This is a genomic window from Aliarcobacter skirrowii CCUG 10374, assembly GCF_003544835.1.
Lineage (GTDB): Bacteria > Campylobacterota > Campylobacteria > Campylobacterales > Arcobacteraceae > Aliarcobacter > Aliarcobacter skirrowii.
In genome coordinates this window covers 806,752-863,937 of record NZ_CP032099.1, presented here as the reverse complement: position 1 = coordinate 863,937, position 57,186 = coordinate 806,752, and the positions used below count along the sequence as shown (strand labels likewise).

Genomic DNA, 57,186 nt, shown 5'->3' with positions numbered 1-57,186 from the left:
AATATATTTTAATCTACAAAATCCTTTGGCTAAACTTCTTGCTACTATTATGTTGTATAAAAATATAAATAGCATTGATTTATGTCCAGAAAAATATACAAGCAAGATAGAACTTTGTCATCTTGAAGATAGTATTTATGTAGATGTAGAAAAGTATGATTATGTTTTTGAAGATTCATCATACAAAGAAAAACCTAGCAAATTTTTATTAGCTTTTTCTTTAAACTCATTTAAAAATGGTCCTATAATCATTGAAAAAATTGACGAAGATGAACCAATATTTAATATTTTTTCAAATGGAACTATATTTTATGATAGAGATGGAATAAAATATTTAAAAATTGGTGATGAGAATGCAAAAGATAAAAAATTTGCAAATTTAAGTGTAGAGGAGTAGTAGATTGAAAAAATATATTTTTACAATATTTTTATTGTGTTTAAACCTTTTTGCACTTGATAATAGAACTGTTTTAGCTCTTTCAAATGTTATTGAAAGAGAAGAGCAAATAGCATATAATTTTGAGAAATATATTTTAAATGAGTTTAAAATTCCCACAATGAACGATTTACTAAAAGATAATCAAAATCCAGAAGATAGCTACTATTTGGGCTCAAATTTCTCTTTAAAAAATATGTTTGGTAAAGATTTGGCATTTTTTAGTGGTTCAAATGATAAATTAGCAATAGCTATTGATAGCAAAAAATACTCTGATGAGTTTATAAAGCTATATTACAAAAGAGATCTGTATAGAGATAGAACATCTGTTTATGAAAAAGATGAAAAACTTCAATATGTAAAAATAGTTTTAAAATCAAAAGAGGCACAAAATCTATTTAAAATTTTAAATAATGGAGATACTATTTTAAAAGTAGATGACTATAGTAAATGTGAGGCAAATAAATATTGCATAAATCCAAAAGATAATCAAAAAACAATTAGAAAATATACACTAAATGATTCACATATTATATACAATATAAAAGATATGGAAAAAGGCGCTATTTTTATAAGTAAAAGAATAAATAATCCACCACTAAAAGAAGACGACCCAATTTACATAGAGATGGGGTTTGAAGATTTAAATATAGGAACTATTATCTACTCAGATGGTAAAAAATATATAAAAATCATTGCTAGTGAAGATGGAAAACCTAGAATTTATGGAGTTGAGTAATGTTTAAATATTTTGTAATAATATCTTTACTTTTAAGTAATTTACTAGCCTCTACTACAAGTGAATCTAAAATAAATAATGTAAAGATATTAATTGCAAAAGAGGAGTATTTGGCTCTTGCAATAAATAGATATATTCTTGAAGAGTTAAAACTTCCAGTAAAAGATGGTGAATTTGATATTGAAGATGAGAAACTTATATATCTACTTGGAGATAAATTTAAAGATTTCAAAAATCCATTTAATGATAGAAATCTTCAAATTGAGATTTTACCAAATCAAAGAGTTGTTGTAAAATCTATGGTTCTAGATGATGTTCCATATAAACAAAGTGAAAATTTTGTATACAACTTTTATATTGATCAAAATTTCAGAATAAATACTCAAGCCCCAATTAGCAATAAAAAAGAGGATTTACAAAAGGGTACTTTTATAAAATATCACTCTTTACAAAAAAAGATATTAGAAAAAATAGCAAAAGGTGAGAGAGTTCAAAAAGTATCTTCAAAATGTGGTTCAACTGGAAACTTTTGGCAAATAGAAAAAAATGATTTAGTCTACAAATATTGTGATTCAAATCAAAATACAATTAATGTTTACTCTAGCTATCCAAAATATATTGAAGATAATAAGCAAAGAGATTTTATAAAAGGTGAAATTGGAGATAAAATTTATACTAAAGATAATTATATGGGAGAGTTTTTATTTGGTATAGATGGAGATGGTTGGAGTATTGTAAATAGAAGAAATGATAGAAAAAATAGTGATTTGTGCTTAGAAGAGAGAATTTTAAACTATATTCCACAAGCAAAAGATTTAGTTATTAGATCAAATGGTGGATGTATGCTTGCAAATGGAGATATATTTTGTTGGGGAGACAATAGCTTTAAGAAAGCAGGAATTGAAAACTATGGACAACTTGATAAAAATATATCAGCTGATTTTATAAATACTCCTGTGATGCTAAAATCAGACTTAGAAAATGAAGCCAATTTAGATATTGTTAGTAAAAGATGGTTTAATTCACCATTTAGAGTAAAATTTGAAAAAATGGCAATGAATAGTAAAATGGTTTGTGGAATATCTCCTATTTTTGAATCAAAAGCAACACAAAAAGATGATGGCAGCTTGGAAGAAGATAGTTGTGAAAATATTCAAAATAGTTCAAATCAAAATAGTGATGATAAAATTATTTTAAATCATGCTGGAAATTTATATTGCAATGGAGATTTACCAATTGGTGAATATAAAATTACTAGCGAAAATGGTGCAAAATCAATTCTTAGACAAAATATTGAGTTTGCAAAATATAAAAATGATAATTCACAAAATAATAATGCAATATTTTTAAAAGATATTGCTATGGTTGAAGATGCTATTTTAGTTTTAAGTGATGATGGAAAATTATATACTATTGGAAAAAATACAAATGGTATTTTAGGTGTTGCAAGTGATGATTTTAATCTCTATTCAAACAAATCTCAAATTATGCCTGATAAATTTTTTGTAAGTATATCTGCGACTAGAGATAGAAGAGTTTTCACTGCTTTAGATGATAATGACAACTTATATATTTGGGGAGAGACTCTAAAAGAGATTTTAAAAAAGCCAACTTTAGTTTCAAGCTCTATAAGATTTTCTGAAGATTATATCCTACCACAAGCAGATACTTTTGTACTAAGAGATAATAGAGGAAGATTTTATTATTTAAATGAAAATAACAACATAAATGAAATATCTCTAAATTCAGGTGATGAGAGAATGACATCTGCAACAGCATATTTAAATAAAAATGGCTCTTGGCAAATTGCTTATATCAATCAAAATGGTGAATTAAAAACTAAAGATGCAAACTCATTTGCAACAAATTGTAAAAATACAGATGGAACATCTTGTACAGGTGATGATAAAACTATTTTTGATGATGCCTTAGATACTTTAAACAAACCATCTATTGATGTTGGAAGTAAAAAATATGCTTGGTTTAAAAATATAAGTTATTTTAAACCAAATATTTTTTCAAGTCAAAAAGAGAATTTTCAAAATAGTGTTTTAAATGGATGGAGTGGCGCTTTTCATGATGGAAAAATAAGAGTCCAAGATGGTCTCTTTTGGTGGAATACAAGAAAAGATTATGTTGTTGAACCATTTCTTGGAGTTTTTGGAAAGAATCACTCTACTAATAATTTAAGAATAAATACAAATGGTTCACAAGCGATATCAAAAGAGTACTTAATAAATGATGCAAAAGATAAAGAGATTACAATTTTAATAAAAATATATGAACTTGGTTCTTGGGATAATGAAAAATTTAGAATATTTATAAATAATAATATTGCCCAAGAAGCGACTTTTAATAACCATTCAAATAGTGGTAAATTTATTACTGTTGAAGAAAAAAGCAATGTTAATAATGATATAAAAATGAGATTAAAAGAGCATGTTTTTAAAATAAATTCAAAAACAGATTCAAATGGAAGAATTAAAATAGGATTTGGTGCTATTGTAGATGAAAATTGGGATAACGAAGGATTTGGAATTGCTGATATTCAAATTATATATGATAAAGAGCCATCAAATCCATTTATATGTACAATTACAGGTGCTAGAGGATTAGATCAAATGTATTGTTGGGGAGATGTTGCAAGATCTTTACCTATTATTAACACAGGAGCTTTTGATATAGATAAAATTCCAAGTGTTAATAAACTCTTTATAAATCCTAGAGAAAACTTATATGATCAAATGTCCTTTGAGAAATTTGATAACTCTGGGAATTTATTTTTGAAATACCCAACATATATAAATAGTTTTGACTATTCATTTAAATTTAAATAAGGAAAGAGATGAAAAAAATATTACTATCTTCTGGTTTATCAGTTTTGTTACTTGTTACTGTGGGGTGTACTCCTAAAAGTTTTCATAATGAAATGCTTGAAAAACAAAAAGAGGCACTAAATAAGGATGATTTAAATAACTTAAGAAGTTCTTACTCTGAAAGTTTGATTGAGAATAATGAGGTAAAACAAAAATATATCTCCATTTTAGAAGATAAAACTTTAAGTGAAGTACTAAATGAACTTGAAAACATGGAAAATAAAATATATTTTCTAAAATCAAATGATATTTTAATTCCTAGAAGTAGAATAAAAATTCATACTGTTCAAGAGCTAAGTAACTATTTAAATGCTGTTATTGATAAATCTATTGTTGTAGAAAAGAATGGTAATTTGAATTTAGTTACTTTATTAAACACAAGTGAGAGAAAAAAACTATCAATAAATAGTAAAAGATTTATTTTAAATGGTCAATTAAGTGTTGAAGAGCTTTTAAAACTTATTACAAATGAGAGTGGTTATAATATAAACCTTGCTAATACTATTGAAAATAGAAATGATTTCCAAAATAGTATAATTAATTTAAACTCAAAAACTTTAGGAGAGGCTTTAAACTCTTTAGCTAGTTCAAAAGATGTTTATGTAGATATTGATTATGAGAAAGAGAGCATTAATATTTCAAGATATAAAGATATTGTAATTGAGCTAAATATACCACTTTTAGATATGAGTTCATCATCTCAAACATCAAATCAAGAGAGCAGTAGTGGAAGTAAAATTGAAAATAAATCTTCTATAGTTTTATATGAAGAGTTAGACAAAATGATAAAAAGTATAATTTCAAATGATAGATTATCAACTTATCACATAGATAAAGCTAGTGGTCTAATATTTTTAAAATCTACAAAAAATATAGAAAATGCTGTAAGAACTTTGGCAAAGGCTTATGAATCATCTTTTTCTAAAGAGGCAATAGTTGAGTTTGAAAGAGTTGAGCTAATTTTAAATAAAGATAGAACATTTGGTATTTTAGGAGCTAATATTATAAATAGTAGTGGTTCTAGCTTAAATATTGGAGAGATAGAACCAGCATCTTCATCTTCAATTGTTTTTGATCAAAATACAGTATCTAGAAACCTAAAACTTTTGGCTCAATCTGAAAATAATATTGGAAGAATATTGAATTATAGTAGAAATATGTTAGTTCTTAAAAACAATATTCCAACGGTTCAAGCAATTACAGAAAACACTGATTATATAGAAAAAATTGAGACAACAAGAAATAGTGATACAAATGAGATAGACTCTGATGTTACAGTTAATACTTTAAAAGAAGGTACTAGCATAACAGCATCTGCAAAAATATCAAGAGATAAAATATTTTTAAATCTAACTCCAAGTATTAAAAAACTTATATCTTGGAATAATACAACACTAGCTGGCGGAAATATGGTTAGTCTTCCAAAATACAATGATCAAGAGTACAATATATCAAGAGAGGTAAAACTAGGTGAAACTTCAATAGTTGGTTCAATTATTGTTCATGATGATGCAAAAGAGTATGATGGAATTATTCCAATTGATGGATTTGCAGTTGGTGGTAAAGATTCTAAATCTTATGTACGAAGAGAGATTGTCTATGTGATAACACTAAGAGAAATTAAAGGATTTTAAAAATGTCACTATTTAAAGATCCATATGAGATGTTTTTATTAGATTATCTAGTAACAAAGCTTGAAACTGGTTCAAATACAAGAAGAGCTTTAGTTTTATATAGTGATCAAATTACAAAAAAAACTGCATTTAAAAAGAGACTTTTAGGTGCGATAAGAGAGCTTGAAACTGGTAAACAAAAGTTAGAAGAGGTTTTGTATAAATATAAGTTTTTAAATACTTTTCAATATAGTATTGTATCAAATAGTACAAGTACAGTTGAGGGTTTGAAGCTTGTTTTATCATTTACAAAAGGAAATCCAAACTTAATAGCGAAAATGCTTGGACCTATTTTCCTACCCTTATCAATTATAATAGGCTCATTTTATAGTCTTATTTTATATCTTGGATTTTTAAAAGCTGATGTTGAATATTTAACAAAATTAAATCCAGATGTTGAGCAGTTTTTAGGAATTCCAAAATATTTCACATATACATTTGCATATTGGGGATTAGCAATCTCTATTTTAATAACTCTTTTTATATTTTTTTATTATATGTACACAGAAAAATATAGACCTGCTTGGCTTTATAAAATATTTAAGACTCAAGCATATAGTGATGGAAGATACCTATTTAGAATTCTAAATGGTATGTTAAGTGCAGGAATATCTTTTCATAAGACATCTGCTATTTTGGCAAATGAGTATTTCAAACCAGGTCTTAGACCATTTTTTAAAGATTTAGCAATAATGATTGAAAAAAATAAAAAACTATTTATGGCATTTGATAAATATAATTTTCCAACACTTCTAACAGCTGAAATAAGATTAGCAGAACTTAGTAAATCAAACTACTCAGAACTTGCTAAAACTTTGTATAAAACATGTGATACTATGTATGAAAAAAATATAAACTACCTAGTTTTACAATGGAAATTTTTCTTTTGGCTAGTAGCTATGCTTGTGACTGTTGTAATTGGTTCTGATATTATTAACTTAGTTATTGCTACATTTACTTTTAAAACACTGTATCAATAAGAAAGAAGGTAAAGATGTTTAAAAAATTTTTAGTAGGAACACGAAAAATAAAAAAGCCAAATATTGATTTTAGATTTTTTGAAAAGATAAAAACATTTAATCTTCAAGATTTTATTGAAATAAATAGACAAAAATTTGAAGATTTAGTTAAAAAAGATGATAGTAATGAAACAAATCTTCAAACTATAATTGAAGATATGATTAAAGATAAGTATAACCTAAAAGGTGGTTTTTCTGATTTAATTGTAAATGAGAAAAAATATGAACAATTTGTAAAAAGTATGGGATATGAATATTTTGATAGCTACAAAGAACTTCAAAAATATTATGTAGATACTACTTCATTTTTAGATGATAAAAAACAAGAGCTTTGTTCATCTATGTATATGATTACTCTTGAAGATATAAAGAATAAAAATAAAGTATTAGGAATTAGAGATGTTGTAAATCTTGATTTTGATATCTTAAGTAAATTCTACTTTACAAAAATTATAGTTCTTGGAGAGGGTGTTTTATCTACAATATTTGGAGAAGATAGAGAGATTATATTCCATCAAACTTCTGATACAGAAAGCGATGAAGAGATTGATAAATATTTTGAAAAACTAATGGGTCAAGCAGTTTTACTTGGAGCTAGTGATATACATATTCAAAAAACTTCAAGAAATGCTTTTTTGTGGTTTAGAATAGATGGTATAAAAGTTGATATGGGTTCAATGCCAATTCCAATTGCAAAAACCTTAAAAAGAAGACTTGTAACTATGGCTGATCAAGAAGATTCAGATTTTGAGTCAATTAATGGAATTATTAGTTATGAATATGCAAAAAAACCAATTAAATTTAGACTTGGTTTAATAAACTCAAAACAAAACTTCTCACTAGTTATGAGGATGATTGGTGGTAAAGGAGTTGTTTCTCATGATTTAGGTGGATTAAATTATCCTAGTGAGACAATTGAAATTTTAAATAACCTAACAAAATATGCAAATGGTATGATATTAATAACTGGTCAAGTTGGAAGTGGTAAAACTCACCTTATGTATGCCCTACTTCAAAAACTTGCAAGACAACAACAATATGTTATTACAATTGAAGATCCTGTTGAATATGTTGATGAATCTTTCTTCCAAATTGATTTATCTGAATTTGCAAGTGCAAGTGAGGAGTTTAAATATGGATATCCTGAAGCTGTTGTTGATATTTTAAGACAAGATTCAAATATTATACTTATTGGAGAGACAAGAGAGCCACAAACTGCATTTCAACTCGTAAATGCATCTAACTTAGGACAGTTAGTATTTTCTACAATGCATACAAACTCAGCTCCAGCAACTGTTTCAAGGATGACTAGCTCTTTGGGAATTAATGAGGGAGATGTTATTGATAACTTAAGAGGAATAGTATCTCAAAGACTGGTGCGAAAACTATGTACAAGTTGTTGTGAACCTGATGGAAAAGGTGGAAATAAAAAAGTTGGTTGTGAACATTGTGGAAATACAGGTTTTAAAGGCCGAGTTCCTATTGCAGAAGTTGTTAGATTTAAAATTGGAGCAGGTGGTGATTTTGAAAATCCTGCTGAGTATATGACTGTTGAAAAAGCAACTTTAGCACAATATGATGCTGGTTTTATAACTTATGAGGATGCTCAAGCAATTATAAGGGGAGAAGAAGTATGGTACGATTAGCAATAACTGATTTTAACTCACAAGAAGAGAGTGAACATTTTTATTTAAATGATAGATTTGAATTATCAAAAAGATTATTTACTTATAATAAATTTAAAAAAAGAGAAGTTTATGTACCTAAAAATAGTATTTATGAATATTATTCATTAAATCTTCTATCTAAAAAATATTTGGCAAATAATGAGTTTTTAATCTATATTGCAGATGAAGAGTATGTACTTTTATTTAATCATAAAACAATATATAGTGCAAAAATAAATCCTAGTTTTATAACTGATGATATGATTAAATCAATACTTATGACAAAGCACATTACAATGTTAAGTAGTGGTGGAGAGATAAAAAAAATAAATTATATAGTTGAATCAAAATTTAGGGCAGGAATAGAAGTTCTTTTACAAGAAAATATAAAAAATGATAAAAAAGAGGTTGTATGCTTTAAGTTAGGAGAAGTAGCCGAACTTTGTGAAAATTTAAATGAGTTAGATAGTTCAAAGACATTTTACACAAAACTATCCATTTTAGTATTTTTATTTTTTATTATATTCTATGGTCTATTTTTTGGACTTATTGACTTAAAAAAAGATTATTTAACGCATCCTACTTTAGACCCTTTAAAACAAGAGTTAAGGTTTGAAAATGATTTCATAAAAAGACAAGATAAAGCTTTTAGCACTGCACAAAAAGAGTATGATAATTTAATATCTTGTATAACTTATAAAGAAGAGTTAAAATGATTAGTTTAAGTAAAAAACGGATTATAAAAATATCAAAGTTATCTATTATTTTGTTTTTAGTATATATACTATTTTTCTTTTTAATTTCAGGATTTGAGTACTATAAAATGTACAATGAAAAAGTATCTTTAACAAAAGAGCTTGATGAAAAAAGAGAAGTTACAAATAGAATAAAAGATAATATACAAAATATTAAAGATAAAACAAATCTAGTAAAATCTAGCTATGCATCTAAAGAAGAGATTGATAATAAATTAAAATCAATATTCAATAACTTCTCTTTGGTTGATTATAATTTATCTCTTATAGATACAAAACAGATGTGTATAGATAGGTATATATTAATAGTAGATTTAGAATCAACTACAGAACTTGGTAAAATAGCTGGTAAAAAAATACTAGAGTATTTAGGAGAAGTTAAACAAAGAGATGAATTTGAAAATATTTACTTTGTTGACTATATACAAAAACCAAGGGAAAATAGATGAAAAAGATATCTTTTATAATCTTATTTGTATGTATAAACTTATTTGCTTCATCTGAATTTGATATTTTGAATAAAAAGAAGATAGATAAGTTAATACAAAAAGAGGAGCAAATAGCAGTTGCTTATAAAAAATATTTAATAGTAGAAGCAAAGAAACCAGAAAAAATAGAAGATTTGTCACCTTATTTGGTTGATGGTTTTGATTTTATAAACCCTTTTGGAATTAAAATGAGTATAGAAGATGGTGAGATAAAACCTTTTATACCAAAAAATGAGACTCTGTTAAATGATATGATTTTATATTATTATACAAATTCGAATAGAGTTTATACATTGGCTCCATTAAACAAAAATAGTAATACAAAAATAAATTTATCTATTATAGAAAAATTTATTCAAAATAATCAGGATAAAGTTTTAAAACCAAATCAAACACCTACAGCAGGTAGATTTATAATAAAATCTACAATTGATGCAAATGATAATTTGAGCAACAACGATAATATTTTAAATAATGTATCACTTGATTATTATGGAAATGATGGAAAATACAAATACTCTTATAGTACAAACATAGGTATGACATTTGCAGCTGGAATTCAATTTCAAGATGAAAATTTAAAAGTAACTAAAGATGTAAAAGATTTAAAAATACCAAGTGAGTTTATAACTCTTGGACTATCTGTATTTGATTGTATCTATGGAGGTGTTAATCAAACAGAGTGTAGAACAATAAAAGAGTCAATTGCAATTGGTCCAAATAATTTTATAAGAGTAAATCCTGATTCCATATCTGTAGGAGAGACTGTAATATATTTTTATAGACGAGCTGGAGGAATGATTGTAAATGGTGATATCTATGCTTGGGGAAATAATGGTAAAGCAATAACAGGAATAAAAGGAAGTAAATATTTTACAGGTAACACAAATTCAAATTCAGAAGTTGTAGTAAATATAGCTATGCCTTTAAGAGCAAAACTTTATAATAATGTTCAAAATACATACAACAAAGATAAAACAAATGTTTATAATGATAAATATTATGAGCAAAACTACTTTAACTCTCCAAATAGACCAAAATTTATTGATTTTTTTATATCAGTTTATCATGGTGCTTGTGGGATTTCTACAAATAAAGAGGTATATTGTGGAGGTACAACTGGTGGAAATAGTAGCTCTTGGTATGATGATTTAGACGGAACTAATAGAAAGGGTGAACTTTTGTATAGAAGTAAACACTTTGATGGTTCAACAAATTCAAAAAGAGTAAATAGACTCTTTGCAAACAATCAAATATGGCACTTTTTAGGTGAAGATGGAAATGTTTATATTTGGGGTGATCCCTCTAGTGGTTTTGCTGGAAATGGGAGTGTTTCATCAAAATTTACAAATTATAGTTCTATTAATGGATTATCAAATATAGAAGATATTACATATATTACAACCATAGGATTTAGAAGAATTGGTGCAATAGATAAAATTGGGGGAGTTTATATTTGGGGAGTTGAGGGAGTTAGTGGTAGTAAAGCTTGTGAAAGAAAATTTGGAAGTAAAACATATAATTTTTGCTCTCCAGTTAAAATAGAGCCAAATAACTCAAATTTGTCTATTATTCCAAACTTTGTATCTTTAAAAGGTGGAATTGATGGTTTTGTAGCACAAGATGAAAATGGTGATTTTTATAAAATTTCTCAATCAAATGATACTAAAGATAAGATTCAAATAGAGTCTATAAAAGAGAAGATAAAAACATATAATAGTTCAAATGGTAATGGACTTTTAAAATATGATGCAACAAAAGATGCTAAGATAATCTCTGCTGATATATCTAAAACAATAAATGATTTAAATAATCCATCAAATTTTAGTAGTGGAGTTGTTTGGGTAAATGAGTACAATGAACTCAAAGGCGATATGTTTTTTAGCTCATCTCATAGTGATGATAAATATTTTACAGATGCTATTAAAAAAATAAAATGGATACAGGTTAAAGTTATTCAAGAAGAGAATGGTATTTGTGGAATTGATATAAATAATCAAATGTATTGTTGGGGTATGCAATCTTATTATAGAAATGCATCAGGAAGCACAAGCTGGGGTAATACTTTTATGATTCCAGTTTTTAATACAAACTTATATGATTTAGATAAAGATTTCTTAATGGTTGAGGGTGCAAGTGATTATTTAACAAATATCTCATCAGGAGAATGGACAGGAGAGGTTTATGGTGCAGATGGTGGAAAATTGCACAAAGATGCATTTTTTATAAAATATCCAACATATATTGGTGGATTTAACTATGAATATAAATTTAAATAAGAGAGGGAAAATTATGAATTTAAAGGTAGCAACATTAATTTTGTTTTTGAGTTTTAGTTTGATAAATGCTGAAAACACAAAAGAGACAGAAAATAGTACAAACCAAGAGGAGAAATTAAATAAGCTTGATATGATGGATAAACAATCACAAGATTTTTATATGGCAGTTACAGGCTTAGAAAAAGAGTATCTTGATGAACAGATAAAAAGAACAAAAGAGCAAAGAGAGCGTGAAATGCTAACTAAACAAAAAGCTACTAATGCTCAAGGTGGTGTTATTACTGAAGAGCAAAGAGAGAAAGATGTATTTAATCATCAAAATGAGTTAGCAAGAATTGCTTCTGATTTTACAAGAACAAAAAGATTAAAAGATTTGAAAATTAAAAGTATGTATAGATTTAATGGGATAAATTATGTGATTTTACTTCTTGATGATGAAACAGCTAATAGATCAAAACAGACTACAGAAATTAGTGGAAATATTGAAGGACGATATATGTTAGGGGATACTGTTTTTGGTCATAAAATTGTTGATATTAATACTAGAACAAAAAGTATAGAACTATTTAAAGATTTAGATAAAATTTCAGGATATACAATATATCTTAGCAACTATGGAATAAACTTAAGTAATCTTCAAACAATTGATAGAAATCATCCAAGATATGAACAAATAACTGGAAATATAGACAAACCAATCTCTACAAAAAATTCTATTAAAAATATAGTTCAAGAATCAAATTTAAATATAAGTTCTAAGAATAAGGAATAAACTTTGGAAAATCTAAATATTAAAAATAGTGTAAATATAAAAGTAGAAGAGATTTTAGAGCCATTAATTGAACTAAAAAAAGATTATATTTTTCTTTTTAATATTGACAATATTTTTTCAAATGAAACTGGTGGTAAAACTAGATTAAATAGAGATTTATTTAATCTAACACATAAAAAAATTGAGAAAAATATATTGATAATAAAAAATATCTTAAATCAATCTATTAATATATGTTTTGATGAATTTAAAGAAATTTTAGAAAAGCTAGAACTTTTTGATAGTTTAAACTTAAAAACATTTTTTATAGATGATAAAATATTATTAAATGATTTAACTTCACACTTAGTAAATAATGGAGTGAAACAAAAAGAGATTGAAAATATTATAAACTCTTTACAAAATAGTATAGATTTAAAAAATAGATTAAATAATTTTCTTTTTTATATAACGCTCTTTGATACTTCAAATTTTAATAAACATATAGATAAATATTCATCAGAAGAGCTTATAAACAGCTCTTTAATCTTTGATACAATAAATTCTTATGCACTACTTTATGAACAGCTTATTAGATTTGAAACTGCTATTATAAACTTTTTGGAAAATACATTTAATAACAACAAAAACTTAAAACATATTGAAAATCTTTTTGAAACACTAAGTAAAAGAGCTGATTTTTACTACTATATGGATAATAGATATAAGATATCTTTAGATTATGATTTAAAAATAGATTATAAAAAAGAGATAAATATTCCTATATCTTGGATAGAAAATCTAATATTTAACCTTATAGAACAATCTATTTTAGATACTATTAAAAAAGATATTAAAAAAGGTAAAACTCAAAAACAAATTAGTGCGACAGTAGTATTAAAAAAAGATACTCTAAATATATTAGTATCAAATAATGGTTTTGAGATTGGACATATTGATGATGCATTTACTCTAAATAGTGAGAATGTATTAATTATAGAATCAAATAATATTTTAAATCAATTTAAGAATGAACTTAAAATTGAATCAATAGAGTCTGAAGGGATGAGATATAGCTTTAGTTTGCCTATAAACTAAAGCTTTATCTTTTAGCTAAGTTCTGCCATTTTTTCGTCAAACTCTCTGTTTATATTCTCAATTTTTTGCATAATTTCTAAAATACTATTTTCAACTTTTATTTTATCTGCACCAAATAGTGTTGAGACTTTAGATTCTAGCTCTTCAAGCTCTGCTTTTAGAGGTTTTAAATCTTGACTCTTTTTAGCAACCAATTGTGCTCTTAACTGTTTACTCTCTTTTTTATTTAGCTTTGGCTTATCTTTTTTTTCCTCTTTTTTGTTTGATTTCTTATCATCAATATCATCACCCCAACCAATTTTCTCTAAAAACTCATCATAAGTTCCATTAAAATAATCTGCACCATCATTTGTAAAAACTATTAATCTATCGCAAACAGCTCTTAGTAGCTCTTCACTGTGAGTTACTATAATACTTGAACCCTCGAACTCTTTTATAGCAGTTGTAAGTGCTTCAATTGATTCAATATCAAGGTGGTTTGTAGGCTCATCTAGAAAAAGTAGATTTACATCTTGTGCAATAATTTTTCCAAGCATTACCCTACTTTTCTCTCCTCCAGATAATAAAGAGATTTTTTTCTTTGCATTATCTCCACTAAACATCATAATTCCACAAATATTTCTAATAACAGGTTCTGGAATTTTGTTATTTACACTTTGTATCTCTTCTAAAATTGTATTATTTAGATTTAGATGATTTATATTTGTCTGTCCAAAATGCCCAAAAACTGTACTTGGATGAAAATCTACACTCCCACTAAGAGCTTTTAGTTCACCTGCTAAAACATTTAAAAGTGTAGATTTTCCTTTTCCATTTTTACCTATAATTCCCAAAGTCTCGCCTTTGCTTAATGCAAAAGTTATATCTTTGAAAAGAATATTATTTTTATCATATCCAAAGCTTACATCTTTTACTTCAAGTAAAAATTTAGCACTTGTATCTTTATAGTTAAAATCAAATTTTAGATCTTTTGCATACTCTAAATCTTCCATAACTTCCATTTTCTCTAAAATTTTTACCTTTGATTGAGCTAGTGTTGCTGTTGCTGCCCTTGCTTTATTTTTAGCAATAAACTCTTCAAGATCTTTAATCTTTTTCTCTTGAGCAATTTTTTGTTTCTCATAATGCTCTTCATTACTAGCAAGTTGTTCAAAAAACTTTTGAGTACTTCCAGGAATTATAAAGGCATTTTTTCGCACAATTCCCATAGTATGTGTACAAACACTATTCATAAAATCTCTATCGTGAGTTATAAGTATAAGCTCTCCATCAAAAGATTTTAAAAACTCTCTTAACCAACGAATAGATAAAATATCCAAATAGTTTGTAGGCTCATCTAGAAGTAGCATATTTGGCTCTGTTAAAAGAAGTTTTGCTAGATTTATTCTTATTTGGTAACCACCTGAAAAACTCTTTGGCTCTTTTTGTAAATCCTCTTCACTAAATCCTAAACCAAATAAAATTTTTTCAGCCTTATAGATATTATACTTATCATCTTCACCCAAAGCCAAAGCTGTTTCATCTATTAAAGTTTTTTCAGTAAAATCAAAATATTGTTTCAAAGCACCAATTTTATAGTTCTTTGGAGTTGCAATCTCTCCACTATCTGGTTGCTCTTCTTTCAGTATAAGTTTAAAAAGCGTTGATTTTCCAGTTCCATTTCGTCCAACAAGACCTACCTTATCACCTTTATTTAATCTTAAATTTAAATCTTGATATAAATCTTGAGTTGGATATGATTTTTTTATATTTATTAGCTCTATCATTATTTAAAAAGTACACCTTTACACGAAGTTTCATTCTCATTTGGAATTATATGGTTTAAGTATCTTGAAAATTTTCCAACATAATCAACTTTTGGATATTTATCTGCTATTTTTAAAGTTATCTCATTTTGTCTTAACCAATCTAACTCTATTGGTTTTCCATCTATCCAAGCACAGTTTGTAAGCAAATCTTCAACACCATCAAGATTTACATCTTCAACTTTTTTGCTATGTTTTGCATATAGTTTTAAATAAACACTCTCAACACTTTGTGGTTTTTTATCTTCAAAAATAAATACAACTCTAAAATCATCTGCACCTAGTCCACTATTTATTGGTAAACTTGCTAGTGTTGAGATTACTTGAAGATTTTTATGTCTCTCTTTCTCTTCATAAAATGGTTTATAAGCCTCTATACAATAACCTAAAAAACCATCACTAATAGAGTAAACACCCTCACTTTTAAAACAATCTACATCTTGACCACTTTGTTTTAATGCTGCTAAGAAAATTGCTGCACTCTTTTCATTTTCATTCCAATTAAAAACTGGAAAAACTGCTTCTAAAACTCTATTTGGATTTAAAGTTCCATAATTAACTCTTGCAATTCCAAATGCTAGTGGTTTTTTGTACCAACTCTCTTTAGCAATAGTTTCAAACAGTGCATTAAAATCATCTTTTGAATTTATCATATCTTTGGCTCCTTTTTAAATTTTTTCAGATTTTACTAAAAGTTTAATAAATAGTGTCCATATCAATAGTTGCATTAGCACTATTTATTGAATGCAAAGCATTTAAAAGTGCTTTTGTATTTTGTGATCTTAAAACTATCTCAAATCTATATTTGTTTGCAATTTTAAATATAGCACACTCTCCAAATCCAACTATTTCAATATCTTTTATATTTTGAAGCTCATTTACTGTTTTTTTAAGCTCCTCTTTTACTTTTAAACCATTCGTTGAGCTTAAAATAACACGAGATAGTTTTACAAATGGAGGGTATAAATCTTTTCTAAACTCCAACTCACTTTGCAAAAACTCTTTATAGTTTGATTCAAGCAAATAGTGCTTAAAAAAATCCTCATTTTTACTCTCAATAATAACTTCACCAAAACCATTTCTGCCACTTCTTCCAGATATTTGAAAAAGAAGACTTAAAGCATTTTCTCTAGCTTTATATGAACTCATATTAAGTAAACTATCCATTCCTAAAACAACTGCTAATTTAACATTGTGATAATCATGCCCTTTAGAAAGCATTTGAGTTCCAACCAAAATATCAATTCTGTTTTGATTAAACTCTTCAAGAATATTTTTCAACTCTTTTTCTGTTTTTACACTATCTTTATCAAATCTTTTTATAACGCTATTTGGAAACTCCTCTTTTAAAATCTCCTCAATTTGTGCAGTTCCTACTCTATGATTTCTTACAATTCCAGTTTTACAAGATGGACAAACATCTGGAATTTTTGAAGTATATCCACAATAGTGGCACTTCAAAGCTCTATCATTTTTATGCAAACTCATAGAGACACTACAAAATGGACACTCAACACTTTTGCCACAATCAAAACAGATTTGGTGTTTGTAGTTTGCCCTTGTTGGTAAAAAAACAATTGTTTGATGCGAGTTGTTTAGATTCTCTTTTATTTTTTCTAAACTTTTTTGGGAAATATTTAAGCTACTAGATTCAAAAATATAACTCTTTTTTGTCTCATAAAATGTTTTGTTTAATTCAAAATATGGGATTTTGTAAAAACTGTTTATTGATGGTGTTGCACTTCCTAAAATAAGTCTTAGATCAAACTTTTTAGATATATATATTGCTAAATCTTTTGCATTGTATCTTGGTGTTTGATCGCTTTTATATGAGTCATCATGCTCTTCATCCACAACAATTAAACCCAAATCTCTAAAAGGCAAAAATAGTGCTGATCTTGCACCCGCTATTAGTTTTATTTCAGAAGTTTGAAGTTTCTCTAAAATCTCTGCTCTTTTTTTAGAGCTAACTTTTGAGTGCCAAATTGCTACACTATCTCCAAAAACCTCTTCAAGTCTCTTTTGCATTTGAGGTGTTAAAGAGATTTCAGGCATCAATAAAACAGCTTGTTTTCCACTTTGTAAAACCTCTTTTATTGTTTTTATATATATTTCAGTTTTTCCAGCACCTGTAGATGCAAAGAGCAAAGCTTGTTTTTTAATATCTAAAAACTCTTTTGCCTCTTTTTGAAAAGATGAAAGGTGTATATCTTTTTTAAACTCTATTTTTATCTCTTTTTCTTCTATATTTTTGTTAAATAATTGAAAAATAGATAAACTATGTCCTAGTGAACATACATAATATTTACTAATAAAATCAGCAATTTCAAGCATAAATTTACTATAAAAAAACTCTGTAACTTTTAAAATATTGCTACATTTAAACTCTGGTTTTTCAACTTTTTTTATAATAACTGCTAAATATGGTTTTTTTCTATTTGCTAAAATTACTTCAACTACAAAGCCAATTTCTATTGACTCTTCACTTTGATATGTAAGATTTTGTAAAGGTGATTTTAAAATTGCTACTTCATAATAGTTCATTCTAGCTCTTTGCAGATCTCTTCAGGGCTTATACATTCAAAACTACTATTTTTTAAAGAGAATTTAACAATTGAATTTTTTGTAAAAAAGATATAATCACTACTTGCCATTTTTGCCCATTTTCCAACTTCTTTATCTTTTGTTGTAGTTGATTTAAAAGGATTTTCTAAAATATATTTAAAAAGCTCTTCATCTTTTGTATCTATTTTTGCACTATCTAATTTTGTTAAATGAAAACTATTTTGTAGCAAGTTAGCTTGAAACTCTTGATTCTTAATTGCAGAGTTTATAAGAGCATACTCTACTTTTAGTTGATTTTTTACTCCAAAATCAAAAAAAGTTGATACTTTTGGAGTAAAAATTGCAAATATAATTGATAATATTAAAACAACTAAAATTGTTTCAAGAAGAGAAAAGGCTTTGATTTTAAAATCCTACAAGCTTATTTGAGATATTTGTAATCTCTTTTTCAAACTTTGATTTAAGCTCTCTTTTCTCTTTTAAAGTTGTTAAATATGCTTTTAAAAGGGTAAATGTTTCATTATTTTTATTTAAATCAAAATGTCTTGTAATCTCTTTTTGCATATCATCATCTAAAACTAATTCATATGCCATATTATTTATATGAAGAGTTATTTTCTTATTTTCCATCTAATTTAGCCTTTTTTAAAAGGGTGTCAATTTTTAAAATCATATCTTGATTGTATCTTTCTAATTTATCATTCTCATTTGTAAGTTCAGAGATTTTAGCCTCTAAGGCTTTTTTCTCCAACAAAACTTGAGTATATTTTTGAATTAAATTATCAACTCTTTTATTTAAAATCTCAATCTCTTGCATTTAATCTATCCATTAAGAAATCATCGCTTCATCGTAGCTATCATCCATATAAACTTTTGCAACTTCATATAACTTTGCTACACTTTTTCCCCATGCAGAAAAATTCTCTATATCTTTTTGTGAAATATCAAAATATTTTGATATTTTCTCTATTACAATCTGTTCATTTATATTAAATACTGTATCAATATGAACTAAAATCATAAGCTCCATTAATACAATTTTTCTACTTCTTTGACTCTTAAAGTTTCTTAGAATCTCTTCTAAATCAAATTTTGAATTATCGAATGAATCAATATTATCAATCCCCATCTCATCGCAATAATCTAAAATTATATCCTCTTCCTCTTTTCCAAAATTATTATCAACTCTTGCTAAATAGTGAGCAAGTTGTAAAAAAGCAAATTTCTCTCTTGATTGAAGTTTCATCAATAGCATTTTTTATCCTAAGTTTTTATATATTAAAGTATATATTATAGTATATTTTTTTTAATTTCTAGTAAACTATTAATTTGCTATCAAGCTTAATTAAAAATATTTTGAATATTGATTTTTATTTTGTATAATCCGCTTTATGAAAACTTTTATATTTAATAATTTTGGCAAAATATCTATTTTGATCTTATCTATTTTTATTATTTTTGCTTCAAGTAGTGTTGTTGTAAATGAGAGTGCAAAAGATGTTATAGACAAATCTTTTAATCAAGCTTTAATTGTATTTGGAAGTGCAAAAGCACTAAATGCAGTTATATCTTTGGCTCAAGGAACAGAGATTAATCTTCCATTTGTAGTTGTTGCTGTTGGAGAGGTACTTGATCCTATAAATGATTTAGTAGAGCAATTTTCACTTATAATGTTAGCTAGTTTAGTATCTCTTGGAATTCAAAAAATATTATTAAATTTTGTATCAAATGATTTTTTCAATCTTACTTTTATAATATCCATTTTAGTTTTTAATATATTTCTATTTTTAAAATTTAAAAACATAGAAAGTATTAAAAATATGGCTCTTAAATTAACACTTATTTTACTATTTTTAAGATTTTCAATTCCATTTGTTGCATACTTAAATGAGTATAGTTATGACTACTTTATAAAACCTCAATACAATATTGAACAGCTAAATGAGACCATTTTAAATACAAAAGATGAGATAAGTAAAATAAATCTTGAATCAGTAGAAGAGAAAGAGAGTGGTTTTTTTGAAAAGTTTAGACAAAAATTTGATATGACTTTTTATGAAAAAAAGGTAGATGAGTATAAAGATGCTGTTGATAGTTCAAGCGATAATATAGTTGATTTGATTATTGTATTTATATTTCAAACTATACTTTTGCCTCTTTTTTATCTATTTGTTTTTTATATTTTATTAAAAAAGCTTTTTAATTTTCCAGCCAAATAACCACTTGAAAAAGCCCATTGAAGATTGTATCCACCACAAGGTCCATCAATATCTACAAGCTCTCCACAAAAATATAGACCTTGTATAATTTTACTCTCTAAAGTTTTTGAATCAATCTCTTTTATGCTAACTCCACCTCTTGTAATCATGGCTTGTCTAAATCCATCGTGACCAATAACTGTAAAAGGTGTCCAAGCTAGAGTTTTTATTAGTTTTTCTCTTTTAAACCCTTCTATTTGTTTAAATCTTAAATCTCTTTTTATATCGCAAATATTTAAAATCTCATTTGCAACACTTTTGGCAACTAAAGTCTCTAAGTTTTGTAAAATATTATCTTGAGGATTTTTTGATATCTCATCTTTTAGATGTTTATAAATCTCCTCTTCATTTTTTCCTTTTAGAAAATTTATAAGCAAAGGAACTTCATTGTAAGTGGCTAAAATAGGTGTTATCTCTCTTGCAAAATCTAAAATAACTGGACCTCTAAGCCCCTCTTTTGTAAAAATTAAATCTCCACTTATTTTTAGGTTTTTATACTTTTTTATATCTACTTTTAAAATAGCTTTTGCGATTGTATCAGCCTTGCAAGAGCCAAAGTTTTTCTCTTTTGTAAATAGTGGCATCATAGCTGGAGAGGTTTGTGTAATTTTGTGTCCAAAAGATGAAGCAAAGCTATATCCATCTCCAGTTGCTCCTAAAGTTGGATAACCTAAACCTCCAGTTGCTAAAACTAAATTTCTAGCTTTGTAGATACTATCTTTGCTTTTTAGTTCAAAAATATCATCTAATTTTTCTATTTTTTCAATATTTATTGATGTTTTAAACTCTACACTTAATCTTTGAAGCTCTTTTTGTAAAGCTTCTAAAATAAGTGTTGAGCTGTGATTTATAGGAAAAATTCTAAATCCATCTTTAGCAATTGTTTCTACTCCAATTGAAGCAAAAAAAGAGAGCAAATCATCTCTTGAAAACTCATCAAGAGCATCTTTTATAAATCTGCCATTTTTTCCAAATTTTTCAATAAACTCCAAAGGTGATAAAGTATTTGTAAGATTACATTTGCCACCACCTGTTGCTTTTAGTTTTAGTGCAATTTGTGGCATCTTTTCTAGCAACAACACTTTTTTGCCCTCTTTTGCTGCACTAATAGTTGCAAATATTCCAGCTGGACCTGCTCCTAAAACTATTAAATCGTATATCATTTTAATCTCTTTATATCCTCTTCAAGCTCTTTTAAACTTTGGATTTTTTCTATTTTCTTTTGTTCATCTTTAAACTTTTTATACTCTAATCCACTTTTTGCAATTGCCATTTCATGGCTTATTTTTCCTGCATGAGTTAGTAACTCTCTACCATTTAAAGATATAACAGCATCTAATCTTGCAATCCAATCTTTCATATACATAGGTGTTCTTTGGATTGCCATAGTCTCTGCAAATGCTAAATATTGCTCAACAAGTAATCCCAAAATTGTTTTTTCATCTTTTGGGTCATAATCAATACTTGTCATATAGATGTCTTTGATTTTTTGATAAAAAAACTTTTCAGATATTCTAATATCTCTAAGTCTTTTTTGAAGTTCATCAAAATAGCCCATAGAGTTGCCATTTTTAAATCGCTCATCATTTAGTACAAAACCTTTTGTGATGTACTCTTTTAGTTTATCATTTGCCCAAATTCTAAATTTGGTACCTGTACTTGAACGAACTCTAAAACCAATGGCAATTATCATATCAAGATTATAATATTCTATATCTCTTTCTACTTCTCTATTTCCCTCTTTTTGAACTGTTCGGTAATTCCGAACAGTTGAAATTGGATTTAATTCCTCTTCTTCAAAAATAGCTTTTATATGTTCACTTATTGTTGATTTTGCTTTACCAAAGAGTTCACAAATTTGAGCTTGAGATAGCCATATTGAGCCATCTTCAAACATCACATCTACTTTGATGTTTCCATTTTCATTTTGGTAGATTAATATTTCACTCATTTGTAAACCTTTTTTTTCCCATTTTATCATTTTATAATTTGGAAACAAACTATTGAAATTATTTTATAAAATATGTATGAAAAATATCTGCTAAGATATATAACACTAAAAGTGAAAGAATAATAACTCTATAGTTCATTTAAACTCTTAAAAATCATATATCAAAGATGTTAAAAACTTTTTATCAGTTTTCTCTTTTTGTGTTTGATTTATATAATCAACTTTATAACTAACTCCTAAAGATAAGTTTCCAACCATCTTTACATTTACACTACTCTCACTTGTCACAAAGTATTTTTCACTATCCTCCATAGATACAAGATAGTTTACCATCTGTTTAAATTCAATATCCTCTTTTATTTTATATTTATAATTTAACTCAGATTTTGAAGCAGCATACTCATTTTTTTTGCCATTTTCATACTTATCCAAAGAGTAATCAACTCCAGATTTTATATCCAAAAGATGGTCATCTGTATTTATAAACTTATAACCAAGTCCAGGTCCAATATTTAATCTTGAATCATAATCAGAAAACTCATCTTTTACATAATTTACACCCAAATATGTATAAAAATTATCTGTAAACATATAACTAGATTGTAGCTCTAACTCATACTTATTTGCCGACTCTTCATTGTTGTCTTTACTTTTTATTATTGAACCTTTGAATTTAAGCTCTATATCATCAATCTTTGATTTTACTTCAGCATCAGCTGCTAGTGTAGTTGTTTGTGTATTTCCACTTGTATTTACATAAGACAACTCAACTTTTCCTTCATTTTCTACAGCAGTTGCAAAGTTTAATAAAATTGGTAAAATTAGTAGTTTTTTATGGTTTTTAATCATTGTTTTCTATCCTTAAAATCTGTCTCTTATTTGCCCTGCTTTGTTCAATTTGAATAAAATCCTTCTCATATTTTTTATACTTTTTCAAAAATGGTGGTATTTTTCTACCCTCTATCATCATCACATCATCCAAAATTGTTTTTACCAAAATCTCCTCTTCCCAATCACGGCTTAAATACTCAAACAAATACTCAGCAACCCTATCAAGAGAGATTTTAAAAGTACTTTCACTTCTTTTATACAACCATTTACTAAAATCAAAAAAGTTTTTAAACACTTTACCATCTTTGAAAAGTAGTTTTGAAGTCTTTACAAAATTTCCACTATTGTAAACAATATCCCAAAACCTAGCAAATCTTTTCATGTCCTGCATGAGAGTAAAACTTACCAAATTGTTTTTTAAAATATCATAAGGTGGGTTTGGATTATATACCATACCATGTAGTTCATCGTGCCTATTTAAGGTAGTCCCAGATAGTTTTTTTAAAATTCCAATTTGAATTTCACCACTACTTAAAGTATATAGTAAATCAAGATTTGCCTCAAAACTCTCTATAGTCTCTGTTGGTAAACCTACAATTAAATCTATATGCATATGAGCTTTTGTCTCAGAACTCAAAAATGCTAGATTCTCTTTGATTTTATCAATTTTTAGGTTTCTATTTATATTTTTTGCAACATCTAAATTTAGAGTTTGAATACCAACTTCAAGTTGTAAACTTCCTGCTTTGAACTTTTTTAATCTCTGCCTTAACTCAAGTGGAAAATTATCAGGAATTACCTCAAAGTGTAAAAAATAGTCCTCATCTTTTTCTAAAAAATAGTCCAAAATAGCTTTTGCATAAGATATTTTTAGATTAAAAGTTCTATCTATAAACTTGTAGTTTCGTGCCCCCCTATTCCAAAGTTTATCAATCTCATTTAAAAAAACATCAATAGGCAAATATCTCATACTACTATCAATACTAGATAGACAAAATTCACAAGTAAAAGGGCAACCACGACTGCTTTCTATATAAATATGTCTATTTTTTATATCAAAATCTGTGTAATAATCATATGGTAGAGCGATTTTATCAAACTCAACTGGCTTTGCATGAATTATCTTATCTTTTGGTCTAATTCCACCTAAGATATTTTTACATAAGTTATAAACACTTATCTCACCCTCTCCAAACATAAAATAATCTGCCATTTCAAAATCTACTCTATGAGGAAGATGACTAATCTCAGGACCTCCAAGAGCTACTATTGTATTTGGGCTTATTAGTTTTATATATTTTACAATTTCGGCTACATCTTGAGCATTCCAAATATATGTTGAGATTAATACAATTTTTGGTTTGTACTCTAAAATCTCTTCAACTATTGTTTGAGTTTGGCTATTTATCACAAACTCTAAAATCTTTGCTTCATCTTTTAACTCTTTTAGATTTGCAAACAAGTATCTTAAAGATAGACTTGAGTGCGAAAATCTTGAGTTTAGTGTTGTTAATATTATCTCTTTTTGTCTATTCAATTTCTATTCTTTTTCTTATTTTATCTCTTATCTAGTTTTTCAATATATATTAAATTGTTCTCAATTTTTAAAACTTTTACTTTTTCATTTTCACTTAAATTTTTTATATCAAAACTTGGTTCAATTTGCCAAAAAGTTCCTTTATAAAATATTTGCCCTAGCTTAAACTCTCCAATACCTTTCTCATTGAAAAAGTTATCACTTATATCTTTTTCACTTTTTGAAAATCTTTTTAATGCTTTTTTTCTAAAAAGAATTAATAAAAACATTGATAAAACAGATATTAAAATAAGTTGCCAAAGGATATTTTCAAAACCATAAAAAAGTGATATAAAACCAACTAAAATAAATCCTAAAGCAAACCAAACAATCACAAAAGATGTTACAAATACTTCAAAAGCCAAAAGTAAAATTCCTAAAGCTATTAGAGTATAAAATTCCATTGCACTAGGCATTGTTTGCCTTTGTGTTTGATGCACCTTTGAAAAAAGCATCTCCTAAAACTGATGTACTTCCAATCATCTGTGTTACTTCATAAGGAAGTATCATTTTATCAGTACTAGAGCTTTCTGCTAAGGCTTTAAAAGCAGCAACTCTATCTTTTGCAAGTAAAAACTCAGCTGCTTTTTCATTTTGATTCATTGCTTCGTTTATTAAATTCATAGCCTCTTTTTGACCAGCTGCAACTTTTTCTTGCTCATATTTTTTTGCATCTGCCATTCTCTCTATTGCTTCAGCTTTTAAAATTTCACTTTGTTTAAAAGCTTCTGCTTCTCTAATTTGTGCCTCTTTTTGAGCCTCTGCTCTTGTTTGAATAGCTCTTTTTTCTCTCTCAGCTTCCATTTGCATATTCATAGCTTTTTCTATTGATGCAGGAACAGAGATATCTGCTATTTCAACTCTTGTTACTTTAATTCCCCAGTTTGCAGCGGCACTTCCTAGCTCTGTTTGAAGTTTTGCATTCAAAGTCTCTCTATTTGATAAAGTATCATCTAAAACCATAGCTCCAATTTCAGCTCTTAAAGTTGTCATTGCTAAGTTTGCAATTGCATCTTTGAAATTCATAACATTGTATGTTGCCATAGTAGCATCATCGACTTTACAAAAAACAATACCATCTATTGAGATATTTACATTATCTTTTGTAATAACAGCTTGTCTATTTATATCAACCAACTGCTCTCTTGATGTTAAAATTGATCTTACATTGTCTATAATTGGAATAATTATATGAAATCCACCATGTAAAACTTTGTGAAATTTACCTAATCTTTCAACCACATATAAATCTGATTGAGATACTATTTTTACACCTCTTGTTATTATTACGATTGCAAAAAATATTATTGCAATTGCAAATGTTATTGTTGCTTCCATTTTGTCTCCTATTTTTTTAGTTTAATATTGTATCTTCTTATAACAAAATATTATTTCAAATACTCTCTTAACTCTTCTTCAAACTGCTCTTTTATCTCTTTTGGAGAGACTATTTTTATATTTGGTAACCACTTTTTAACCAAAGGTAAAATCTCCATACTATTTGTAACTTTGAAACTTACTATTAAATCATCTTTGTTTTCTAAAATTGTTTGTGAAGATAGAAACTTCTTATTTATAAAAAATCTTTTTACACTCTCATCTATTTTTAAAACTACTTCAAATGGCTCTTTTTTGTAGTTTGAAAAAAGAGTTTGAAATTTTTTTAAAAAATCCTCTGCTTCATACTCTTTTTTAAAAGTAGTTGCATACAAATCTATCTTATCTACAAAACTCAATCTTAAAAACTTGAAACCACTATTTATCTCATCAGGTGTTAAAGCTGCGATATAAAAATTTCCTTCAGCAAATACTATTTTTAAAATCTTTGCTTGATCAAAAATATATTTTTTGTCACTTGTATACTCTATTTTTGCATATCTTCTATTTTTGATTGCATCTTTTATTTGAAACAATAACTCTTTTTTTTGTAAAAAATTTTCAAATGGGTTTTGTTTTATTAAATATGTAGAAGAGTACTTTTTTTCCATTTTTTGAAGTATTGTTCTGTTTTTATCATCTAGTTTTGTTGAAAAATCAAAATCGAGCAAAGAGTACAAATCTACAAAGTTTTCTAGCTCTTTTTTATTGAAATTCAAAATATTTTTATCCAAAATAGAGTGTGAAACAAAACTATAAAGCTCACTATCTTTTAGTATATTATCACCAAAAACTTCTATTAAATCTTGCATATATCTTTGAGCACTTCTAAGACTTATATCAAATTTTGATGAGAAAGTTTTTAAACAAACTTTTTTTCCTTCTAATAGCTCTTTTAGTAGTTGTAGTTGGAGTATTGATTTTTTTGTTTGCAAGTTTTTACCTCTTTTTTAAAAGTTTTTATTATACCTATTTGAGGCTAAATTATGTAAATAACCATTTAAAAAGTAGTTCAAGAAGTAGTGTAATCACAAAAGAGAAATGAGCTTCAAAACTCTCTGATCTAAATGAAGAGATAAGAAATGCAAGAGGAATTGTCTGAATATAGACAATTTTTACATAGTGTTTTCTTACAAAATTGTTAAAAAAGATAGATAAAAGCTTCATCTCTAAACGAATTACTACATAAATATAAAACCAAATAAAAAAAGCATAAGCTGCAATTTTAACTATCAAAGGAAAATCTTTTAGCTCTGTTTTTACAAAAAAAGTAGGTATATCCAAAATAGGTAAGATTGGGAATGCCATAATTAGTAGTGTTCCTAAAAATATAAGTCCCACTTCACTGCTATTTACTGCCCAAACTGGTTCGAAGTTTCTATTCATTTTGTCTCCTTTTTGTTTTTATTATTTTATACAAAAAGTTTGACAGAAATTGTCGTTTTTTATTTTTATTTTAGCAACTAACTAGATATGAAATAGATAGTTAGTTGCCAATGAGAGATTTGATTATTTATCAATACCTTCTCTTTTATTTATAAATCTACAAATTACACCTGAATTGTTCATTATAATTTGATGATTCGTGTCACAATATGTAGCTATTGCGATTAATGGCAATCTTTCACTTCCCCAAGAGTTTGGTGCAAAAAATGAAAGCTCTCCAGCTTTGCACTTACTTGCTTCCTCTTCATTTGCATAGATACAAATTTTTGATTGATTTGTATCTTCATTGCATCCTGTAAAAGCCAAAATAGTAAACAATAAACCTAAGCTTAGAAATAATTTTTTTTTCATATTTTTTCCTTGTTTAAATAGTTTTAAAATAGATACTTAACTGTAACCCCAACTCTGTTTAAATCATAATCAACTAAACCCTCAAAATCCATATCATATTTTTTGTAATCAGCTGCTACTGCCCAGTGTTGTGCAAAGTTGTATTGAACTCCAGCACCATATCCAAAACCTATTGAATCTGACTCACCATTGTCAAATCCTTGTCCAGCAAAACCTATAGTTGCATACAAATCAACTTTTCTATCAAAAAATGAGTAACCAGCTTTTACATCACCTGCTACACCTGTCATCAAAATAGATTCTGTTTGACCGTTTGAAGAGAAATCCATATTACCAAAAGTAATTGAAGCATCAACTCCAAGTAAAATATTTGAATCAAAATATTTTGTAAGACCAAAATTTACCCCATACTCTGTAAATTTATCTGCATTTTCAAGCTTTACATCTGAGTTTATTGCTGTAACTCCAAAATGTTTTACTACATCTGCATTTAATGCACTCGTTAGAATTGTTGCTGCTAAAGCAATTTTTGTGATTTTTTTCATATTTTTTCCTTTTTGTTTAATTTAGAAAGGAATTATATTTTATTGTTTTGACAAAGATTGTCGTTTTTTATTTTTTATATTTAAACTCGAATACAAGCTCTTGAATATTTTAATCATCATCACTACTAAAAAAACTATTATCATTATCTAAATAATCAAAAAACGAAGATGTATCTTTGTTTTTCTCTTCTTCTCTATCAAGAGCATCATAAAATAAAACTCTTTCATAGTCGTTTTCTTGACTACCAACATCTATTGGCTCATCATTTCTTGTATAGACTTTAAATAAAGCGAAAATCACAAAACCTACTCCAAGAATAAATAGCATTCCCATATATACTCCTTTATAGTTTATTATAATATTTTAGTATCTTTTTTTGACACAATTTGTCGTTTTAGATTATTAATACTTTATACTTTTTAAAATTGTAAATCAAAATCCCCTTTTTCTGAGTCCTAAAAATAGAAATGAGCCTTGGCGATTTCGTAATTTTTAGTGATGACTGAATTTGCCAAAGGCAAAAATAATCGGGTCAATGTTGTAATTAAAAGAAATGATTAAAGTTATGCAACACTATGTTTCAATCCCCTCTTCTGAATCCTAAAAATAGAAATGAGCCTTGGCGATTTCGTGATTTTTAGTGATGACTGAATTTGCCAAAGGCAAAAATAATCGGGTCAATGTTGTAATTACTCTTACGCATGGTGGAAATTATACGACTTTTTGTTTCAATCCCCTCTTCTGAATCCTAAAAATAGAAATGAGCCTTGACGATTTCGTAATTTTTAGTGATGACTGAATTTGCCAAAGGCAAAAATAATCGGGTCAATGTTGTAATATAGAATAGAAAAAACCAAAAAAAAGGATACAAGAGTTTCAATCCCCTTATAATCGGGTCAATGTTGTAATCCTAGACTTTCAAAGAGCTTTAGAGACTGGTTCAGATGTTTCAATCCCCTTATAATCGGGTCAATGTTGTAATCTTATAATAACAAACAAAGACATCTTTGAAAAGATGGTTTCAATCCCCTTATAATCGGGTCAATGTTGTAATAACACTTTTAATATCACTATATTTGCCGATGTTCAGTTTCAATCCCCTTATAATCGGGTCAATGTTGTAATTTAAGGAAATCAACACGATAGAATTTTTCCATCTTGTTTCAATCCCCTAATAATCGGGTCAATGTTGTAATCTATGATAAAGATGATTGTGATGAAGAAGAGTTATTGTTTCAATCCCCTAATAATCGGGTCAATGTTGTAATAAATGAAAAATTATTTCATTCTGATACTTCTTTTACGTTTCAATCCCCTAATAATCGGGTCAATGTTGTAATTTAGATATGACAGTTCCTAGAGCTTGGGTTGTAGTTTCAATCCCCTCTTCTGAGTCCTAAAAATAGAATAAGCTTTAGCTTTTCGTAATTTTTAGTGATGACTGAATTTGCCAAAGGCAAAAATAATCGGGTCAATGTTGTAATATACTGGGCAAGGAAATGCTTTAGCACAATTTGGTTTCAATCCCCTCTTCTGAATCCTAAAAATAGAAATGAGCCTTGGCGATTTCGTGATTTTTAGTGATGACTGAATTTGCCAAAGGCAAAAATAATCGGGTCAATGTTGTAATTTAGAAAAACAAAATATGGATACGCAACTTTAGTTTCAATCCCCTCTTCTGAATCCTAAAAATAGAAATGAGCCTTGGCGATTTCGTAATTTTTAGTGATGACTGAATTTGCCAAAGGCAAAAATAATCGGGTCAATGTTGTAATAAAGTTCTTATCAGTAGAGCCTTTAAAGAATATTGTTTCAATCCCCTAATAATCGGGTCAATGTTGTAATGTGAAAGCCCTGTAGGTGGAGTAGCAGATACTAGTTTCAATCCCCTAATAATCGGGTCAATGTTGTAATAGGCTAACCATACCCAAAAGGGGTTTAGGACAAGTTGTTTCAATCCCCTAATAATCGGGTCAATGTTGTAATTGATTTAGCTAGAAGAAGTGGTCAAGTTGTGAAGTTTCAATCCCCTATAAATCGGGTCAATGTTGTAATTTAAAAATGTGCCCTATTCAAAAAGGGAGGAAAGTTTCAATCCCCTATAAATCGGGTCAATGTTGTAATTATAATCAAGGAGGATTCCAATGTCGAGAATACGTTTCAATCCCCTATAAATCGGGTCAATGTTGTAATTTAAATGATAGTAATAAATAACGAAAAAGCTATGTTTCAATCCCCTATAAATCGGGTCAATGTTGTAATCTTCTACATACCATAAAATCACTACTTCTATATCTTATATTTTGCTTAAATATAAAAAAGATAGTAGTTTTAAAAAACTCTAGCCCAAAAATAGCTAGATAGAAGTTTTTTGTTACTCTTAAAAAAATCTTATATAAAGTTAACAATAGATTTTTAAATAACAAAACAAAACAGTAGCTTAAAAGCATTTAAAATCCCTTTAAATTCTTATCAAATCACAAATGGATTTTGCAAATCTATTCCACTTTTTAGATGGATACTATTTTTAATATCAATTTTATAAATTCTTATATCATCCTCTTCTTGATTTATTAGTTTATTCAATTTTTCTACTAAATCATCTATACACTCTTTTGCTACTTTTGGATAAAAGTATATAGAGTATTGTATTCTAGCTGCTGTTTTTTCAAGTAGTTTTGATATTTTTACCAATCTTTTTTTATCTGAAATATCATAACAAATAATATAATCATGCAACTTCATCTAAAATATCCTTTGAGATTTTTGCTCTTATGTTTGCTACTTCTTTATCTAGCTTTGATTTTAATCTTGCTTCTAGCTCTAAAAATCTTTTCCAAATCTTACTTCTAGCTTCATATTTTAAATAGACTCCACCTTTTTTTGTAAAATCATCTAAGCTTAGAAGATTTTCTTTAAATATTTGTATAACTTCTTCATTTATATCTGCTCTAAAAAGCTCCATTAAATCAGATGCCAAAGCATTGTGTTCACGAAATGGCGTATGCAAGTATCCAATAGATGGTTCAAAACCATGAGTTAAAAGTTTTATTGAAATTATATTGTAGTAGAGTGTATAAAATAGTGACAAAACTGCATTTGCTGGGTCTTGTGGTGGATTTTTACTTCTTTTGTTTTTGTGCATATTTTTTGGCAAAAGTGAGAAAAACTCTTTGAAATATGTTTTAGCAAATGAGCCTTCTATTCCCATGAGTTCATCTATATTTTGTGCTTTTTCTATTTTTTTTAGAATTAATTTTATATTTAAATCTATTTCATACTTTTCTAAATGCAATTTGTGTAGTTTTACTTTGTCAAGTAAAATATCTTTTGCTATCAAGGTATTGCTATTTTCATACTATTACTCCATTTGAAATTATGTTTAGTTGTGAAGCTTTTCCAAGTAGAATTGGGTTTTTGTAAATCTTTACAATATTTATTTTGTCTATATCTTTTGTGTAGCTATTTAATTTAAATATTAGCTTATCTGATAGTTTTTCATCTAGTGGAATTTCTAGGGCTGATTTTTGCCCACCTGTTGTGTGTTTGTAAAGATATTTTCTTATTTTATATGCTCTTTTTGTATTAAAAATGTCATAAAGAACTAGATAATTTTTCATATTTTCCCCTTTATTGTTTAAAACTTGCTATGTTTAGTAAATAATATCTTTTTTTCTACTATAAATTTTTTTGCTAGGTTTTACTCTTGTTGTGGGTTTGAAGTTCCAAACTACTCTTTGTTTTATCTTGTCTGTTTTTATTGTTATTTTTGTTTTCATATATATTTCCTTGTTTGATTTTGTGAAATTATATATGAAAACTTTGACAGATATTGTCGTTTTTGATTTAAAAAAATATTTATTTTGTTTTTAATAAACTTTCCAAAATATTTATATAGTTTGATAAATTTTCAACACTATTTGTAGGGGTAGATTTTGATCTTTTTGAATTTCCTGAAAGTTTATGGGCAATATTATTTCTAATATTATTTATTTTTGAATATGTTTCTCCTATTTTTTGGAGTTCCTTTGGGTAGTCATTACTCCATTTACTATATTCAAATAATATATTTTGTGCTTTTTTTCTATCTTCCATAGATGCTACATCCAAATTATTTGCTTCACAAACAGCAGTAACAGAAGCTTCTGCAAGTGTAATATATGCCATAGCATGATTGTTGTTTTGGCTATACCATTTTGTTAATTCAAACTGAAATTTGGCTAGCTCATCTTTTTTGATTTTTCCAAATCTATTTATAAATTCTAAAAGATCTTTTGATATTAATCTTACAATAGGATTATTGCTTAATACAAATTTATCTATTTTTCCTTTTAAAATTTCAATACTATTTTGTAGCTCTCCCATATCTGATATACTTAAAGAGTATGCAAAACTTTTAAAGCTATTTACTATCTCCTTGCTTTGATTACTAGATTCTAAAAGTTTTAATAGCTCACTTGCATTTCCGTAATCTTTTAAAGATTTTATAGCTCTAGTCCAAGCTAAAAATTCAAAATATAAAGATAAATCAACTACAACTGAAGGTTTGCCTTTTTTTAATAAACCATAAAACATACCTGATATTTTTATATCTCTTGTAATTTGTGCAAATTCTGCAATTATCATCGAAAAAACTGAAACTGACCTAAAAAGATGTGTAATATCAAAATATAACTCATCTTTATCATCTACATCATCTAAAATATGTAACATTTTTTCAAACATTTGCCAAATTTCTTCACTACTTTCACTATTTTCTATAATAAAACATTTTGAGCCACTGTTTTGTAGTTTCTTATCAATTGCACTTGATAAGCCTTCTAATTTATCTTCATCTAAAAGTTCTTTTTCTTTTAAATTCAATACTTCAAAATGATATTCTTCATTTGTATTATAAAATTCGCACAAATTATCCCACATAGATTGTTTTGTACCTATTGTAAATATTTTATCAACCTCATAATGCTCTGCTATTGCACTAGATATAAATGCTCTTTTTTCGTAAATTTTATCATCAATTATATAATCTGCTAATTCATAATTGTTATTTGTGTTATCGCCTTTTGCTTTACTCCCAGTTCCAAGAAGAGTTATTAAAATTTTTGCCATTTTTAACCTTTTATTTTTTATTTACTTTGCTAACAATTCTTATACCGTTCATTTTGTTATCACCTCTATTTGGTTCTTGTTTTGCTTTATTAGCATTATTTGGTATTATTCCTGAATATGGAAGCAAATAATCTTTATCTTTTTTTGCACCTGTAAAATCATTTTTATCTTTATATTTTGGTTTTGGATTTTCAAGTAACTGATAAACTAAGTTTTTATTCTTATCTATATTTATATCTCTGTTTGCCATAGCAAAAAGCTCTTTTAGTTGTTCAGAATTTCTCCAATTTGGTATATGTTTTGATATTTCATTTTCAAACTCTTTTAAATACTCATTTTGTGTATATTTTAGATTTCTTGGCTCTAATTTTATATCTATTTTCCCATATCCTAAAGATTTTGCCATCCCAATATTGTGCATATATTTATCACTTTGTCCATGAAATGTAATAGCACTCAGTAGTGCTCCTATCTCTATTTTTTTTAGATTATGAAATCTAAGCTTACCTTTAAATACAGTATCTTTACTTAGTGGTTTAAAATGTGTTGTAATATCATGATTTATACTACCATCTTTCTTTTTTATTAACGGTGGATTTTTAATACTACTATGTAGTGGGTATCTTTTCCAACCTGAAATTTGTGCATTACTATCCATAAGAGTAATATATTTATTTACTTTATCTCTATTTGTATTTGTTTGTCTAATATAGTTTGGATAGTAAGTAGGATTTGGGGTTCCTAAAACTTGTTCAACTTCTTTTTCATATCTTTGTATTGTACTTTTAAAATGACTAAATTGAACTCTTCCTTTTAAGGCTTTTTCTTTAGATACATATCCAAAAATAGTTTGAGCTAAATCTAGTTTATTTTCTTTTATATTTTGTTTTGAAGCTTCAAAAATAGATTTGTTATAAGCTATTTTGAATAATTGAGTAAGTCCTATATGTTTTATCTTATTGCTATCTTTATCTTTGATATAAAATACTGGTATTTTTAAGGTTTTAGGAAAATTTTGTTTCCAAAACTGTCCATCTACTGAATTTTCATCTTTGAAATATACATTTGAAAAGTTGTTAAATACTTTTTTATCTAATTCTAAAATCTTACCATTTGTTTTAAAGATAAATTCATGCTTTTTATTTCCTATATTTCCAGTAAAAACTAATTTACCAAATAATGAAGAATTATTATCAAATTTAGCCATATTTTTTGGAATTTTTCTTCCTCTTATATCCATAATTTTTTTATATGTGCTAAACTTCAACTCTTTTAAAAGTCCAAATTTATTGTATTTCTCTTTTGCACTCTCTAGTTTTTTTAAATTTTTAAATTTTTCTTCTAGATTTGTATGAGAAATAGTTAAAATTTGTCCACAGTCTTCAATATAAAATTCATCATCTTTTTTTATTAAAAAACCACAACCATTTGCACCACCAACTAACTCTTTTTGATTTGACATATCTCTTACACCAAAAATATCTTTATAGTTTTCATTTATTGTAATTTTTGAAAAACTTAATATCTCCAAAACATTTCTTACCATTCCTTTTATACTTGAAGATGGTATATAGAACTCTTTTGCACCATTTTGGTTTATATGATGACAAAATTCATCTGTTGGTTTTTCTTTATCTTTACTATGATTTCGTATAAATATAGGACTTTTTGCTGTGATAGTTATATCTATCTCTCCACTCTCACCATCTTTAAAAGGCACATCATGACTTACATCATCAGCCCAAGATGGATAAAAAATTTCTTTATTTAGTGGTACAAAGTTATATGGTGCTGTAATCATTTTGTTTCTCCTTTTTTAAATCCTGAAAAAAGCTGAATAGTTGGTTTTAAAACCTTTATGTTTAGACAATTTTCATCCTCTTTTTCTTCCCAAATTTGGCTTATAATTACTTCTTTATAGCCATTTGTGATAAAGCTTTGTTTTGTGATATTTTCTTCTTTAAAATCACTTATATTTTTATCTATTAAAACAAAAGAGTTTCCAATATTTCTTATAGTTATGCTTCTGTTTCCATCAAATAAACAAGCTTCAAGAATAAAATTTTTATCTTCGTGTAAATCTTCCCAAGATGGTAAAGTTTGTTTTTCTTGATAAACTTTGTTTAGTTTTTCATCTGACATTTGAAAATATCCCTCAAATTTACCTTCTAAATTTATATAGAAGTTTTTTATCTCTTCATAAGTTTTCATAATTTTTCTCCATCTTTAAAACAATTCCACCAAAAACTCCATGCCCCTTTGTAGTGGCTCCACCTAAGCTTAACATTCCAGTTGTGATATCTTTTAGAGCATTTTCAAATGCTTCTATAGCTACCTCATCTTTTATTTTTTCTTTATTTAAAAGTATCTCTAAAATAAAGCTCTCACAACTAGCTACTGTTTTTTCTTGAAATAAAGCACCCTCAATAGCTCCACCTGTAAATCTATCTATACTTACATGGTCAAATATTTTTGTATCATTTTTTTCTAAATACAAATCAGAGATTAAGATATTTCCTTTAAAACCATCTATTTTTTTATCTTTTTTTGCACCAAAAATATCTTCAACAATTTGAGCTTTCACACCATTTTCTATAAAGTTTCCTTTCTTAAGATTGTAGTGATAAGTAGTTCTATGTGATATTGCACCTTTTACACTACTAGCTGGAATAACTATTTTTTCTTCACTCAAAGTTTTATTTTCATAATCAATAACTTTTTCAACAACAGGAGTCATATCTACTTGTTCATCTCCATATCCACTTCCAAACATAAAAAAGTCATCTGGAGTTAGTTTTAACTCATATTTTATATATTTATCATCTATGATAGATTTATTTTCATATTTTTCTTTTAGAGTTTTATTTAAAGAGCTTGAAAACTCAATATACTCTTTACTTGTAATATCAAAAGTATCGTAAGTTATTTCCAAAACTTCTATTTGTCCATAACCTTTTGAACTTCCTGCACCAACTCTAAAGCTATTTTTATATAATTCATCTAAAATAGATTTAAACTCTTCTTTGTCATCTTTATTTGAGATTAATTCTATACTAAATTTAAACCTTGTTCCTTTGTATATAATCTCTTCATCAAATTTTCCGTGTTTATTTGTAACACCTTTATCATTCATAGAGTTGTGATCTCTTATTGGTAGAATTTCAAAATTTTTAAGGAAATCACTTTTTTCTAAAAGTAGAGTTTCTGTCACTTTTTTATCTTCATTTAATAGTAGTGCATTTGAAAAAATCACTCTTGAACCTTTTGACTCTTTTTTCTTTGAATCTTCATCTCCAAAAACATCATTTACTTTTGTTTTATCAAACTCTTTTCGTAAAACTCCAGCCAAAGAGGTACCTAAAATCATAGGTAATCCATTCCAATCTTTTTGAATTGGGCTATCTTGAAGTGCATCAATACTATTTGAACCAATTTTTAAAGCTGTTCTTGCTTCTATAATTATATGTGCTATATGTCTATATTTTTCCATTTTATTTCTCCAAATCTTTTTTTGGCATCGTCATAGAAAAAAGTTTGATAAACTCTAAACTCTTTTCATCTAAAAGTTTTTCTAATTTTTCTTTTGCATCTTTCCACTGTTTTTCTGAAATACCATGAGAGATAAAATCTTTTATTTTTTCTCTATAAGATTCTTTATGAAACTGAGTATATGCTCTTATTTGTCCCCATTGTGATTTTGAAACACCTTTGAAGCTATTTTTATTTTCTTCAATATATTTCTCTACTTCTTCTACTAAAGTCAAAGTCTTTTTTGAAATTTCACTTTTATTATTCAAGAATGCCACTAAGTCATCATCTATTTTTGAAGTTTCATTTTCGATTTTTTCATAAACTATATCTTTTTTATTTAGACAAAACTTATCCTCTTTTAGTAGGAAACTAGGATTTATCAAAACTTCTCCATATCCTTCATTTAAATATGCTCCTATGCCTTTTTTTAGTGTTTCTATATCTTTTGGACTTATATTTTTAAGAGCAATTACACTTCCTCTTTGAATAATATTTCTTGAAAAATCAAAACACTCTCTTATTGAGTTGTAAGGAGTAAAAGTTTTTGTTTTTATTTGTGTTTCTTCCCATACTATTTTGGCATTTTCAAGAGCTAAACTCTCTTTTGTAGGAATAAAGGTACTCATACCATTTTCATCAAATAGAGCCAAAGAAGATTTTACATATATGTAGTTTACACCAGTTGTAATTGGATTTTCAATATTTTCTAGCTTGTAATCTTTTAGCTCTTCTATTTTTACTTTTCCATAAGATGAAGATTTTGATTTTCCCAAATATCTTACTCCTACTAAAGAGTCTTCTAAGAGTTTTTTATCATTTTGATTAATAGTATCATCAATTTTTAAAGAAAAAATCCAAGAAGTACCTTTTTGTATAGAGTTGTATCCATACATTTTCCCATCTTCTGATTTTCTATTTTTTTTATCATAAGCTGCTTTTTGAGTATAAGTAAAATCCAGATTTAAATAATCTAAATTTGAGTTTATATAACCTGTTCTTATCTGTTTGTACTGTTTATCTAACTCTTCTTGATTTTTATAATCTATAAAGTGATTGTTTTTTACCTCTTGTTTATCAAAATCTTCTTTAGGAGCAAAAAAACAAAGTGGAGCTTTGTAGCACTCTTTATTTTCACTCAAAAGTGTAGCTTCCCCAAATCTTACTTTTTTGCTATGAAAAATATCTATTGGGTTTTCAAATTTATCATAATTTTTGGCAACAATTCCTAAAATTGAGCTTCCTGTAATATAATCCAATGTTTCAACTTTGCCTAGAGTATTTGAAGAACCTTGAAGCACAATATCACTTAGAAATGTTAATTTATAATATATTTTCTTCATTTTTATTCTCCTACAATCTCTATTTTACATCTTCCTAAACCTCTGTTTCTGTTTAGTCCAGCTCTTTTTATACTTTTTAATGCATTAATCATACTTGTTTGATATTCTTTTGGGATATTCTCTATTGTTCCATAAAGTGTAATAGGAATTACAACCTCTATCTCTCTTAAGCTTCCTGTTTTTGCAATACCATTTTCATCTATTTTTGTAGAAGCAAGTTCAGTATATAAATTTGATTGTAAAGATTTATCTACAATAATCTTTCTTGTGCTATCGTCAAGAATTACATCACTAAAATAACAAGCTCCAGCACTATTTCCTTCATTTCCAAAACAGATATTTATAAACTTCTCGTCCATAGTTAATTCAGCCATCTCTCTTGTTAAACCTTTGATTGTCTTACCACTAAAATATGGTAAACCATCTTTATCTTTTAAAACTGTTGAGTCAGCTTTTGCACCAGAACTAAGCCCACTACTTAAGTGCCAATAATCTAAAAAAGTGATTTTATATCTCATTTTATATCTCCTTCTTTTTCATCTGTTACAGATAGTATTTGTAGTACATCATAAACTGGAGTTTTATCTAAACCATCTTTTTTTACTATTAGATTTTTTAGTGAAGTACCTTCATATAAATTTTTACTATCCCATTTATCTTTACTTATTTGATTGATTCTTTCTAGTTGAAGCTTTGCTAAATTTTTATCATGACTTAGTGTTGTAAGCCAATCTCTTAGCTTAGCTATTGGTGAGTTCTCTTTTTTGAAATCATCTACTAAAGCTTGAAATTTTTTTATAGAGATTTTGTTTTCTATCTCTTTTAAGTAGTATGGTCCAAAATCACATCTAATACCGTTTATTGTAAGTTCATCTTCTATAAACTTTGAAAAACTCTCTACATTTGAACTTTGAATATTGTGAAACATAAGTGAAGATGGTGCAAGATTTAATTTTTTTTCTTTCGCATATTTTTTAGAATCTTTTTTGGTAAAAGAGCATAAATCTTCTGCTAGTTTAACCGCATAGTGAAATGGATATTTTTCATTACAAAATACAACTCCAGCACAAGCTGTTAAATCATAACTTATATTTTTCTCTTTATTTGTATATATATTTTTTGTTTTCTCTTCAAAAAGCTCTAAAAAATATTTTGTGAAATCCAAAGCTTGATTTGCATCACAAATCAAAGTTACATCATCTCCACCTAGAATTACATCTCTTTTTTTAAGCTTACTATCTTCACTTTTAAAAACTTTTTCTACACACTCTTTAAAAGCTTCATTTGTAGCATCATCAAGTTTTTTTGAAAACATTTTAATATCTGCTTCTGTTAAATCTTTTACAATATTTCCCAAACCATTTCCATCTATATGAATAATTGCTATTTTATTTTTTTTATTTGATAAATAAGATATATCAAAAATACTATCTTTGTCATCTTTTTTTATCTCTTTTGCAAATTTTTTGAACTCTACTATTTTTTGAGCTGTTGCTTTATCATTTTCACTATCTATCAAAGGTAGAGCTGTTCGTGGATTTTGTTGTATTATATTAAAGTGAGTATCTAAAGATATATTACTTTTATTTCTTTGAATCTTTAAAAGCTTTTCTAGTTCTTGTGAAGAATCTTTATAGTTTTTATACTCTACAACAGCTTGTGAAATTGTAACTCCATAAGCTTTTAGCATCATATATTGTGGAAGTTTTAGCACAACTTTTTCTAAATCTTCTTTATTTTTAAATATTACTCTTAAATTTCCAGCTGCTTGAAGAATTATAGTTGCATCCTCTTTTAAATCAAACTCTTTTTTTAATTCTAATTTATCAAAATTTTTTATTATTTCACTAGCACCAATTATCTCTTTTAGTTTATTTGTTTTAAATATAAACTCTTGAAGACCTTGTAAACTTGCCCCATACAAATATTCACTCATCTATTTCACTCCTTTTATAGTTATTTTTCCAAGCCCAAAAACTGTCTGTTTTCCAACTCCAATTAGCTCTCCAAGCTTCAAAAGTTGATAACTTTTTTCATCTAAATTACTTATCCAAAATTCTCCCATAAGACCTCCTAAATTCATACTACTATTTTGTAAATTACTAAATCTTTTTAAATCATTAAAATATATATCCTTTGATTTAATTTTATATCTTGGTTTAAATGGTATTTTCTCAAATTCACTATTTTTTATAGCTAAACTTCTTCGATATATTGATTTTAAAATTGACTCAAACTCCAAATTATCATCTATTACAAATTTTCCATCTTTTTTTATACGAAGTGGAGTTACTAAAGTTAGAATTATCTCATCTTTATACTTTTTAGCTTGATTAAAAGTTTTTATATAGTCTGTAATCTCTTTTAAATTTCCATTTTGATAAATAATATTATCATTTAAATATATCTCAAAATCTTTATAGATTTTATTCTCTTTTCCCAAACCAATATTTGTAAGCATCTCATAAAAAGCACTTATTACTATAAAAATTTCATCACAAGAGTCATCAAAAAGATAGAATGAAAATTCATAAAATTGTAAACCCAATCTTATATCAAATCTATATTGATGTATCTCATTTTTCTTTTCAAAAAATTTACTGTACAAAGAGTTTTCAACATTTTTTTCTATATTTTTCAAAGCATAACCAAAAGCTCCACGAAGCTGAGAGCCCATAAAGTATGGTGGTTTGTCAGTGCTGTTTATCTTAATTGTTAGTTTTGTATAGTTCATCTTTAAACTGCTCCAACTCTTTTTCGCTTATGTTTATTACCAATTTATTTGATTTATTATTTTGAACATCTGTAAGTCTATTTAAATACTCTATAGTTCCCATAAATTCAATATTATATCTTTGCATATCTTTTGTAAAAACTCCCAAAACACCTTGAATTTCACCTCTTGTACACTCTTTTCTTAATATTGGAATTGGTAGTTTTATATCATTAAAATAGATATCTATTTTATTCATTCTTTTTATTAATCTATATGTATTAAAAATCATTAATAACATAGTAAAAAAAGTAAACCAAACTGTAGCATCTGTAATTAGTTTAAATATATAATCAAACATCACTATCCTTTTTTTCAAAAATTTTATTTCTCTTGCAAATATAAAAATATATAGAAACTCCAAAAATAAACAAAGCTACACTAAAATAAACAATATTTATATGCACAAAACCTGTTGATGCTGATATTACAAAAAGTCCAAGTCCAAGATAGATAAATAAACCAACAAAAATGTTTATATAAATAGGAGTTTTATACAAGCACTTTGCTAATTTTGGAGTTTTTAATCTACTTGTAGTAATAGTCAAAAAGATATTAACTACAAATAAAGATATAACAAAATATAAATTTCCTATAGACTCTATATTTAATAAAAAATATATAGCAAGTACTATTGTTGTAATAGTTAAAAATTTAAAAACTATATACACAAAATACTCCTTATTTAAAAGCTCTTTTATACAATTTTTATTCATAATCTCTAAACCTTTCATGCTCAAATATTGATTTTTTTATAATCTTTCCATCTTCTTCAAACTCTTGTGTAACTCTTTTTGTAGTTGAATATACTGCTTTTAGTTTCAAACTTTTTGCAAAATTTACTAAAATATAAGTTGCACCAAAATCTCCTTGAATCAAAACAAAATCTCCTTCTTTTGAGTACTGTTTTAAAAAAAGTTTTATTGGAGTTAAATATTCACTCAACTTTTTTAAATCATTAGGTACATTACTAAAAAGCTCTTGTAACTCTTTTGGAAGATATATAAACTCTTCTATGCCAAAACTTTTCATGGCATCATCCTTTTGATTTTTTGTTAAAGTATGAGAAAATAGCAAAAACATTTTATTCATAAATAATCCTTAATAAATTTAATTAATTCTATACTGATTTTTTGACAGAAATTGTCGTTTTTTATTATTTAAAAAATAATTTTCAAATACAAATTTGATTTTTCATAATCATAATCTTCTTTATTAGAAACCATATCATACTTTTTATACTCAAAATTTAATGCAAAATTCTTTGCTATTTTATACTCAGCTCCACCACCATATCCAAAACCAGCACCATCAATATTTCCAATACTTTGGAAAGCAGCAGCTCCTAGAGCATAAATAGAGAAATCTCTATTTAAAAAAGCATAACCTAGTTTTAAATCTGTAGAAAATGTTGATACCTCTTTACTTTTATTTTCAACTCTTATATTTCCATAGTTCAAATTATAATATAAACCAAAAATAATTGAATCAAAATATCCACTTGTACCAAAACCAAGCCCTAGTTCTGTATAAGTTTCATTAAAGATTTTAGCATTTGAAGTTCCAATATAAAAAGAGTTTACTTTGTCAGCTTTTAAAAAAGTAGTTAAAAAGATTGTAATAAGTGATAGTTTAAAAAATAGTTTCATTTTTTCCCTAAGATTTTTTAGTTTGATGTACTATATTTAAAAATAACTAAAAAATCTCTAAGTTCTTATATAGTTTAGTTTTATATAATAAGCCTCAAATTTTTTTTAAGGGTTAAAATGTTTAGAACAAAACTTGCTCAATTTAGAGCTATATCAATAATCGAAGGGATTTCATATCTTATTTTAGTCTTTTTTGCAATGCCTTTAAAATATTTTTTTGCAGAACCTATGGCTGTAAAAGTGTTTGGAATGCTACATGGAATATTTTTTATTCTTTTTTGTTTGGCTTTATATAGAGTTATGATTGAAAAAAGATGGAAGCTATTTTTTAGTATAAAACTTTTTATATATTCACTAATTCCATTTTTATTTATTTTGATAGAAAAAGATATAAAAAACTTAAAAAAGAATTGAGTTTAAACTCAATTCTTTATTCTATTTTGTGATTAAATCATAAATATAAATATCAGCAATTTTTATATAGTAGTTTTGTTGATCTTTTGTAAAACTCTCTGTTTTTGTTGGTACCAACTCACTTTTTAAATCTTTTGAGTTTGAATAAGCTCTTAAATTTATCTCTAAAGTACTGAAAGTTAAACCACTAATATCAAAATCCACACTAAACTCTTTCTCTTCATCTATATTGCTCCATTTATCATCAAAAGCATCTATTTGAAGATATTGTGCTTTTATATCTTTTGTATTTAAAGTAGTTCCTAAAATATCATCACCAGCTTGATATGTTTTTATATCTTTAAATGTTTTTGAGTTAATCGCTTTTACTCTTGAGCTATCTAAAATTTGTGGAAATGATACAGTTATTCCACCATTTTTTAAATCATTTTTTAAAGATGTTTTATATTTGAAATTTACTCTTAACAAATTAGGAGAGATAAGTTCATAAGTGTGATAAAGTTTTGAACTTGTATTATATAAATAGTCCTGATGACCTAAACTATTATATTGATTATTTGAGTTATAGCTATTTTTTACTATTAACTTATCTGCTTTAATTACTAAATTACCATTTATATAAAGTCCATCCTCTTTCAACTCAATAGCCAATTTCTTGATATTATCTTGATTTGTATCTTCAAAAACTATATCTTCTTGTATAAAATCTTTAAAAATAGCTTGAGAAAATTTTTGTGCAGATTTACTATCAATTTCTAAATCAACTTTAAATATAGAGAAAATATCATTTAAAGTTGAAAAATTTGTAAAATTTGTTGGCTTTATTTTCGCATCAAATTTTAATGTTTCATAATATTTATCATTCATAAATGATAAATCATTTGAATTTCCCTCTAAACTTATCATAAAATCAGATTGAGAAAGAAGATCAAAAAACTCATCTTGTTTCTCTAAAGCTTTATTATAATCAATTGTTAAAGTTGAAGCTGAAAAATCAAGATACTCTTTATATGGTAAATTTTCAAATTTTACAACAAAAGATGAATCTTTTAACTCAAAATAGTTGTTTAAAACTTTTGTAAAATCAAAGTTATATCTCTTTTTACTTAAAGTATCAAAAGATAAATCAGATTTTATTTGTAAATCATCATTGAGATATTTTGAATAAGAGTCAAGTTTTAAATTTTTAAACTCTAAAATAGTTTCATATCTTTTGTGAGTAAAATTTTCTATAAATATTTTAGAGTCTATTTTACTACTTTTTTTATTTTCAAAATATGAGAAATTCATATTTTCAATAATTAATCTCTCATCAATATATCCACCATAATATGCTTTTTCAACTTTAAATAGAGGTATATTTAGAGTTTTTTTATCTCCATTTACACCTCTAATATTTAAAAGACCACTATTTTTTAGTGTAAGCGTCAAATCATCAAGTTTGAAATTTCCATCTTGGTCTATATTTATTCTAATCTCTTTATTATTTAGCATCTGCATCATATTTGTTGGAAGAGCATTTACTAATCCAAAATAGTTTTGATGTTGCATATATCTAATTGGAAGTTTAGTTAGATATAGATTTAAATCATATTTTGTACCAAAACCGTTTGAAACAATATCATAATCAAAAGTTAAACCCTCAACAAAAACATCAATCTCATCTTTTGGCAATAGCTCTAAATAGTCTTGAAACTGCTTCTTAAGTTCTCCATCACTCATTTGATTTATAGTATAAACCATAGCTTTATATGGATAAGCTATCTCAATTTTTCCTTTTGCTTCAAAACTTAAAAAACCAATATTTTTGTTTATATTTACAAAAAAACCATTTTGATTCAACTCTTTTACTTTTGCATCTACTCTATTTTCAATAGAGTTTCTAACTATAAAAAATAGTAAAACAACAGCTAAAAAAATCAAAGCAACATAAATTGATAATTTTTTCATATATATCTCCTTTTATCTATAATTTTTTTATCTTATTTTAAAACTATCATTAACAAAAATACCATCCTCTTTTAACTCAATTTTAAATAGATTATATTTTTTATCCTCTGTTTCTATAATAACTATTTCATTTCGTCTATTAACTCTTCCATCAATAATAGCTTCTTTAACAGACTCTTTATCAACTTTGATTTCAAAATATAGTTTTTCAAAAATATCATTTGCATTTGAAAAATTCATATTATTTAAATTTTCACTAACAATAATATCTCCATCTATTTTTAACTCTTTAAATATAGGTAAATTTTGAAAGATAAAATCTTTTGAATCTGCCTTTAGTTTAATATTACTTTTTGAATCAGATATAGCTTCTAAAAGTATTTGAGCTTTTTCAAAAAATCTTTGCATATCAATATTCATTGTTGCATAGGCATTTAAAAAATCTTTATACTCTTGAAAAGGGAAATTTTGTAAATCAAAATTTAAATCTATATTGTTAAGCTCTGTTTTTAACTCATCTTCGTAATAGTCTATTTTATTTAAATAAAATTTATCAAATGAGATATTAGTTTTATTATTTAATAAGTTTTGCAAAACTTTTGAAAAAGAAGAGATTTTTAATTTATCTATTTTAAAATCAAATTTATCTGCAAAAAAATTGATTTTTTCTATACTAAAATCAGATATCATCTCATCTTTACTACTCTCTTTATAGTTGCTTTCAATATTTTCTAATCTTATATTCACACCAGCTTTTGTTGTTGTCAATTCAAATAAATCAATATTCATATCACTTTTTGAGCCATTTACACCTTTTAGAATAAATTCAAAATCTTCATTTGAAAGATTTATATCTTTAAGTTTATAGTTTAAATCCTCATCAAGATTGATATGAATATCTCTATTTTTTAACATATCTATAAATAGTTGAACTTTCTGCTTTTGTCTTGATTTATCTAACTCTTGCATTAATATAGTTGATAATTTTGTTAAATATATATTTAAATCAAGATCTGAAGTCAATAAATAAAAGTTTAAATCATACTCATAAACCATACCTTCAAAAATCTGTGACATTAAATATTCATCAAATGATTCAAAAACTCTTTGTAAATTCTCTCGTTGCTCTTCATACTCTTGTAATAAAACAATATAATTTAAAGCCTCTTTTGGATTAGTAATCTTTACTTCTCCATCTGCTTTTATACTAAAAATAGAGAATCTCTCATTATAACTTACATCAAAACCACTAGCTCTTATCTCTTCTACTTTAGATTTAATCTCACTATTTACACTACTTTTAACTATAAAAGAGAAAGTAGCCAAAACAGCCAAAACAACAATCAATATTAACACTATTTTTTTCATTAATCTTATACCTTTTTTTAATTTAATTTGGTCGATATACTTTTATATTTGTATATCCTGCTTCATCTTTTAAATATTGTCCATGAAGTTGACTTAAAACACCTTTATCACAATATAAAAGATAGTTTCTGTTTTTATCCAAATTTTTAAACTCATTTTTCAATCTATAAAATGGTATTTTTAAAACTTCACAATCAAGTTTTATACTATTATCATCTTGTCTTATATCTATTACAATATCATTTTTTTCAACACTATTTACAACTTCTAAAGTACCAATATCACAAACATCATCTAAAACTTCAAATATTCTTTTAACTTTTGCATTTTTAATAGCTTCATCTAAAACAGTATAATCAAAATTTTGTGACTCTTTTTTAACTCTTTCAAAACTTCCAGATGTTACAGGGTGTTTTGATATTACACCACAATACTCAGGCATAGCTTCAGCAAACTTTTTTGTACCAATTTTTGTTGCAAGTTCTATAATATCAGGCTTTGACATAAATGCAAGTGGTCTTAAAATCAAAATATCACTAACATCATCAATTAAACTTAGATTTCTTAAAGTTTGACTAGATACTTGAGCAACACTCTCTCCTGTTAATAAAGCATCTATTTTTAAACTTTTTGCAACTTCTTGTGCAGCTTGAACCATAAGCCTTTTTAACATAACTCCCATATATGAAGGGCTTATATCTTTAAAAATTTGTCCAACAACATCTTCAAATGGTATTGTAATAAAATTTACACTATGAGAACTTGCATAATTATTCCATAAATACCAAGCAACTTGTTTAACTCCAATTTCATGAGCAACTCCACCAAGATTAAAAAATATATAGTGAGTTTTTACTCCTCTTTTTATTGATAAATATGAAGCAACTGTTGAATCAAATCCTCCTGACATTAAACTCAAAATTTCACCTTGAGTTCCTATTGGAAAACCACCCATTCCTTCATACTTTTTAGTAATTATATGAAGTTTATTATGCTCTAACTCAAGCTTTATTGTAACATCAGCATCTTTTAGCTTAACACCTTTTGTTTGATTGTTTGCCAACATATATCCACCAACTGTCTGCTCTATATGCATAGATTTAAAATTTTGTTGACCAACTCTTTTTGCTCTTACAACAAAAGTTTTATCTGTAATTGTATTTGCCATATGCTTGTTTACTTCAACTTTTATATCATCTAAACTATTCATATTTTCAATAGTAATTGCTTCTAAAACTTGCTGTATTCCAGATGTATTTAAAAGTTTTTGTTTTAACTCTTCACTAAACTCAATTGGTGTCTCTAGCTCTATTTTGTCAAAAAATTTTTTAATTTTTATATCTTTACTAATATGACTTGAAATACTTTGTAAATTTACATAAAGTTGTTGAATCATATGCCTTTTTGCAGTATCGCCTTTTATCATAATTTCTGTAAAATATTTGATAATAAATTTTTGTGTTTTTATATTTTGTTCTTCCATAATCTCTACCCATAAATTTTTAAGGTTTAATTATACCATTTTTTGAGATAATACAGGTTTCACATTAGAATAAGGTAAAGAATATGAAGATAGAAGATATTGATAATCTTGCAGATTTAGCCAAAGAGCTTAAGAATGATAGGAATAAAAATGTTTATAAAATCTTTGACGATTATGCACTAAAATTCAATCTTGATGCGGAAGAACTTGAGCAAGTTTTAGCAAAAGAGTATGACTGTTTTAAGTGTGATAGTTGTGAGAGATTTTATACTTATGATGAATACTCTTTTTTTGATGAAGAGTGTATTTACTGCTTTGATAGTCAAGCTGATGATGAAGATGAGTTTTAATCACAAAACTCAGCTTCTAACTCATCTTGAATAATCAGTGAATCAATTGCTCTTGATTTTACATTTAAAGGTTTTGCCTCTCCAAAACATTTAACAATAACTTTACCGTCACTAATCTCAAATAAGATCTCTCCAGCACCTTGAATAATAAAATCTCTAAAAATTCTATTAGCAACTCTTTTAAATCCAAACTTTTTAGGAAATATTATAAACTTTGTTGAAGTTACAATATATCTTGAATCGGTTTTAAATATCTCAAGAAGTTTTTGCTTAATAGCCTCATCTATTTTTCCATTTATTAAATCACACTTTAAATCTTCATGTAAAAGACAGATTTTATCTTCATTTATTTTCAAATAACCAAACTCATTTGGCTTTACTCTAACATTATAAAATTTTTTAAAAACTTCAACATGATCAAAAGAGTTTGAAAAAACTATCAAACTCTTATTAGTTCTTGCAAATTTCGAGAAATCTGAAATCATATAAACATTTCCTTATAAAATAATAAAACAAATACTAGCAACAATAGTAGGGAAAATTGCTCCTAAGAATAGATATCTAGGATCAACAGCACCATCTTCAAAATGGTTTTTTAATATTGCAACACCAGCTGGATTTGGTGCATTTGCAATAACTGTTAAACCACCACCTGTAACAGCTCCTGCAACTAAATAGTATTTAAACTCATCACTTAAACCATCAATTAATGAACCTAAATATGTAATTGCTGCATTATCAGTAAATGCTCCAAGACCAATAGCTCCAAAAAATGCTTGAGCATTTGTTAAGCTTTGAATTATATCTTTTAGCCACCAAGCTTGTTGACCGCCTAAAATCACAAGTCCACCTAGGAAAAATGCAACCAATAATCCCTCTCTTAGCATCAATCTATCTTGATATTGTTGATAGGCATAAGTTACACCTAAAAATAGTAAAAATAGACTCATAAAAAATGGTGGATAATGCCCAAAATAAACCACTAAAGCCAAAAATAAAAAGTGAATTAAAACTATAACAAATGGTATTTTTTCTCTATCACTAACTGTTGTTCGTATATTTATAGCAGATAACTCTTTAAAGAAAAATAGCATAATAATACTAGTATTTAAAAATATTGCAATAGCAGCTTTCCAACCAAAAGTTATAAGCATAAAATAGCTACTCCAATCCCAAGTTTGAGCAACCATCAATATTGGTGGTGCAGCAAAGTTTGTTAATGTTCCACCAATTGAAACATTTACAAATAAAGCTCCCAAAGTCATATATTTTAGTTTATTTGAAATACCTTGAGAAAATAGTTTATCACTTAAAATTAAAGCTGCAAGGGTCATAGCAGCAGGTTCTGTGATAAATGAACCAAACAAAGGAACAATACACATAACTACAAAGTAAAATCCTGTTGCACCTTTTCTTGGCAAAATATTCGACAATCTCTTAACAACTGCTATTACAGTGTGTAATATTGGTCTTGTTGCTGCAATAACCATAATCACAAAAACGAACATTGGTTCAACAAAGTTTCTATTATTTACATAATCCATAGTTTCTGCTTTTCCAAGAAAAACAAACATAAAAATTACTAAAATCATAGCCCAAATTCCAAAAACAACCTCTATTTCACCCAAAAGGTGGAAAAGTCCAGAGTGTTTTTCGCTTCTATTTGCTAAATTTTCAAAATATTTAACTGAGAATATATGAATAATTGCAATTGCAAATATAACTGCAGCAATTATCTGCAAGGTAGTAGGTGGCATATTTCTTTCCTAAAATATAAATTTGACCGATTTTATTTAAAATTTATTAATAGTTTTTAAACGAAATTAAAAAATCAAAATATTTTAACATCTCTTGATAGTTTTTTTTCTAAAATTTCAAAATCTTTTTCTGAAATATCTATATTTACTTTAACCTCTTTTTCAAACTCTTTTGAAGATATCTCTATATTTTGCTCTTTTAAAATATACTCAAGTTGTGATAAATATGAGTATTCACACTCCAAAGTAAAACTTTTTGTTTTTTTATACTCAAAAAACTCTGCAATTTTTATAACTTCATTTAAAGAGCCACCATAAGCTCGAACTAATCCACCAGTTCCCAGTTTTATTCCGCCAAAATATCGAACTATTATTGCTGCGCTATTTATAATACCAGCACCACTTAAAACAGCCAAAGTTGGCTTTCCGCTTGTTCCTCGTGGTTCTCCATCATCACTACTATTTTCAACAATTTGTTCAAACTCATTTAAATATCTATAAGCATATACAAAATGAACAGCCTTTGGATGCTCACTTCTTAATCTTTGCATTATTTTATCAAAATCTTTATATGGAACTAAAAAAGCTAAAAATTTTGATTTTTTCTCTTCTAGTGTTGCTGTAAACTCTTTTTGTACAAATTTCATTTAGTTCTTTTTTAATAACTCTTCTATAATATTTTTTAACTCTGGTAAGTTGTGTCTAATCACATCCTCAATTATATTATCATCTGTACTATCGTAATCGTGTGCTATATAGTTTCTTACAGCACTAATTCCTTTTAAATCTTTACTTGAAAAACAGTCTAAAATTTTAAACTCATTTTCATCTTTTAATTTTGAAAACTGTTCAGCTATTCTTACAAGGTTCATTCTTATTGCTGGTTTTAAAACTCTATCTTCTACTGCTTGAGTAATTTTTAGACTACTATTATCCATAATAAACTCTATATCACAAATTATCTCTAAGACTTTTTGTAATCTAAACTTTACTTTAGACATAGATTATTCCTTGTAAAATTTTTTTATTTTTATCTGGAACAAAATCTATATTTTTTCTAAATATCTTTTTAAGTTCATCTTTCATCTCTTCTATTCTTAAAAGTTTTGAAAAACCATCAACATATTTTTGTGAAAATTTATTATAATCAAGTCTATATGCAATATCTATATCACTAAACTCATTTTGAGTATCTTTTGCATAACTTCCAAAAAGTCCTAAAATCTCTAAACCCTCTTTCTCATAAAGTGGTTTTATCTCTTTTAATTTATGTAAAATCTCTTCTTTTTTCATACTAAACTCTTTTTGTAAAAATTTTATTTGTAGATTTTATAATATTTGGTATAAATTTTGACTTTTTAGAGTTTATTTACTTTAAGGTAATATTGTTATAATTTTTCAAAATTTTATATTAAATGTTTAGATTAAAAGGTCTTTTTATGGAAATTTCAAATAATACAAATTCAATTTTAAATTCAAATCCAAATACAAAAAGTTCAGTAAGTGAAGAACAAAAAGATAGATTTGATATTTTTTTAGAAAATCAAGAGAAAGATAAAGCTGAAAAAAAAGAGAGAAGTGAACTTTTAGGTGACTTAGAGTTTGTTTCTAAAACTGGATTTACAAAAGAAGAGTTAGAGAGAATTAAAGAGATTTTAGAAGAGTTACAAAAACAAAGAGCCGAATCAGGACAAGCACCTCTTAGCCCTGAAGAGTATATTCAAGCTTTAAAACAAGATTTACAAACTGCTATTTATGAAGTTACAGGTAAAAAAGTAGATTTAGATAATGAAACTATTCAAAATATAATGAATTTACAAAAAAGTGGTGGTAATGAAACTTTTGTAAAACCTACAACAGACGAAGAGCTAAGACTTGTAGATGAATTTAAAAAAGCATCTAAATAAGATATTTAGATATATATGAGATTAGATTTATACTTAAGCAAACACTTTGATATTCAAAGTAGAAATAAAGCACTTGAACTAATTCTTTCAAATAAAGTAAAAATTGATGGCAAAATTGTATCAAAAGCCTCATTTTTAGTTGATGAAAAGATGAAAATAGAGCTTCTTGAAGAGGATTTTTATGTAAGTAGAGCTGCTTATAAACTAAAATATTTTTTAGATGAGCTAAAAAATAAAAGTAAGATTAACTTAAAAGATAAAATAGCTCTTGATATTGGAAGTAGCACAGGTGGTTTTACACAAATTTTACTAGAATTTGATATTCAAAAAGTAGTTTGTGTAGATGTTGGAACTAATCAACTTCATGAAAAGATTAAAAAAGATAAAAAAATAGAGTTTTTTGAAAACTGCGATATTAGAGATTTTAAAAGTGATATTAGCTTTGATATTGTAACTTGTGATGTATCTTTTATCTCTATTTTAAAGATTATTGAATCAATAAACTCTTTAGATTTTAAAAATATAATTATACTTTTTAAACCACAATTTGAAGTAGGAACTGGTGTCAAAAGAGATAAAAAAGGTGTAGTAAAAGATAAAAATGCGATTTTAAAAGCTAAAGAAAACTTCTTAAGCAAAGCATTTTCTTTGAATTGGAAATTAAATTATAACAGCATTAGTAAGCTTGTAGGAAAAGATGGAAATGAAGAAGAGTTCTTCTATTTTAGTAAATAGTAATATAGACAAAAACAGTATAGATTCAATTGCAATTGGTGGATTTGATGGTATGCATATTGCTCATCAAGAGTTATTTAAAAACTTAAATCCCAATGGTGCTATTATTAGCATAGAAACAGGATATGCAAATTTAACACCCAAAAAAAATAGACAAGAGTACACAAAGTATCCTATTTTTTATTATGATTTAGAAGATATAAAAGCACTTGATGGGGTTGAATTTATAAAAATGCTTCAAAATGATTTTAAAAACTTAAAAAAAATTGTTGTTGGTTTTGATTTTGGTTTTGGTAAAAATAGAGCTTACAAAGCAGATGATTTAAATAGTTTATTTGATGGAGAAGTTGTTGTAGTACCTGAGATAAAGCTAAATAACTCTTCTGTTCACTCAAGAGTCATAAGAGAGTTTATAAAAGAGGCAAAAATAAAAGAGGCAAATGATTTTTTAGGAAAAGAGTATAAAATTTGTGGAACTGTTATAAAAGGTCAAGGATTAGGAAAAGATGAGTTTGTTCCAACAATTAATATAGAAGTAAATGATTTTTTGCTTCCTAAAAGTGGTGTTTATGTTACAAAAACTATAGTTGATAAAATTGAATATAACTCTATTACTTTTTTAGGGCATAGAGTTACAACTGATAATAGTTTTGCCGTTGAAACTCATATTTTAGATAAAAATATAGATGTAAAAAATGAGAATATTGAAATAAAGTTTATTGATTTTATAAGAGATAATCAAAAATTCAATAGTTTTTTGGATTTAAAAAATGCTATATTAAATGATATTTTAATTGCAAGAAATTATTTTATTAATATTTAGGTAAAATGTCCAAATGATTGATAAAGTATTTAATAAAACAATTTCAAAACAGTTTGAGTTTGATGAAGAGGTAGCAAGTGTATTTGATGATATGCTTGATAGATCAGTTCCATTTTATAAGCAGATGCAAAAACTATCTATAACTTTTGCAAACAATTTTTTAAAAGATGATTCAAATGTTTATGATTTGGGCTGTTCAACAGCATCAACTTTGATTGAATTAAAAAAAAGTAGTAAATATAGGATTAATTTAATAGGAATAGATAACTCAACTGCAATGCTAGAACATGCAAGTAAAAAAGCAAAAGCTTTTGGAGTTGATATAAAACTTATAAATGATGATATTTTTAATGTAGAATTAAAAGATGCAAGAGTTGTTTTTTCAAACTACACTTTACAATTTATAAGACCAATAAATAGAGAAAAACTTGTAAAAAAGATTTATGATAGTTTAGAAGATGGTGGAGTTTTTATTTTCAGTGAAAAATTAGTATCATCAAATAGCTTTTTAAATAAACAGCTAATTGATGAGTATTATAGTTTCAAAAAAAATCAAGGATATAGTGAATTTGAGATAGCTCAAAAAAGAGAGGCTTTGGAAAATGTGCTTATTCCTTATACTGAAGATGAGAATAAGAAGATGATAAAAGATGCTGGATTTAAAGATTGTGAAACACTTTTTAGATGGTTAAATTTTGCAACTTTTATAGCAATTAAATAGTAAGGCTTTATTCTTAAAGCCCTTTAGAGTTTGCTTCTTTTAAAAGAAGTTAAATAATAACGGTTCCCTTTCAAATTAGGGAACCAATTTGAAAGGAGAATATATGTTAAAAGTAGGCAACAAAGCACCAGCTTTTTGTGCTTTTAATCAAGATGATACAGAGATTTGTCTAAGAGATATTGTTGGAAATTGGATAGTTTTATACTTTTATCCAAAAGATATGACACCTGGATGCACAACACAAGCTTGTGATTTTACTGCAAACTTATATAAATTTGACAATCTAAAAGCAACAGTTATTGGTGTAAGCCCAGATGATAGTGCAAAACATAGAAAATTTATAGAAAAGTATGATTTAGCAATTACTTTATTAGCTGATGAAGATAAAAAAATGGCTCAAGACTATGGTGTTTGGCAACTAAAGAAATTTATGGGAAAAGAGTTTATGGGAGTTGTAAGAACTACATTTATAATTAATCCAAAAGGAGAAATTGCAGCTATTTGGGATAAAGTAAGTGTAAGAGCCAAAAAAAGCATTAAAGGTGAAAAAATAGAGATTTTACATGTGCATGAGGTAGAGAAAAAATTAGAAGAGTTACAAAATGAGTTTAAATAATTTTTTAAAAAAATATTTTCTATTTGCTTTTTTAATTATCTCTTTTCAAAGCTCATTTGCAAATGAGTTTGAAGAAAAAAGTACAACTTTAAAAGATATTTTTAACAAAAAAAATTCAACTATTGCAATTGGAAATTTAAAATTAGGTCAAACTGGAGTTGTAGTTCACAAATATAGTGATGATTTGCAAATTATTGTATCTAATGCAAAAGTTGTGATTTCTGATGAAAATTTTAGTGTAATTGAATTTTTTAAATTTGAAGATTTAAAACAAGATGCAATAGCTACAACAAAAAAAGAGCCTCAAGTAGGCGATGAGTTTATTTTAAACTTTATGTACAAAAACTCTCTTTTGATTGCTCCAAATTTTGAGAGTTTTAATCAAATTACAAAAGATTTTTCAAGTCATAGATTTATACACCCTGATATTTTTGCTGCAAAATTAAAGTATGAAAACTCTTTATATCCAACAAAAAAAGAGATTCAAGATTTTGCAATTGAACAAAATTTGGGAACTATTTTTTTCTTAGTTGAAAATAGTTTATATATAGTTGATAGTAAAACATTTTCAATTTTAAAAAAAATAAATTTTGAAACAAATAAAGAGTTAGAGAAAAAACTTCCATTTTTTACAAGAGTTGAAGATATAAGAGAATCTCTTATAAACTTCAATATAAAAAATTGGTTTAAAGAAAAAGAGAGTTATGATTCACACTATAAAAAGATTTTAGGATTATAAGATGATAGATAAAAAACATTTAGATTTTATTGCTTCTATTGTAGGAGATGAGAATATCAAAACTGATAAAGCTCATCTAATAGCTTTTTGCTACGATGCTACAAGAAGCCGTTTTGAGCCAGATGCTGTTGTTTTTCCACGACATGAACAAGATGTAAGTGATATTTTAAAATATTGTAATGAACACAAAATTGTAATTGTACCAAGAGGTGCTGGAAGTGGATTTACAGGTGGTGCATTACCTTCAAATGGAGGAATTATTCTATCACTTGAAAGACATATGAATAAGATACTTGAAATTGATATGCAAAATATGGTTGGAGTTGTTCAACCAGGAGTTATAAATATGCAGTTTCAAAAAACAGTTGAAGAGGTAGGACTTTTTTATCCACCAGATCCAGCAAGTGAGGAGTACTCAACTCTTGGTGGAAATGTAAGTGAAAATGCAGGTGGAATGAGAGCTGCTAAATATGGTATTACAAAAGATTATGTGATGGCTTTAAGAGCAGTTCTTCCAAATGGTGATATTATCGTAGCTGGTAAAAAAACTATTAAAGATGTTGCTGGTTATAATGTTGCTGGTATTTTAATAGCTAGCGAAGGAACTTTGGCGGTTATTACTGAAATTACTTTAAAACTTATCCCAAAACCAAAATTCAAAAAAACTTACATGGGAGTTTTTCCAAGTGTAAATAGTGCTATGACAGCTGTATTTAAATCACTTGCAAGTGGTGCAAATCCTGTTGCAATGGAGTTTTTAGACTCACTTGTAATAAAAGCACTAAAGCAAAAGTTTCCTCAAATTTCATTGCCAGAAAATGCTGGTGGAATTTTAATTGGAGATGTAGATGCTTCTAGTGAAGCTGAAATAGAAGATCAGCTAAATATTTTAAAAGAGTCATTTAAAGAGAATGGCTCAATTGATTTTATAGTTGCTCAAAATGAAGAAGAGAGCAAAAAACTATGGTTTGCAAGACGAAATGCAAGTCCAGCAACTATGGTTTATGGAACAAAAAAATTAAATGAAGATATAAGCGTTCCAAGAAGTAAGCTTCCAGAGGCTTTAGATGAGATTTATAAAATTGGTGAAAAATATGGTTTCCAAGTTCCTTGTTTTGGACATGCTGGAGATGGAAATATTCACGTAAATGTTATGGTAAAAGATAAAACAAATGAAAAAGAGATGGCTGATGGTCACAAAGCTATTGAAGAGATTTTCCAACTAGTTGTAGATATGGGTGGAACTTTAAGTGGTGAACACGGTATTGGATTATCAAAAGCACCATTTATGGATATTGCATTTAGTGAAGCTGAGATGAATCTATTTAGAAATATCAAAAAAGCTTTTGATCCAAACAATATTTTAAATCCATTTAAAATGGGACTATAGTTTGAAAAAAAGTAAAAAACCTATTCTAAAACAGATTATTGATG

64 protein-coding genes and 2 CRISPR repeat arrays (2 of these 66 cut by a window edge) are annotated in these 57,186 nt (G+C 26.6%); of the genes, 22 read left to right on the top strand and 42 right to left on the bottom strand.

Features of this window, described 5'->3' with window-relative positions:
- The 11 genes in view from ASKIR_RS04575 to ASKIR_RS04525 are tightly spaced (at most 14 nt apart) and all read left to right on the top strand, a layout consistent with a single transcriptional unit that may run on beyond the window.
- A protein-coding gene (locus ASKIR_RS04575; protein WP_115588600.1) for a hypothetical protein crosses the window boundary here: on the top strand, positions 1-397 show its 3' portion. 347 nt of this gene lie to the left of the window's left edge; 397 of the gene's 744 nt are visible here — the last part of the coding sequence; the start codon falls outside the window, past its left edge; its stop codon occupies positions 395-397.
- A gap of 4 nt (positions 398-401) precedes the next feature.
- Positions 402-1,175: a hypothetical protein gene (locus ASKIR_RS04570; RefSeq protein ID WP_066407864.1), complete on the top strand. Its 774-nt coding sequence runs from the start codon at positions 402-404 to the stop codon at positions 1,173-1,175.
- Positions 1,175-4,012, top strand: a complete 2,838-nt coding sequence (locus tag ASKIR_RS04565) for a hypothetical protein (RefSeq protein ID WP_066350280.1) — start codon at positions 1,175-1,177, stop codon at positions 4,010-4,012. The genes ASKIR_RS04570 and ASKIR_RS04565 overlap by 1 nt, the downstream gene beginning before the upstream one ends.
- 8 nt (positions 4,013-4,020) lie before the next feature.
- Entirely contained in the window at positions 4,021-5,685 is a 1,665-nt protein-coding gene (locus tag ASKIR_RS04560) for a hypothetical protein (protein WP_115588599.1), read from the top strand.
- Positions 5,686-5,687: 2 nt separating this feature from the next.
- On the top strand, positions 5,688-6,704 hold the full coding sequence (locus tag ASKIR_RS04555) for a type II secretion system F family protein (protein WP_066350277.1): 1,017 nt from the start codon (positions 5,688-5,690) through the stop codon (positions 6,702-6,704).
- Positions 6,705-6,718: 14 nt separating this feature from the next.
- The gene (locus ASKIR_RS04550) at positions 6,719-8,389 is read left to right on the top strand and encodes a GspE/PulE family protein (protein WP_066350275.1); all 1,671 of its coding nucleotides are present in this window, start codon (positions 6,719-6,721) and stop codon (positions 8,387-8,389) included.
- Positions 8,377-9,126, top strand: a complete 750-nt coding sequence (locus tag ASKIR_RS04545) for a hypothetical protein (protein ID WP_066407852.1) — start codon at positions 8,377-8,379, stop codon at positions 9,124-9,126. Before ASKIR_RS04550 ends, ASKIR_RS04545 begins: the two co-directional genes overlap by 13 nt.
- On the top strand, positions 9,123-9,614 hold the full coding sequence (locus ASKIR_RS04540) for a hypothetical protein (protein ID WP_066350272.1): 492 nt from the start codon (positions 9,123-9,125) through the stop codon (positions 9,612-9,614). The genes ASKIR_RS04545 and ASKIR_RS04540 overlap by 4 nt, the downstream gene beginning before the upstream one ends.
- Positions 9,611-11,932 carry an RCC1 domain-containing protein gene (locus ASKIR_RS04535; protein ID WP_115588598.1) on the top strand — a complete coding sequence of 774 codons (2,322 nt, stop codon included), beginning with the start codon at positions 9,611-9,613 and terminating at the stop codon, positions 11,930-11,932. The genes ASKIR_RS04540 and ASKIR_RS04535 overlap by 4 nt, the downstream gene beginning before the upstream one ends.
- A gap of 13 nt (positions 11,933-11,945) precedes the next feature.
- Complete coding sequence (locus tag ASKIR_RS04530; protein ID WP_128994508.1) at positions 11,946-12,704, top strand: hypothetical protein; 759 nt, start codon at positions 11,946-11,948, stop codon at positions 12,702-12,704.
- A gap of 3 nt (positions 12,705-12,707) precedes the next feature.
- Positions 12,708-13,781, top strand: a complete 1,074-nt coding sequence (locus ASKIR_RS04525; RefSeq protein ID WP_115588597.1) for a hypothetical protein — start codon at positions 12,708-12,710, stop codon at positions 13,779-13,781.
- 11 nt (positions 13,782-13,792) lie between these two features.
- On the opposite strand, the gene ASKIR_RS04520 is transcribed toward ASKIR_RS04525, so the two are convergent.
- The 7 genes from ASKIR_RS04520 to ASKIR_RS04490 form a co-directional block, all read right to left on the bottom strand.
- The gene (locus ASKIR_RS04520; protein ID WP_115588596.1) at positions 13,793-15,547 is read right to left on the bottom strand and encodes an ABC-F family ATP-binding cassette domain-containing protein; all 1,755 of its coding nucleotides are present in this window, start codon (positions 15,545-15,547) and stop codon (positions 13,793-13,795) included.
- Complete coding sequence (locus ASKIR_RS04515) at positions 15,547-16,239, bottom strand: tetrahydrodipicolinate N-succinyltransferase N-terminal domain-containing protein (protein WP_115588595.1); 693 nt, start codon at positions 16,237-16,239, stop codon at positions 15,547-15,549. The genes ASKIR_RS04520 and ASKIR_RS04515 overlap by 1 nt, the downstream gene beginning before the upstream one ends.
- Positions 16,240-16,282: 43 nt before the next feature.
- Complete coding sequence (locus ASKIR_RS04510; RefSeq protein ID WP_115588594.1) at positions 16,283-18,130, bottom strand: primosomal protein N'; 1,848 nt, start codon at positions 18,128-18,130, stop codon at positions 16,283-16,285.
- Complete coding sequence (locus tag ASKIR_RS04505; protein ID WP_115588593.1) at positions 18,127-18,381, bottom strand: hypothetical protein; 255 nt, start codon at positions 18,379-18,381, stop codon at positions 18,127-18,129. The genes ASKIR_RS04510 and ASKIR_RS04505 overlap by 4 nt, the downstream gene beginning before the upstream one ends.
- A 175-nt stretch (positions 18,382-18,556) precedes the next feature.
- Positions 18,557-18,781, bottom strand: coding sequence for a hypothetical protein (locus tag ASKIR_RS04500; RefSeq protein WP_066160931.1), 225 nt, complete (start codon positions 18,779-18,781; stop codon positions 18,557-18,559).
- Positions 18,771-18,968: a hypothetical protein gene (locus ASKIR_RS04495; protein WP_066160929.1), complete on the bottom strand. Its 198-nt coding sequence runs from the start codon at positions 18,966-18,968 to the stop codon at positions 18,771-18,773. Before ASKIR_RS04495 ends, ASKIR_RS04500 begins: the two co-directional genes overlap by 11 nt.
- A gap of 12 nt (positions 18,969-18,980) precedes the next feature.
- Entirely contained in the window at positions 18,981-19,406 is a 426-nt protein-coding gene (locus ASKIR_RS04490; protein ID WP_066160927.1) for a hypothetical protein, read from the bottom strand.
- A gap of 136 nt (positions 19,407-19,542) precedes the next feature.
- Between ASKIR_RS04490 and ASKIR_RS04485 the strand changes: the two genes are divergently transcribed.
- On the top strand, positions 19,543-20,370 hold the full coding sequence (locus ASKIR_RS04485) for a hypothetical protein (RefSeq protein WP_115588592.1): 828 nt from the start codon (positions 19,543-19,545) through the stop codon (positions 20,368-20,370).
- Here the strand turns inward: ASKIR_RS04485 and ASKIR_RS04480 are convergent.
- The 27 genes from ASKIR_RS04480 to ASKIR_RS04350 all read right to left on the bottom strand — a co-directional run bounded on the left by ASKIR_RS04480 (position 20,328) and on the right by ASKIR_RS04350 (position 42,889).
- Positions 20,328-21,578 carry a BaiN/RdsA family NAD(P)/FAD-dependent oxidoreductase gene (locus ASKIR_RS04480; protein ID WP_115588591.1) on the bottom strand — a complete coding sequence of 417 codons (1,251 nt, stop codon included), beginning with the start codon at positions 21,576-21,578 and terminating at the stop codon, positions 20,328-20,330. The genes ASKIR_RS04485 and ASKIR_RS04480 overlap by 43 nt on opposite strands.
- Positions 21,569-22,360: a RhuM family protein gene (gene rhuM / locus ASKIR_RS04475; RefSeq protein ID WP_115588590.1), complete on the bottom strand. Its 792-nt coding sequence runs from the start codon at positions 22,358-22,360 to the stop codon at positions 21,569-21,571. The genes ASKIR_RS04480 and rhuM overlap by 10 nt, the downstream gene beginning before the upstream one ends.
- A gap of 147 nt (positions 22,361-22,507) precedes the next feature.
- On the bottom strand, positions 22,508-23,209 hold the full coding sequence (locus ASKIR_RS04470; protein WP_115588589.1) for a DUF481 domain-containing protein: 702 nt from the start codon (positions 23,207-23,209) through the stop codon (positions 22,508-22,510).
- Positions 23,202-24,728, bottom strand: coding sequence for a B12-binding domain-containing radical SAM protein (locus ASKIR_RS04465; protein ID WP_115588588.1), 1,527 nt, complete (start codon positions 24,726-24,728; stop codon positions 23,202-23,204). The genes ASKIR_RS04470 and ASKIR_RS04465 overlap by 8 nt, the downstream gene beginning before the upstream one ends.
- Positions 24,729-24,748: 20 nt before the next feature.
- Positions 24,749-25,183 (bottom strand): NfeD family protein, encoded by a 435-nt coding sequence (locus ASKIR_RS04460; protein WP_115588587.1) that lies wholly within the window; start codon positions 25,181-25,183, stop codon positions 24,749-24,751.
- Positions 25,176-26,105 (bottom strand): SPFH domain-containing protein, encoded by a 930-nt coding sequence (locus tag ASKIR_RS04455; protein ID WP_066350244.1) that lies wholly within the window; start codon positions 26,103-26,105, stop codon positions 25,176-25,178. Before ASKIR_RS04455 ends, ASKIR_RS04460 begins: the two co-directional genes overlap by 8 nt.
- A gap of 50 nt (positions 26,106-26,155) precedes the next feature.
- Entirely contained in the window at positions 26,156-27,079 is a 924-nt protein-coding gene (locus ASKIR_RS04450) for a WYL domain-containing protein (RefSeq protein WP_066355546.1), read from the bottom strand.
- A 49-nt stretch (positions 27,080-27,128) separates the two neighbouring features.
- Positions 27,129-27,530, bottom strand: coding sequence for a hypothetical protein (locus ASKIR_RS04445; RefSeq protein ID WP_115588586.1), 402 nt, complete (start codon positions 27,528-27,530; stop codon positions 27,129-27,131).
- Between the two features lie 123 nt (positions 27,531-27,653).
- A complete protein-coding gene (locus ASKIR_RS04440; RefSeq protein WP_109065665.1) occupies positions 27,654-27,941 on the bottom strand; it encodes a hypothetical protein in 288 nt (95 codons plus the stop codon).
- 23 nt (positions 27,942-27,964) lie between these two features.
- Positions 27,965-28,486 (bottom strand): porin family protein, encoded by a 522-nt coding sequence (locus ASKIR_RS04435; RefSeq protein ID WP_115588585.1) that lies wholly within the window; start codon positions 28,484-28,486, stop codon positions 27,965-27,967.
- 109 nt (positions 28,487-28,595) lie between these two features.
- A complete protein-coding gene (locus tag ASKIR_RS04430) occupies positions 28,596-28,820 on the bottom strand; it encodes a hypothetical protein (RefSeq protein WP_115588584.1) in 225 nt (74 codons plus the stop codon).
- Between the two features lie 540 nt (positions 28,821-29,360).
- A CRISPR array of direct repeats spans positions 29,361-29,827; the repeat unit is 36 nt; unit sequence GTTTCAATCCCCTAATAATCGGGTCAATGTTGTAAT.
- A gap of 468 nt (positions 29,828-30,295) precedes the next feature.
- Positions 30,296-30,749: direct repeats of the CRISPR family, unit length 36 nt; unit sequence GTTTCAATCCCCTAATAATCGGGTCAATGTTGTAAT.
- A 210-nt stretch (positions 30,750-30,959) separates the two neighbouring features.
- A complete protein-coding gene (gene cas2 / locus ASKIR_RS04420) occupies positions 30,960-31,232 on the bottom strand; it encodes a CRISPR-associated endonuclease Cas2 (protein WP_115588583.1) in 273 nt (90 codons plus the stop codon).
- Complete coding sequence (gene cas1, locus ASKIR_RS04415) at positions 31,219-31,827, bottom strand: CRISPR-associated endonuclease Cas1 (protein ID WP_115588582.1); 609 nt, start codon at positions 31,825-31,827, stop codon at positions 31,219-31,221. Before cas1 ends, cas2 (ASKIR_RS04420) begins: the two co-directional genes overlap by 14 nt.
- A gap of 13 nt (positions 31,828-31,840) precedes the next feature.
- Entirely contained in the window at positions 31,841-32,107 is a 267-nt protein-coding gene (cas2, locus tag ASKIR_RS04410; protein WP_115588581.1) for a CRISPR-associated endonuclease Cas2, read from the bottom strand.
- Positions 32,108-32,140: 33 nt separating this feature from the next.
- Positions 32,141-32,266, bottom strand: a complete 126-nt coding sequence (locus ASKIR_RS10405) for a hypothetical protein (RefSeq protein ID WP_257122395.1) — start codon at positions 32,264-32,266, stop codon at positions 32,141-32,143.
- 79 nt (positions 32,267-32,345) lie between these two features.
- Positions 32,346-33,596: a TIGR02221 family CRISPR-associated protein gene (csx2, locus tag ASKIR_RS04405; RefSeq protein ID WP_115588580.1), complete on the bottom strand. Its 1,251-nt coding sequence runs from the start codon at positions 33,594-33,596 to the stop codon at positions 32,346-32,348.
- A 10-nt stretch (positions 33,597-33,606) separates the two neighbouring features.
- A complete protein-coding gene (locus ASKIR_RS04400) occupies positions 33,607-35,397 on the bottom strand; it encodes a TIGR03986 family type III CRISPR-associated RAMP protein (RefSeq protein ID WP_115588579.1) in 1,791 nt (596 codons plus the stop codon).
- A complete protein-coding gene (locus ASKIR_RS04395) occupies positions 35,394-35,807 on the bottom strand; it encodes a TIGR04423 family type III CRISPR-associated protein (protein WP_115588578.1) in 414 nt (137 codons plus the stop codon). Before ASKIR_RS04395 ends, ASKIR_RS04400 begins: the two co-directional genes overlap by 4 nt.
- Entirely contained in the window at positions 35,794-37,086 is a 1,293-nt protein-coding gene (locus tag ASKIR_RS04390; protein ID WP_115588577.1) for an RAMP superfamily CRISPR-associated protein, read from the bottom strand. The genes ASKIR_RS04395 and ASKIR_RS04390 overlap by 14 nt, the downstream gene beginning before the upstream one ends.
- 1 nt (position 37,087) lies before the next feature.
- Positions 37,088-38,467 (bottom strand): hypothetical protein, encoded by a 1,380-nt coding sequence (locus ASKIR_RS04385; RefSeq protein ID WP_115588576.1) that lies wholly within the window; start codon positions 38,465-38,467, stop codon positions 37,088-37,090.
- Between the two features lie 2 nt (positions 38,468-38,469).
- Complete coding sequence (locus ASKIR_RS04380) at positions 38,470-38,985, bottom strand: RAMP superfamily CRISPR-associated protein (protein ID WP_109065676.1); 516 nt, start codon at positions 38,983-38,985, stop codon at positions 38,470-38,472.
- Complete coding sequence (locus tag ASKIR_RS04375; RefSeq protein WP_228254668.1) at positions 38,982-40,403, bottom strand: Cas10/Cmr2 second palm domain-containing protein; 1,422 nt, start codon at positions 40,401-40,403, stop codon at positions 38,982-38,984. The genes ASKIR_RS04380 and ASKIR_RS04375 overlap by 4 nt, the downstream gene beginning before the upstream one ends.
- The gene (gene cas6 / locus ASKIR_RS04370; RefSeq protein ID WP_115588575.1) at positions 40,404-41,201 is read right to left on the bottom strand and encodes a CRISPR system precrRNA processing endoribonuclease RAMP protein Cas6; all 798 of its coding nucleotides are present in this window, start codon (positions 41,199-41,201) and stop codon (positions 40,404-40,406) included.
- Positions 41,176-41,541: a hypothetical protein gene (locus ASKIR_RS04365; RefSeq protein WP_115588574.1), complete on the bottom strand. Its 366-nt coding sequence runs from the start codon at positions 41,539-41,541 to the stop codon at positions 41,176-41,178. Before ASKIR_RS04365 ends, cas6 begins: the two co-directional genes overlap by 26 nt.
- Positions 41,534-41,956 (bottom strand): hypothetical protein, encoded by a 423-nt coding sequence (locus ASKIR_RS04360; RefSeq protein ID WP_128994507.1) that lies wholly within the window; start codon positions 41,954-41,956, stop codon positions 41,534-41,536. The genes ASKIR_RS04365 and ASKIR_RS04360 overlap by 8 nt, the downstream gene beginning before the upstream one ends.
- Positions 41,949-42,332: a CRISPR-associated protein Csx20 gene (csx20, locus tag ASKIR_RS04355; protein WP_066350199.1), complete on the bottom strand. Its 384-nt coding sequence runs from the start codon at positions 42,330-42,332 to the stop codon at positions 41,949-41,951. The genes ASKIR_RS04360 and csx20 overlap by 8 nt, the downstream gene beginning before the upstream one ends.
- A 68-nt stretch (positions 42,333-42,400) precedes the next feature.
- Positions 42,401-42,889, bottom strand: coding sequence for an outer membrane beta-barrel protein (locus tag ASKIR_RS04350; RefSeq protein ID WP_066160911.1), 489 nt, complete (start codon positions 42,887-42,889; stop codon positions 42,401-42,403).
- A 117-nt stretch (positions 42,890-43,006) separates the two neighbouring features.
- Here ASKIR_RS04350 and ASKIR_RS04345 point away from each other — a divergent pair, with 117 nt between their 5' ends.
- Complete coding sequence (locus tag ASKIR_RS04345) at positions 43,007-43,303, top strand: DUF3817 domain-containing protein (RefSeq protein WP_066160908.1); 297 nt, start codon at positions 43,007-43,009, stop codon at positions 43,301-43,303.
- A 21-nt stretch (positions 43,304-43,324) separates the two neighbouring features.
- Here the strand turns inward: ASKIR_RS04345 and ASKIR_RS04340 are convergent, their stop codons facing one another.
- The 3 genes from ASKIR_RS04340 to thiI are packed head-to-tail and all read right to left on the bottom strand — an operon-like array spanning position 43,325 to position 48,104.
- On the bottom strand, positions 43,325-45,253 hold the full coding sequence (locus tag ASKIR_RS04340) for a hypothetical protein (protein ID WP_115588572.1): 1,929 nt from the start codon (positions 45,251-45,253) through the stop codon (positions 43,325-43,327).
- A gap of 27 nt (positions 45,254-45,280) precedes the next feature.
- A complete protein-coding gene (locus ASKIR_RS04335; protein WP_115588571.1) occupies positions 45,281-46,621 on the bottom strand; it encodes a YdgA family protein in 1,341 nt (446 codons plus the stop codon).
- A gap of 22 nt (positions 46,622-46,643) precedes the next feature.
- Complete coding sequence (gene thiI / locus ASKIR_RS04330) at positions 46,644-48,104, bottom strand: tRNA uracil 4-sulfurtransferase ThiI (protein WP_066407809.1); 1,461 nt, start codon at positions 48,102-48,104, stop codon at positions 46,644-46,646.
- 83 nt (positions 48,105-48,187) lie between these two features.
- Between thiI and ASKIR_RS04325 the strand changes: the two genes are divergently transcribed.
- On the top strand, positions 48,188-48,454 hold the full coding sequence (locus ASKIR_RS04325) for a hypothetical protein (protein ID WP_066350206.1): 267 nt from the start codon (positions 48,188-48,190) through the stop codon (positions 48,452-48,454).
- On the opposite strand, the gene ASKIR_RS04320 is transcribed toward ASKIR_RS04325, so the two are convergent.
- From ASKIR_RS04320 to ASKIR_RS04300, 5 genes are all read right to left on the bottom strand, one after another.
- Positions 48,451-48,939: a hypothetical protein gene (locus tag ASKIR_RS04320; protein ID WP_066350207.1), complete on the bottom strand. Its 489-nt coding sequence runs from the start codon at positions 48,937-48,939 to the stop codon at positions 48,451-48,453. The genes ASKIR_RS04325 and ASKIR_RS04320 overlap by 4 nt on opposite strands.
- A gap of 12 nt (positions 48,940-48,951) precedes the next feature.
- Positions 48,952-50,211, bottom strand: coding sequence for a putative Na+/H+ antiporter (locus ASKIR_RS04315; protein ID WP_066350208.1), 1,260 nt, complete (start codon positions 50,209-50,211; stop codon positions 48,952-48,954).
- A gap of 74 nt (positions 50,212-50,285) precedes the next feature.
- Complete coding sequence (locus ASKIR_RS04310) at positions 50,286-50,858, bottom strand: YigZ family protein (RefSeq protein ID WP_066350209.1); 573 nt, start codon at positions 50,856-50,858, stop codon at positions 50,286-50,288.
- Complete coding sequence (locus ASKIR_RS04305) at positions 50,859-51,212, bottom strand: HepT-like ribonuclease domain-containing protein (protein WP_066350211.1); 354 nt, start codon at positions 51,210-51,212, stop codon at positions 50,859-50,861.
- A complete protein-coding gene (locus tag ASKIR_RS04300) occupies positions 51,205-51,504 on the bottom strand; it encodes a nucleotidyltransferase family protein (RefSeq protein ID WP_066350213.1) in 300 nt (99 codons plus the stop codon). The genes ASKIR_RS04305 and ASKIR_RS04300 overlap by 8 nt, the downstream gene beginning before the upstream one ends.
- 146 nt (positions 51,505-51,650) lie before the next feature.
- Between ASKIR_RS04300 and ASKIR_RS04295 the strand changes: the two genes are divergently transcribed.
- From ASKIR_RS04295 to ASKIR_RS04260, 8 genes are all read left to right on the top strand, one after another.
- Positions 51,651-52,118 (top strand): hypothetical protein, encoded by a 468-nt coding sequence (locus ASKIR_RS04295; RefSeq protein ID WP_128994506.1) that lies wholly within the window; start codon positions 51,651-51,653, stop codon positions 52,116-52,118.
- 15 nt (positions 52,119-52,133) lie between these two features.
- Complete coding sequence (gene tlyA, locus ASKIR_RS04290; RefSeq protein WP_066350215.1) at positions 52,134-52,853, top strand: 23S rRNA (cytidine-2'-O)-methyltransferase TlyA; 720 nt, start codon at positions 52,134-52,136, stop codon at positions 52,851-52,853.
- Entirely contained in the window at positions 52,822-53,676 is an 855-nt protein-coding gene (locus ASKIR_RS04285) for a bifunctional riboflavin kinase/FAD synthetase (protein WP_066350217.1), read from the top strand. Before tlyA ends, ASKIR_RS04285 begins: the two co-directional genes overlap by 32 nt.
- A 13-nt stretch (positions 53,677-53,689) precedes the next feature.
- A complete protein-coding gene (cmoA, locus tag ASKIR_RS04280; protein WP_066350218.1) occupies positions 53,690-54,397 on the top strand; it encodes a carboxy-S-adenosyl-L-methionine synthase CmoA in 708 nt (235 codons plus the stop codon).
- A gap of 103 nt (positions 54,398-54,500) precedes the next feature.
- Positions 54,501-55,013, top strand: coding sequence for a thioredoxin-dependent thiol peroxidase (gene bcp / locus ASKIR_RS04275; protein WP_066350220.1), 513 nt, complete (start codon positions 54,501-54,503; stop codon positions 55,011-55,013).
- Positions 55,000-55,752, top strand: a complete 753-nt coding sequence (locus ASKIR_RS04270; RefSeq protein ID WP_066350221.1) for a plasminogen-binding N-terminal domain-containing protein — start codon at positions 55,000-55,002, stop codon at positions 55,750-55,752. The genes bcp and ASKIR_RS04270 overlap by 14 nt, the downstream gene beginning before the upstream one ends.
- Before the next feature lies 1 nt (position 55,753).
- Complete coding sequence (locus tag ASKIR_RS04265; RefSeq protein ID WP_115588570.1) at positions 55,754-57,142, top strand: FAD-binding oxidoreductase; 1,389 nt, start codon at positions 55,754-55,756, stop codon at positions 57,140-57,142.
- Between the two features lies 1 nt (position 57,143).
- Positions 57,144-57,186: the beginning of a YihY/virulence factor BrkB family protein gene (locus ASKIR_RS04260; protein WP_115588569.1), read on the top strand. Its footprint extends 731 nt past the window's final position; 43 of the gene's 774 nt are visible here — the first part of the coding sequence; it begins with the start codon at positions 57,144-57,146; the stop codon falls past the right edge of the window.

What these genes read in the sequence shown, in the direction of transcription:
- ASKIR_RS04315 (WP_066350208.1), bottom strand. Translation starts at nt 50,211, where the DNA reads ATGCCACCTACTACCTTGCAGATAATTGCTGCAGTTATATTTGCAATT.
- ASKIR_RS04500 (WP_066160931.1), bottom strand. Translation starts at nt 18,781, where the DNA reads ATGGAAAATAAGAAAATAACTCTTCATATAAATAATATGGCATATGAA.
- csx20 (WP_066350199.1), bottom strand. Translation starts at nt 42,332, where the DNA reads ATGAATAAAATGTTTTTGCTATTTTCTCATACTTTAACAAAAAATCAA.
- ASKIR_RS04550 (WP_066350275.1), top strand. Translation starts at nt 6,719, where the DNA reads ATGTTTAAAAAATTTTTAGTAGGAACACGAAAAATAAAAAAGCCAAAT.
- ASKIR_RS04455 (WP_066350244.1), bottom strand. Translation starts at nt 26,105, where the DNA reads ATGGAAGCAACAATAACATTTGCAATTGCAATAATATTTTTTGCAATC.
- thiI (WP_066407809.1), bottom strand. Translation starts at nt 48,104, where the DNA reads ATGGAAGAACAAAATATAAAAACACAAAAATTTATTATCAAATATTTT.
- ASKIR_RS04495 (WP_066160929.1), bottom strand. Translation starts at nt 18,968, where the DNA reads ATGCAAGAGATTGAGATTTTAAATAAAAGAGTTGATAATTTAATTCAA.
- ASKIR_RS04460 (WP_115588587.1), bottom strand. Translation starts at nt 25,183, where the DNA reads ATGCCTAGTGCAATGGAATTTTATACTCTAATAGCTTTAGGAATTTTA.
- ASKIR_RS04485 (WP_115588592.1), top strand. Translation starts at nt 19,543, where the DNA reads ATGAAAACTTTTATATTTAATAATTTTGGCAAAATATCTATTTTGATC.
- ASKIR_RS04440 (WP_109065665.1), bottom strand. Translation starts at nt 27,941, where the DNA reads ATGAAAAAAAAATTATTTCTAAGCTTAGGTTTATTGTTTACTATTTTG.
- ASKIR_RS04375 (WP_228254668.1), bottom strand. Translation starts at nt 40,403, where the DNA reads ATGAGTGAATATTTGTATGGGGCAAGTTTACAAGGTCTTCAAGAGTTT.
- cmoA (WP_066350218.1), top strand. Translation starts at nt 53,690, where the DNA reads ATGATTGATAAAGTATTTAATAAAACAATTTCAAAACAGTTTGAGTTT.
- ASKIR_RS04400 (WP_115588579.1), bottom strand. Translation starts at nt 35,397, where the DNA reads ATGATTACAGCACCATATAACTTTGTACCACTAAATAAAGAAATTTTT.
- ASKIR_RS04350 (WP_066160911.1), bottom strand. Translation starts at nt 42,889, where the DNA reads ATGAAACTATTTTTTAAACTATCACTTATTACAATCTTTTTAACTACT.
- ASKIR_RS04515 (WP_115588595.1), bottom strand. Translation starts at nt 16,239, where the DNA reads ATGATAAATTCAAAAGATGATTTTAATGCACTGTTTGAAACTATTGCT.
- ASKIR_RS04300 (WP_066350213.1), bottom strand. Translation starts at nt 51,504, where the DNA reads ATGAAAAAAGAAGAGATTTTACATAAATTAAAAGAGATAAAACCACTT.
- ASKIR_RS04390 (WP_115588577.1), bottom strand. Translation starts at nt 37,086, where the DNA reads ATGGAAAAATATAGACATATAGCACATATAATTATAGAAGCAAGAACA.
- ASKIR_RS04305 (WP_066350211.1), bottom strand. Translation starts at nt 51,212, where the DNA reads ATGTCTAAAGTAAAGTTTAGATTACAAAAAGTCTTAGAGATAATTTGT.
- ASKIR_RS04555 (WP_066350277.1), top strand. Translation starts at nt 5,688, where the DNA reads ATGTCACTATTTAAAGATCCATATGAGATGTTTTTATTAGATTATCTA.
- ASKIR_RS04490 (WP_066160927.1), bottom strand. Translation starts at nt 19,406, where the DNA reads ATGCTATTGATGAAACTTCAATCAAGAGAGAAATTTGCTTTTTTACAA.
- ASKIR_RS04530 (WP_128994508.1), top strand. Translation starts at nt 11,946, where the DNA reads ATGAATTTAAAGGTAGCAACATTAATTTTGTTTTTGAGTTTTAGTTTG.
- cas2 (WP_115588581.1), bottom strand. Translation starts at nt 32,107, where the DNA reads ATGAAAAATTATCTAGTTCTTTATGACATTTTTAATACAAAAAGAGCA.
- rhuM (WP_115588590.1), bottom strand. Translation starts at nt 22,360, where the DNA reads ATGAGTGAAATATTAATCTACCAAAATGAAAATGGAAACATCAAAGTA.
- bcp (WP_066350220.1), top strand. Translation starts at nt 54,501, where the DNA reads ATGTTAAAAGTAGGCAACAAAGCACCAGCTTTTTGTGCTTTTAATCAA.
- ASKIR_RS04320 (WP_066350207.1), bottom strand. Translation starts at nt 48,939, where the DNA reads ATGATTTCAGATTTCTCGAAATTTGCAAGAACTAATAAGAGTTTGATA.
- ASKIR_RS04365 (WP_115588574.1), bottom strand. Translation starts at nt 41,541, where the DNA reads ATGTTTGATTATATATTTAAACTAATTACAGATGCTACAGTTTGGTTT.
- ASKIR_RS04520 (WP_115588596.1), bottom strand. Translation starts at nt 15,547, where the DNA reads ATGATAGAGCTAATAAATATAAAAAAATCATATCCAACTCAAGATTTA.
- ASKIR_RS04435 (WP_115588585.1), bottom strand. Translation starts at nt 28,486, where the DNA reads ATGAAAAAAATCACAAAAATTGCTTTAGCAGCAACAATTCTAACGAGT.
- ASKIR_RS04270 (WP_066350221.1), top strand. Translation starts at nt 55,000, where the DNA reads ATGAGTTTAAATAATTTTTTAAAAAAATATTTTCTATTTGCTTTTTTA.
- ASKIR_RS04510 (WP_115588594.1), bottom strand. Translation starts at nt 18,130, where the DNA reads ATGAACTATTATGAAGTAGCAATTTTAAAATCACCTTTACAAAATCTT.
- ASKIR_RS04380 (WP_109065676.1), bottom strand. Translation starts at nt 38,985, where the DNA reads ATGAGATATAAAATCACTTTTTTAGATTATTGGCACTTAAGTAGTGGG.
- cas2 (WP_115588583.1), bottom strand. Translation starts at nt 31,232, where the DNA reads ATGAAGTTGCATGATTATATTATTTGTTATGATATTTCAGATAAAAAA.
- ASKIR_RS04340 (WP_115588572.1), bottom strand. Translation starts at nt 45,253, where the DNA reads ATGAAAAAATTATCAATTTATGTTGCTTTGATTTTTTTAGCTGTTGTT.
- ASKIR_RS04535 (WP_115588598.1), top strand. Translation starts at nt 9,611, where the DNA reads ATGAAAAAGATATCTTTTATAATCTTATTTGTATGTATAAACTTATTT.
- ASKIR_RS04565 (WP_066350280.1), top strand. Translation starts at nt 1,175, where the DNA reads ATGTTTAAATATTTTGTAATAATATCTTTACTTTTAAGTAATTTACTA.
- ASKIR_RS04295 (WP_128994506.1), top strand. Translation starts at nt 51,651, where the DNA reads ATGGAAATTTCAAATAATACAAATTCAATTTTAAATTCAAATCCAAAT.
- ASKIR_RS04560 (WP_115588599.1), top strand. Translation starts at nt 4,021, where the DNA reads ATGAAAAAAATATTACTATCTTCTGGTTTATCAGTTTTGTTACTTGTT.
- csx2 (WP_115588580.1), bottom strand. Translation starts at nt 33,596, where the DNA reads ATGGCAAAAATTTTAATAACTCTTCTTGGAACTGGGAGTAAAGCAAAA.
- ASKIR_RS04335 (WP_115588571.1), bottom strand. Translation starts at nt 46,621, where the DNA reads ATGAAAAAAATAGTGTTAATATTGATTGTTGTTTTGGCTGTTTTGGCT.
- ASKIR_RS04345 (WP_066160908.1), top strand. Translation starts at nt 43,007, where the DNA reads ATGTTTAGAACAAAACTTGCTCAATTTAGAGCTATATCAATAATCGAA.
- ASKIR_RS04385 (WP_115588576.1), bottom strand. Translation starts at nt 38,467, where the DNA reads ATGAAGAAAATATATTATAAATTAACATTTCTAAGTGATATTGTGCTT.
- tlyA (WP_066350215.1), top strand. Translation starts at nt 52,134, where the DNA reads ATGAGATTAGATTTATACTTAAGCAAACACTTTGATATTCAAAGTAGA.
- ASKIR_RS04540 (WP_066350272.1), top strand. Translation starts at nt 9,123, where the DNA reads ATGATTAGTTTAAGTAAAAAACGGATTATAAAAATATCAAAGTTATCT.
- ASKIR_RS04395 (WP_115588578.1), bottom strand. Translation starts at nt 35,807, where the DNA reads ATGAAAACTTATGAAGAGATAAAAAACTTCTATATAAATTTAGAAGGT.
- ASKIR_RS04310 (WP_066350209.1), bottom strand. Translation starts at nt 50,858, where the DNA reads ATGAAATTTGTACAAAAAGAGTTTACAGCAACACTAGAAGAGAAAAAA.
- ASKIR_RS04285 (WP_066350217.1), top strand. Translation starts at nt 52,822, where the DNA reads ATGAAGAAGAGTTCTTCTATTTTAGTAAATAGTAATATAGACAAAAAC.
- ASKIR_RS04265 (WP_115588570.1), top strand. Translation starts at nt 55,754, where the DNA reads ATGATAGATAAAAAACATTTAGATTTTATTGCTTCTATTGTAGGAGAT.
- ASKIR_RS10405 (WP_257122395.1), bottom strand. Translation starts at nt 32,266, where the DNA reads ATGAAAACAAAAATAACAATAAAAACAGACAAGATAAAACAAAGAGTA.
- ASKIR_RS04325 (WP_066350206.1), top strand. Translation starts at nt 48,188, where the DNA reads ATGAAGATAGAAGATATTGATAATCTTGCAGATTTAGCCAAAGAGCTT.
- ASKIR_RS04545 (WP_066407852.1), top strand. Translation starts at nt 8,377, where the DNA reads ATGGTACGATTAGCAATAACTGATTTTAACTCACAAGAAGAGAGTGAA.
- ASKIR_RS04360 (WP_128994507.1), bottom strand. Translation starts at nt 41,956, where the DNA reads ATGAATAAAAATTGTATAAAAGAGCTTTTAAATAAGGAGTATTTTGTG.
- ASKIR_RS04445 (WP_115588586.1), bottom strand. Translation starts at nt 27,530, where the DNA reads ATGAATAGAAACTTCGAACCAGTTTGGGCAGTAAATAGCAGTGAAGTG.
- ASKIR_RS04430 (WP_115588584.1), bottom strand. Translation starts at nt 28,820, where the DNA reads ATGGGAATGCTATTTATTCTTGGAGTAGGTTTTGTGATTTTCGCTTTA.
- ASKIR_RS04470 (WP_115588589.1), bottom strand. Translation starts at nt 23,209, where the DNA reads ATGATTAAAAACCATAAAAAACTACTAATTTTACCAATTTTATTAAAC.
- cas6 (WP_115588575.1), bottom strand. Translation starts at nt 41,201, where the DNA reads ATGAACTATACAAAACTAACAATTAAGATAAACAGCACTGACAAACCA.